Source organism: Nonomuraea sp. NPDC003709 (genome assembly GCF_040610775.1).
Lineage (GTDB): Bacteria > Actinomycetota > Actinomycetes > Streptosporangiales > Streptosporangiaceae > Nonomuraea > Nonomuraea angiospora_A.
Genome location: NZ_JBEXMW010000014.1, coordinates 285029 through 341517 on the forward strand (window position 1 = coordinate 285029; position 56489 = coordinate 341517).

Annotated in this window: 55 protein-coding genes (2 of these 55 running past the window's edge); 30 read left to right on the forward strand and 25 right to left on the reverse strand. The window is 72.0% G+C overall.

The annotated features are described in order from the left end of the window. Nucleotides 1-239, reverse strand: the 5' portion of a protein-coding gene (locus ABZX61_RS37160) for an STAS domain-containing protein (protein ID WP_355200881.1). 85 nt of this gene lie to the left of the window's left edge; 239 of the gene's 324 nt are visible here — the first part of the coding sequence; it begins with the start codon at nt 237-239; the stop codon falls past the left edge of the window. 214 nt (nt 240-453) lie between these two features. Beyond that, nucleotides 454-1038 carry a TetR family transcriptional regulator gene (locus ABZX61_RS37165; protein ID WP_355200883.1) on the reverse strand — a complete coding sequence of 195 codons (585 nt, stop codon included), beginning with the start codon at nt 1036-1038 and terminating at the stop codon, nt 454-456. Nucleotides 1039-1178: 140 nt separating this feature from the next. On the opposite strand from ABZX61_RS37165, the gene ABZX61_RS37170 reads away from it, so the two are divergent. The 4 genes from ABZX61_RS37170 to ABZX61_RS37185 all read left to right on the forward strand — a co-directional run bounded on the left by ABZX61_RS37170 (nt 1179) and on the right by ABZX61_RS37185 (nt 6662). Beyond that, a complete protein-coding gene (locus ABZX61_RS37170; RefSeq protein ID WP_355200885.1) occupies nt 1179-1886 on the forward strand; it encodes a hypothetical protein in 708 nt (235 codons plus the stop codon). 222 nt (nt 1887-2108) lie between these two features. After that, entirely contained in the window at nt 2109-3551 is a 1443-nt protein-coding gene (locus ABZX61_RS37175; RefSeq protein ID WP_350731921.1) for an RICIN domain-containing protein, read from the forward strand. Between the two features lie 120 nt (nt 3552-3671). Beyond that, nucleotides 3672-5744, forward strand: coding sequence for an alpha-galactosidase (locus tag ABZX61_RS37180; protein ID WP_355200886.1), 2073 nt, complete (start codon nt 3672-3674; stop codon nt 5742-5744). Between the two features lie 99 nt (nt 5745-5843). Then, entirely contained in the window at nt 5844-6662 is an 819-nt protein-coding gene (locus ABZX61_RS37185; RefSeq protein ID WP_355200887.1) for an ACT domain-containing protein, read from the forward strand. Nucleotides 6663-6739: 77 nt separating this feature from the next. Here ABZX61_RS37185 and ABZX61_RS37190 read toward each other — a convergent pair whose 3' ends face one another. The 9 genes from ABZX61_RS37190 to ABZX61_RS37230 all read right to left on the reverse strand — a co-directional run bounded on the left by ABZX61_RS37190 (nt 6740) and on the right by ABZX61_RS37230 (nt 16985). Then, the gene (locus tag ABZX61_RS37190) at nt 6740-8065 is read right to left on the reverse strand and encodes an aminopeptidase P family protein (RefSeq protein ID WP_355200888.1); all 1326 of its coding nucleotides are present in this window, start codon (nt 8063-8065) and stop codon (nt 6740-6742) included. Then, nucleotides 8058-9332: an alpha/beta fold hydrolase gene (locus ABZX61_RS37195; RefSeq protein ID WP_355200890.1), complete on the reverse strand. Its 1275-nt coding sequence runs from the start codon at nt 9330-9332 to the stop codon at nt 8058-8060. The genes ABZX61_RS37190 and ABZX61_RS37195 overlap by 8 nt, the downstream gene beginning before the upstream one ends. Then, nucleotides 9329-10141 (reverse strand): ATP-binding cassette domain-containing protein, encoded by an 813-nt coding sequence (locus tag ABZX61_RS37200; protein WP_355200892.1) that lies wholly within the window; start codon nt 10139-10141, stop codon nt 9329-9331. The genes ABZX61_RS37195 and ABZX61_RS37200 overlap by 4 nt, the downstream gene beginning before the upstream one ends. After that, on the reverse strand, nt 10138-10950 hold the full coding sequence (locus ABZX61_RS37205) for an ABC transporter ATP-binding protein (RefSeq protein WP_355200893.1): 813 nt from the start codon (nt 10948-10950) through the stop codon (nt 10138-10140). Before ABZX61_RS37205 ends, ABZX61_RS37200 begins: the two co-directional genes overlap by 4 nt. Then, nucleotides 10947-11945, reverse strand: a complete 999-nt coding sequence (locus ABZX61_RS37210; RefSeq protein WP_355200894.1) for an ABC transporter permease — start codon at nt 11943-11945, stop codon at nt 10947-10949. The genes ABZX61_RS37205 and ABZX61_RS37210 overlap by 4 nt, the downstream gene beginning before the upstream one ends. Continuing rightward, nucleotides 11942-12856 (reverse strand): ABC transporter permease, encoded by a 915-nt coding sequence (locus ABZX61_RS37215; protein WP_355200895.1) that lies wholly within the window; start codon nt 12854-12856, stop codon nt 11942-11944. The genes ABZX61_RS37210 and ABZX61_RS37215 overlap by 4 nt, the downstream gene beginning before the upstream one ends. After that, nucleotides 12857-14560 carry an ABC transporter substrate-binding protein gene (locus tag ABZX61_RS37220; RefSeq protein ID WP_355200896.1) on the reverse strand — a complete coding sequence of 568 codons (1704 nt, stop codon included), beginning with the start codon at nt 14558-14560 and terminating at the stop codon, nt 12857-12859. Further along, nucleotides 14557-16470: a beta-L-arabinofuranosidase domain-containing protein gene (locus tag ABZX61_RS37225; protein ID WP_355200897.1), complete on the reverse strand. Its 1914-nt coding sequence runs from the start codon at nt 16468-16470 to the stop codon at nt 14557-14559. The genes ABZX61_RS37220 and ABZX61_RS37225 overlap by 4 nt, the downstream gene beginning before the upstream one ends. 137 nt (nt 16471-16607) lie before the next feature. Beyond that, the gene (locus ABZX61_RS37230; RefSeq protein WP_355200898.1) at nt 16608-16985 is read right to left on the reverse strand and encodes a DUF3592 domain-containing protein; all 378 of its coding nucleotides are present in this window, start codon (nt 16983-16985) and stop codon (nt 16608-16610) included. A gap of 172 nt (nt 16986-17157) precedes the next feature. Between ABZX61_RS37230 and ABZX61_RS37235 the strand changes: the two genes are divergently transcribed. The 4 genes from ABZX61_RS37235 to ABZX61_RS37250 all read left to right on the forward strand — a co-directional run bounded on the left by ABZX61_RS37235 (nt 17158) and on the right by ABZX61_RS37250 (nt 20282). Further along, complete coding sequence (locus tag ABZX61_RS37235; protein ID WP_355200900.1) at nt 17158-17919, forward strand: hypothetical protein; 762 nt, start codon at nt 17158-17160, stop codon at nt 17917-17919. A gap of 96 nt (nt 17920-18015) precedes the next feature. Continuing rightward, nucleotides 18016-18534 carry a hypothetical protein gene (locus ABZX61_RS37240; RefSeq protein WP_355200901.1) on the forward strand — a complete coding sequence of 173 codons (519 nt, stop codon included), beginning with the start codon at nt 18016-18018 and terminating at the stop codon, nt 18532-18534. Between the two features lie 41 nt (nt 18535-18575). After that, entirely contained in the window at nt 18576-19565 is a 990-nt protein-coding gene (locus ABZX61_RS37245; RefSeq protein WP_355200902.1) for an aldo/keto reductase, read from the forward strand. Nucleotides 19566-19634: 69 nt separating this feature from the next. Then, nucleotides 19635-20282, forward strand: a complete 648-nt coding sequence (locus tag ABZX61_RS37250; protein ID WP_350731945.1) for a DedA family protein — start codon at nt 19635-19637, stop codon at nt 20280-20282. Here the strand turns inward: ABZX61_RS37250 and ABZX61_RS37255 are convergent. Then, nucleotides 20226-20966 (reverse strand): GntR family transcriptional regulator, encoded by a 741-nt coding sequence (locus ABZX61_RS37255; protein ID WP_355200904.1) that lies wholly within the window; start codon nt 20964-20966, stop codon nt 20226-20228. The genes ABZX61_RS37250 and ABZX61_RS37255 overlap by 57 nt on opposite strands. A 104-nt stretch (nt 20967-21070) precedes the next feature. Here ABZX61_RS37255 and ABZX61_RS37260 point away from each other — a divergent pair, with 104 nt between their 5' ends. After that, the gene (locus tag ABZX61_RS37260) at nt 21071-21844 is read left to right on the forward strand and encodes an inositol monophosphatase family protein (protein ID WP_355200905.1); all 774 of its coding nucleotides are present in this window, start codon (nt 21071-21073) and stop codon (nt 21842-21844) included. A gap of 5 nt (nt 21845-21849) precedes the next feature. On the opposite strand, the gene ABZX61_RS37265 is transcribed toward ABZX61_RS37260, so the two are convergent. From ABZX61_RS37265 to ABZX61_RS37275, 3 genes are all read right to left on the reverse strand, one after another. After that, nucleotides 21850-22554, reverse strand: a complete 705-nt coding sequence (locus ABZX61_RS37265; RefSeq protein ID WP_355200907.1) for an HAD family hydrolase — start codon at nt 22552-22554, stop codon at nt 21850-21852. A 31-nt stretch (nt 22555-22585) separates the two neighbouring features. Then, complete coding sequence (locus ABZX61_RS37270) at nt 22586-23311, reverse strand: hypothetical protein (RefSeq protein WP_355200909.1); 726 nt, start codon at nt 23309-23311, stop codon at nt 22586-22588. A 124-nt stretch (nt 23312-23435) separates the two neighbouring features. After that, nucleotides 23436-24089: a GntR family transcriptional regulator gene (locus ABZX61_RS37275; protein ID WP_355200911.1), complete on the reverse strand. Its 654-nt coding sequence runs from the start codon at nt 24087-24089 to the stop codon at nt 23436-23438. A gap of 54 nt (nt 24090-24143) precedes the next feature. Here ABZX61_RS37275 and ABZX61_RS37280 point away from each other — a divergent pair, with 54 nt between their 5' ends. Both ABZX61_RS37280 and ABZX61_RS37285 read left to right on the forward strand, forming a co-directional pair. Beyond that, nucleotides 24144-25331 carry a CoA transferase gene (locus tag ABZX61_RS37280; protein WP_355200912.1) on the forward strand — a complete coding sequence of 396 codons (1188 nt, stop codon included), beginning with the start codon at nt 24144-24146 and terminating at the stop codon, nt 25329-25331. Next, nucleotides 25328-26152, forward strand: a complete 825-nt coding sequence (locus tag ABZX61_RS37285) for a CoA ester lyase (RefSeq protein ID WP_355200914.1) — start codon at nt 25328-25330, stop codon at nt 26150-26152. Before ABZX61_RS37280 ends, ABZX61_RS37285 begins: the two co-directional genes overlap by 4 nt. Here ABZX61_RS37285 and ABZX61_RS37290 read toward each other — a convergent pair. Beyond that, complete coding sequence (locus ABZX61_RS37290) at nt 26149-26784, reverse strand: TetR/AcrR family transcriptional regulator (RefSeq protein ID WP_350731956.1); 636 nt, start codon at nt 26782-26784, stop codon at nt 26149-26151. The two genes, ABZX61_RS37285 and ABZX61_RS37290, sit on opposite strands and share 4 nt — an antisense overlap. Before the next feature lie 118 nt (nt 26785-26902). On the opposite strand from ABZX61_RS37290, the gene ABZX61_RS37295 reads away from it, so the two are divergent. The 10 genes from ABZX61_RS37295 (at nt 26903) to ABZX61_RS37340 (ending at nt 39518) form a co-directional block, all read left to right on the forward strand. Further along, nucleotides 26903-27886 (forward strand): sugar ABC transporter substrate-binding protein, encoded by a 984-nt coding sequence (locus ABZX61_RS37295; RefSeq protein ID WP_355200915.1) that lies wholly within the window; start codon nt 26903-26905, stop codon nt 27884-27886. Continuing rightward, the gene (locus ABZX61_RS37300; RefSeq protein WP_350731959.1) at nt 27883-28914 is read left to right on the forward strand and encodes an ABC transporter permease; all 1032 of its coding nucleotides are present in this window, start codon (nt 27883-27885) and stop codon (nt 28912-28914) included. Before ABZX61_RS37295 ends, ABZX61_RS37300 begins: the two co-directional genes overlap by 4 nt. Beyond that, nucleotides 28911-29666, forward strand: coding sequence for an ATP-binding cassette domain-containing protein (locus tag ABZX61_RS37305; protein ID WP_355200916.1), 756 nt, complete (start codon nt 28911-28913; stop codon nt 29664-29666). Before ABZX61_RS37300 ends, ABZX61_RS37305 begins: the two co-directional genes overlap by 4 nt. A gap of 101 nt (nt 29667-29767) precedes the next feature. Then, nucleotides 29768-30724: an alpha/beta hydrolase gene (locus ABZX61_RS37310; protein WP_350731962.1), complete on the forward strand. Its 957-nt coding sequence runs from the start codon at nt 29768-29770 to the stop codon at nt 30722-30724. Between the two features lie 168 nt (nt 30725-30892). Beyond that, nucleotides 30893-32200, forward strand: coding sequence for an MFS transporter (locus tag ABZX61_RS37315; RefSeq protein WP_355200918.1), 1308 nt, complete (start codon nt 30893-30895; stop codon nt 32198-32200). After that, nucleotides 32197-33117 (forward strand): hypothetical protein, encoded by a 921-nt coding sequence (locus tag ABZX61_RS37320; protein ID WP_355200920.1) that lies wholly within the window; start codon nt 32197-32199, stop codon nt 33115-33117. Before ABZX61_RS37315 ends, ABZX61_RS37320 begins: the two co-directional genes overlap by 4 nt. Next, entirely contained in the window at nt 33114-34172 is a 1059-nt protein-coding gene (locus ABZX61_RS37325; RefSeq protein WP_350731966.1) for a DUF917 domain-containing protein, read from the forward strand. The genes ABZX61_RS37320 and ABZX61_RS37325 overlap by 4 nt, the downstream gene beginning before the upstream one ends. Then, nucleotides 34169-35752: a helix-turn-helix domain-containing protein gene (locus tag ABZX61_RS37330; protein WP_355200922.1), complete on the forward strand. Its 1584-nt coding sequence runs from the start codon at nt 34169-34171 to the stop codon at nt 35750-35752. Before ABZX61_RS37325 ends, ABZX61_RS37330 begins: the two co-directional genes overlap by 4 nt. Before the next feature lie 116 nt (nt 35753-35868). Then, nucleotides 35869-37893, forward strand: a complete 2025-nt coding sequence (locus tag ABZX61_RS37335; protein ID WP_355200924.1) for a hydantoinase/oxoprolinase family protein — start codon at nt 35869-35871, stop codon at nt 37891-37893. Then, entirely contained in the window at nt 37890-39518 is a 1629-nt protein-coding gene (locus ABZX61_RS37340) for a hydantoinase B/oxoprolinase family protein (protein WP_355200926.1), read from the forward strand. The genes ABZX61_RS37335 and ABZX61_RS37340 overlap by 4 nt, the downstream gene beginning before the upstream one ends. 42 nt (nt 39519-39560) lie before the next feature. Here the strand turns inward: ABZX61_RS37340 and ABZX61_RS37345 are convergent, their stop codons facing one another. The 4 genes from ABZX61_RS37345 to ABZX61_RS37360 form a co-directional block, all read right to left on the reverse strand. After that, nucleotides 39561-40865 carry an MFS transporter gene (locus tag ABZX61_RS37345; protein WP_355200928.1) on the reverse strand — a complete coding sequence of 435 codons (1305 nt, stop codon included), beginning with the start codon at nt 40863-40865 and terminating at the stop codon, nt 39561-39563. Continuing rightward, a complete protein-coding gene (locus ABZX61_RS37350; protein ID WP_355200930.1) occupies nt 40862-41446 on the reverse strand; it encodes a helix-turn-helix domain-containing protein in 585 nt (194 codons plus the stop codon). Before ABZX61_RS37350 ends, ABZX61_RS37345 begins: the two co-directional genes overlap by 4 nt. 122 nt (nt 41447-41568) lie before the next feature. Next, entirely contained in the window at nt 41569-42405 is an 837-nt protein-coding gene (locus ABZX61_RS37355) for a metallophosphoesterase (protein ID WP_355200932.1), read from the reverse strand. A 19-nt stretch (nt 42406-42424) separates the two neighbouring features. Continuing rightward, nucleotides 42425-42766: a hypothetical protein gene (locus ABZX61_RS37360; RefSeq protein WP_355200934.1), complete on the reverse strand. Its 342-nt coding sequence runs from the start codon at nt 42764-42766 to the stop codon at nt 42425-42427. An 80-nt stretch (nt 42767-42846) separates the two neighbouring features. Between ABZX61_RS37360 and ABZX61_RS37365 the strand changes: the two genes are divergently transcribed. Beyond that, the gene (locus ABZX61_RS37365; protein ID WP_355200936.1) at nt 42847-43467 is read left to right on the forward strand and encodes a YigZ family protein; all 621 of its coding nucleotides are present in this window, start codon (nt 42847-42849) and stop codon (nt 43465-43467) included. Here the strand turns inward: ABZX61_RS37365 and ABZX61_RS37370 are convergent, their stop codons facing one another. Further along, entirely contained in the window at nt 43468-44697 is a 1230-nt protein-coding gene (locus ABZX61_RS37370) for an isochorismate synthase (protein ID WP_350731983.1), read from the reverse strand. A gap of 217 nt (nt 44698-44914) precedes the next feature. Between ABZX61_RS37370 and ABZX61_RS37375 the strand changes: the two genes are divergently transcribed. Further along, on the forward strand, nt 44915-45748 hold the full coding sequence (locus tag ABZX61_RS37375) for a GDSL-type esterase/lipase family protein (protein ID WP_355200937.1): 834 nt from the start codon (nt 44915-44917) through the stop codon (nt 45746-45748). A 9-nt stretch (nt 45749-45757) separates the two neighbouring features. Here the strand turns inward: ABZX61_RS37375 and ABZX61_RS37380 are convergent, their stop codons facing one another. The 3 genes from ABZX61_RS37380 to ABZX61_RS37390 form a co-directional block, all read right to left on the reverse strand. After that, complete coding sequence (locus tag ABZX61_RS37380; RefSeq protein ID WP_355200939.1) at nt 45758-46471, reverse strand: HNH endonuclease family protein; 714 nt, start codon at nt 46469-46471, stop codon at nt 45758-45760. 148 nt (nt 46472-46619) lie between these two features. Next, nucleotides 46620-47093: a hemerythrin domain-containing protein gene (locus ABZX61_RS37385; RefSeq protein WP_355200941.1), complete on the reverse strand. Its 474-nt coding sequence runs from the start codon at nt 47091-47093 to the stop codon at nt 46620-46622. A gap of 107 nt (nt 47094-47200) precedes the next feature. After that, nucleotides 47201-47350: a GPGG-motif small membrane protein gene (locus ABZX61_RS37390; protein WP_355200943.1), complete on the reverse strand. Its 150-nt coding sequence runs from the start codon at nt 47348-47350 to the stop codon at nt 47201-47203. 273 nt (nt 47351-47623) lie between these two features. On the opposite strand from ABZX61_RS37390, the gene ABZX61_RS37395 reads away from it, so the two are divergent. The 7 genes from ABZX61_RS37395 to ABZX61_RS37425 all read left to right on the forward strand — a co-directional run bounded on the left by ABZX61_RS37395 (nt 47624) and on the right by ABZX61_RS37425 (nt 56413). Then, on the forward strand, nt 47624-48397 hold the full coding sequence (locus ABZX61_RS37395) for a SigB/SigF/SigG family RNA polymerase sigma factor (protein WP_355200945.1): 774 nt from the start codon (nt 47624-47626) through the stop codon (nt 48395-48397). A gap of 243 nt (nt 48398-48640) precedes the next feature. Beyond that, a complete protein-coding gene (gene crcB / locus ABZX61_RS37400) occupies nt 48641-49102 on the forward strand; it encodes a fluoride efflux transporter CrcB (protein ID WP_355200947.1) in 462 nt (153 codons plus the stop codon). Then, nucleotides 49099-49455: a fluoride efflux transporter CrcB gene (crcB, locus tag ABZX61_RS37405; protein ID WP_355200949.1), complete on the forward strand. Its 357-nt coding sequence runs from the start codon at nt 49099-49101 to the stop codon at nt 49453-49455. The genes crcB (ABZX61_RS37400) and crcB (ABZX61_RS37405) overlap by 4 nt, the downstream gene beginning before the upstream one ends. A gap of 136 nt (nt 49456-49591) precedes the next feature. After that, nucleotides 49592-51445: a GTP-binding protein gene (locus ABZX61_RS37410; RefSeq protein ID WP_355200951.1), complete on the forward strand. Its 1854-nt coding sequence runs from the start codon at nt 49592-49594 to the stop codon at nt 51443-51445. 86 nt (nt 51446-51531) lie between these two features. Next, entirely contained in the window at nt 51532-51657 is a 126-nt protein-coding gene (locus ABZX61_RS37415; protein WP_350731994.1) for a hypothetical protein, read from the forward strand. Between the two features lie 180 nt (nt 51658-51837). Next, on the forward strand, nt 51838-54942 hold the full coding sequence (locus ABZX61_RS37420; RefSeq protein WP_355200954.1) for a PDZ domain-containing protein: 3105 nt from the start codon (nt 51838-51840) through the stop codon (nt 54940-54942). Nucleotides 54943-55099: 157 nt separating this feature from the next. Beyond that, on the forward strand, nt 55100-56413 hold the full coding sequence (locus ABZX61_RS37425) for a glycosyltransferase family 4 protein (RefSeq protein WP_355200956.1): 1314 nt from the start codon (nt 55100-55102) through the stop codon (nt 56411-56413). 12 nt (nt 56414-56425) lie between these two features. Here ABZX61_RS37425 and ABZX61_RS37430 read toward each other — a convergent pair whose 3' ends face one another. Further along, nucleotides 56426-56489 carry the end of a trypsin-like peptidase domain-containing protein gene (locus ABZX61_RS37430; RefSeq protein ID WP_355200958.1) on the reverse strand. The gene runs 857 nt beyond the window's last position, so only the last 64 of its 921 coding nucleotides appear in the window; its start codon lies off the right edge, out of view; its stop codon occupies nt 56426-56428.

Here is a 56489-nt window from a genome sequence, read left to right on the forward strand (position 1 = left end):
TGGGCCCGGGCGTGGTTGTGGGCGCAGACGAGGATGCCGAGCCCGGCGGCGTCGATGAAGGTCAGCCGGCTCATCTCGATGACCAGCGCGACCTGCTTGTGCGGGGCTCGTCCGGCCTCCTGCAGCAGGCCGAGCAGGTGGGCGCGGAGTTGTTCGGTGGTGGCGATGTCGAGCTCGCCGGACACGCTGACGGTCAGGCTCCCGTTGCGGCGGGTGGTGGTCAGCTGTAGTGGCTCCATGAATCGGCTCCGCGCTCTGTCAGGGCCGGGGACCTCCTGCCGGTTGCGCGGGCCAGCCCTTGCGTTGGGCACTTGTTGCCATGATGGCGTCACTGAGAGCGACAGTGTTGGCTCTGAGTGTACATGTCTGTTCAGGGCTGAACGGAGATGCGGGAGACAGGACTAATCCCCCAGGACAACAATTCCGGTTACCAGATGTAAAAACATCACACCATCAGCGGACTTCCAGCCCGAGAAGGATGAGATCGCACAAAGCGGTGAAATCATCCTCGATGCCCGGCCGGCTCCATTCGGCGGCGTGCGCCGGGTTGTGGAAGCGTACCGCCGCGTCGAAGACGGCGCGGGCCGTGGCGGCGGGGTCGGGGGCGGCGAACTCGCCCCGCTCGAGCCCGGCGTCCACGATCTGCCGGATCTGGCCGACCAGGTCGGCGACGTGCCCCTCGACGACCTGGCTGGACTCGGTCACCAGCGCCACGTACGTGGCGAACAGCTCGGGGTCGTCGAGCGCCCGCTTGCGCTTGGAGCGGAACAACGCGCCCAGCCATTCGCGCAGCCGCACGCCGGCCGGAGCGTCGGAGGCCAGCACGGTGGCCAGCTCGGCGTGCGACTGGGCGAGCCAGCGCTGGGTCACGGCCTCGCGCAGGGCCGTCTTGCTGGGGAAGTGCCGGTAGACGCTGCCGTGGCTGACGCCGAGCGCCCGGGCGACGTCGACGACCGTGGCCTTGGCCGGACCGTAGCGGCGCAGGACGTCCTGGGCCGCGGCGAGGATCTGGTCCGGTGTCAGGATGCCATCTGTCACCTTTCCAATTCTGTCAGTCGCGCGGGTATACACGACCCACGGGTGCGGCCAGCCACATTTGCAGAAATTTGTGCATTCATCCGGTCGGAGCACACTACGCTGCTACCGCTGGCAGGTACGAGGGGAAAGCAAACAACATCGTGTGGATCGCAGTCGTGGCGCTGGCCGCCATTGTCGTGGGGGCGATGGTCTGGTGGTTCCGCCGTGACCCGGCCGGCCGTGCCGCCGGTGCCGCCTCCACCACGGTCGAGGCGGACATGGACCTCGGGATCCCGGCGGAGGTCGAGCCCGCGTTCATGGAGGGCCTGCGGGCCTACCCGCTGCGGGTGAGTGGCCGGCGGGGGGTGCTCACGACGTACGAGCCGCCCCGGCTGATCTCGCTGCACCTGCTCGCCGACGCCTTCGCGGCCAGGGGGGACGCCGCGCTGCACGATCCGCAGGGCACGGTCGTGGCCCTGATCGCGCACCTCGGGGCGGTGGAGCGGCCGGGCGTGCTGCACCTGCGCGAGGACTGGCTGGACGGCGAGGTGGACGGCATGGACCGGGCCGCCTTCGCCGAGGCGGTGCGCGAGGCCGTGTCCGGCGAGTGCCCCTGGTCGGCCGAGCCCGCCATTGGAGCGTTGCAGGTCACCGTGCGTGAGACCAACACGATGATGCTCGATCTGGCCAGGGTGCTCGAGCTGTACCGGGAGGCCAGGGAGAAGCAGCCCGAGGCCGCGGCCGGGGAGCTGCTGCGCGAGGTCGCGCCGCGCCTGATCGCCGCCGGCGGGCCGGGGCTCACCTGGACGAAGCCGCCCACGCAGGCGCACCTGCGGGTCGTGCTCGGCAGCACGCCCGAGCCCGCCTGACGTCCTGCTCCACGGCGGATATCCGCAGGTCAGTACGGGTCCGCACGGCGTGGAATCCCGGCTGTGCTGAAAGTTTCAGCTCTGATTGACAGCGGGAAAGCGCTTACCTATGTTGTGGCGTGTTCGGTCACACGTATGGCAGCCACATATGTGAACGGATTCTCGCTGGGGGGACACGTCGCAGGCCGTGAGCGGCCTGCCGGGCCAGCAAGGAGCTGAATCGTGCGACAGAGAATCAACGGCAGAACAGCGGCGGTCATCGCGGGCGTCATCGGCCTGACGGGCACGGCAGTCGTCGCGGTGGCCGCCGCGACGACCACTGCGGCCGCCGCGGCCCCCGCGCCGGGGGCGTACACGGTGGTGAACAACGGCAGCGGCCTGTGCCTCACCGTGCCGGGATCCAGCACCTCAGACGGGGTCCAGCTCACCCAGAGCGGCTGCGGCAGCGCCGCTCAGACCTGGAACCTGGCCGCCGGCGGCAGCGGCTACACCCTCAAGGCCGCCCACAGCGGCAAGTGCGCGGGCGTGCAGGACGCCAGCACCTCCGCGGGCAAGGCCGTGCAGCAGGAGAGCTGCTCCGGCGCCTCGTCGCAGACGTGGACGCTGCCCGAGTCGGGCGCCACCGTCAGGATCGTCAACGCCAACGGCGGCAAGTGCCTCAACACCAAGGACAACGCGACCTCCTCCGGCGCCCTGGTGCAGCAGAACTCCTGCGACTCCGTGGCCACCAAGCAGTGGCGGCTCGTCCCCGCCGGCGGCAACCCGACCAACCCGCCCACCGATCCACCACCGACCACGCCGCCGGGCAACGCGAACGGGCTGGTCGGCTGGGCCACGCAGGGCGGCGGCACGACGGGCGGCGGCAACGCCTCGCCGGTCACCGTCAGCAGCGCCTCGGCCCTGACCAGCGCGCTGTCGGCGAGCGGCGCCTCGGTGATCCGGGTGTCGGGCACGATCTCCTGCTCGGGCATGCTGAAGGTGGCCTCCAACAAGACCGTGCTCGGCAACTCGGGCGCGACGATCGCGGGCTGCGGGTTCAACATCTCCCAGGCCTCGAACGTGATCGTCCGCAACCTCACCTTCCGCGACTGGGGCGACGACGCGATCAACGTCCAGTACTCGACCCGGGTCTGGCTCGACCACAACTCGTTGAGCCACGGCTACGACGGCGCCATCGACATCAAGCGGGCCAGCGACTACGTCACCGTCTCGTGGAACAAGTTCTCCAACCACGACAAGACCATGCTGCTCGGCCACAGCGACGACAACGGCGGCGAGGACCGCGGTCACCTGCGCGTGACGTACCACCACAACTGGTTCGACGGCACCAACCAGCGCCACCCGCGCGTGCGGTTCGGCAACCCGGTGCACGTCTACAACAACTACTACGGCAGCGTCGGCAGCTACGGCGTGGCCTCCACGGAGGGCGCGGGCGTGCTCGTCGAGGGCAACTACTTCGAGAACACCCAGGACCCGTTCCACCTGGGCGAGGGTGACTCCGGCCCCGGCACGCTGGTCGCGCGCAACAACCACTTCGTCAACTCCGGCAGCGGCCAGAGTGGCGGCAGTGTCGGCTCGATCCCCTACTCCTACTCGCTCGACACCGCCTCCAACGTCAAGTCCGTCGTCACCGCGGGCGCCGGCGCCGGGCGGATCTCCGTCTGACGCTCACCCCCTCGCGGCCCCTCCGGCTCCCGCCCCCCGGAGGGGCCGCCCCATGATCGAGGCAAGTGTGCTGTTCATGTAGGTTCGCGTCGTAACACCGAGCTGAACGAGGAGCCTGACTTGTCACCCCTCATCCTCTCCGCCGCGGGGGCCGCCCTGGTGCTGGACGCCTCGGGCCCCGGCCTGCCGCGCGTGCGCCACTTCGGCGCCGACCTCGGGTCCGCGACCGGCGCCGACCTGACGCCCGCGCTGGCCTCCCTCACCGCCGCGCCGCCGCTGCTGCCCGCCCAGGGAGACAGCTGGTACGGCAGGCCGGGCCTGTCGGGCGGCCGGGACGGCGAACACTGGCCGGTGCGCTGGACGCTGGACCGGCTCGACGCGGACGCGACGCCCGGTCGGGGCGGCACGGTCACCGTCGCGGCCTCCGACGCCCGCGCGGGCCTGGAGCTGGTCAGCGAGCTGGCCATGGACGCCGGCGGCCTGGTGACGATGCGGCACACGCTGACGAACACCGCCGCCGCCCCGTACCGGCTGGAGGGGCTGGTCTGCGCGCTGCCGGTGCCGGCGCGCGCCGGCGAGCTGCTGGACTTCACCGGGCGGTGGGCGCTGGAGAAGGTGCCGCAGCGCACGGCGTTCGGGTACGGCGTGTGGTCGCGGGAGAACCGGCGCGGCCGGACCGGGCACGACGGCACGGGGCTGCTGGTGGCGGGGACCGCGGGGTTCGGGTTCCGGGGCGGCGAGGTGTGGGGGGTGCACGCGGGCTGGAGCGGCAACCACATCCACCATGCCGAGCGGCTGGCCGAGGGCCCGGCGCTGGTGGCGGCGGGCGAGCTGCTGGAGCCCGGCGAGATCGTGCTGGCCGAGGGGGAGAGCTACCGCACGCCGCTGGTGTACTTCACCTGGTCGGGCGGCGGGCTGGACGCGGCGAGCACGCGGCTGCACGACCACCTGCGCGCCGCCCGCCCGCTGGGGGTCCGCCCGGTCACGCTGAACAACTGGGAGGCCACCTACTTCGACCACGGCCTCGACCGGCTGCTGGAGCTGGCCGACAAGGCCGCGGCGGCGGGAATCGAGCGGTTCGTGCTCGACGACGGCTGGTTCCGCCACCGCCGCGACGACCGGGCCGGGCTCGGTGACTGGTACGTCGACGAGGGCGTCTGGCCGGACGGCCTGAACCCCCTCGCCGAGCACGTGCGCAAGCTCGGCATGCAGTTCGGGCTGTGGTTCGAGCCGGAGATGGTCAACCCGGACTCCGACCTGCTGCGCGCGCACCCCGACTGGATCCTCGGGCAGGCCGAGCGCGTGCCGCCGCCGCAGCGCAACCAGCAGGTGCTCGACCTGGCCAGGCCCGAGGCGTACGACTACCTGCTGGAGCGGCTGGACAGCCTGGTGAGCGAGTACGCGCTCGACTACATCAAGTGGGACCACAACCGCGACATCGCCGAGCCGGTGCACGACGGGGTGCCCGGGGTGCACGCGCAGACGCTGGCGGCGTACCGGCTGCTGGACGAGCTGCGGGCCCGCCATCCGGAGCTGGAGATCGAGTCGTGCTCGTCGGGCGGCGCCCGCGTCGACTTCGGCGTCCTGGCCCGTACCGACCGGGTGTGGACGTCCGACTGCAACGACGCGCTCGACCGGCAGGCGATCCAGCGCTGGACCGGGCTGCTCGTGCCGCCGGAGCGGATGGGCAGCCACGTCGGCGCGCCGCAGGACCACAGCACGGGCCGGTCGCTGCCGCTGGCCTTCCGGGCCGCGACCGCGCTGTTCGGGCACATGGGCGTGGAGTGGGATCTGACCTCGGCGAGCCAGGCGGAGCTGGAGGAGCTGGCCGAGTGGATCGCCCTGCACAAGCGGCTGCGGCCGACGCTGCACGCCGGTCGGGTGGTGCGGGCCGACCACCCGGACCCGTCGGCGCTGCTGCACGGGGCGGTGCTGCCGGAGCGCGGGGTGTTCGCGTTCGTCCAGCTCACCTCCAGGGTCGCGATCGGGCCCGCGCCGCTGCGGCTGCCCGGGCTCGACCCGGCGGCGACGTACGAGGTGCGGGTCGCGGGCCCCAGGCCCCGCGCGGCCGGGCTGCCGGAGTGGACCTCGGGTCCGGTGCGGCTGAGCGGCGCGGTCCTGGGCGAGCTGGGGCTGCCCGCTCCCGTGCTGCGGGCCGAGTCGGCGCTGGTCTTCGAGGTCGAGCGGGTGTAAGGGGCCTGTCATGAACGGCCCATGCGGTTAGGGCGGTTTAATGCCGCCGCAACCGCGCCGTTCGTGATCAGGAAACACGCCCCGCAGAAACTGGGGTGCATGAGCGATGCACCGAAGGTTATGAACGGTAATCGGCGCTCCTGGCGGCGAGAGATCGTCGAGCTGGCCGCGCTGTTCCTCGCGGTCGGCCTGGCGCACCTGCTCGCGACCCTGCTCGGCCACCGCGAACCGGGTCCGGTGGTGATGGTCGGGCTGGGGGCGGCGTTGATCGTGGGGGCGGCGGTCCACAAGCGGATGGGCCACCGCCCCGTACGCAAGGTCCCCGCGCTGCCCGTGGGGGAGGGCGCGGGGGCGGCCATGGTGCTGTGGCGCATCCGCATGCGGGTGGTGGAGCGGCCGGGGCGGCTCGCCGCGGTGGCGGGGGCGTTCGGGCGGCTGGGCTGCAACATCCTGGCGCTGCACATCGCGCCGACCGGGAGCAGCGCGATCACGCCCGCGGGGTGTGACGCGCTGGACGAGTTCGTCATCGAGGCGCCGCCGGGGCTGGCGCTGGAGGCGCTTTCCGGGGCGCTGACGGAGGCGGGCGGGCATGACGTCGTGATCGTGCCCGCGCAGGTCAAGGACCTCACCGATCCCGGTGTCCAGGCTCTGGTGCTGGCTCAGCGGGTGAGCGCGGACCCGGACCGGCTGCCCGAGGCGATGGCGGAGCTGCTGCGGGTGCCGGAGGTGGAGTGGCGGCGGCCGGGGGACACGGTGGACGAGGGGGCTGAGCTCAACACCACGATGGTGATCTCGGTCAACCCGGACCGGGCGCTGCTGATCCGGCGTCCCGAGCTGCCGTTCACACCGACGGAGGCGGCCCGTGCTGCGGCCCTCACCGCCACCGCCCGCCAGGCCCGCTACAGCAGCTCACCCTGACCCGGCGGCCCGTCCCCGAGGTGGGGGCGGGTTCTTCCGGCGTCGTGTGGGGGTGGTGCCGGAAGAACCCGCGGGGGTCAGACCGTGGACTCCTTGGCCCAGCGTTCCAGGCCGGAGGCGTCGATGGGCAGCGCGTCCGACAGGATGTCCACGCCGGACGGCGTCACCAGCAGGTCGTCCTCGATCCGCACCCCCACCCCGCGCAGCTCCGGCGGGACCGTGAGGTCGTGGGCGTGGAAGTACAGGCCGGGCTCGACGGTGAGCACCATGCCCGGCGCCATGGCGGCCCCGTGGTAGGCCTCCGGGCGGGACTGGGCGCAGTCGTGCACGTCCAGGCCCAGGTGGTGGCCGATGCCGCAGATCAGGTAGCGGCGGTGGTGCTGGCCGGCGTCCGACAGGGCCTCGTCCACCGAGACCGGCAGCAGCCCCCAGTCGTCCAGCCCGCGCGCGATGACCTCCATCGCCGCGTGGTGGAAGTCGGTGAAGCGCCGGCCGGGGCCGACCGCGGCCAGGCCCGCCCGGTGCGCCTTCTCCACCAGGTCGTGCACCTGCCGCTGGGCGGGGGAGAAGGCGCCGGAGGCGGGGAAGGTGCGGGTGACGTCGGCGGTGTAGTGGCTGCGGACCTCCACGCCCATGTCGAGCAGCAGCAGCTGGTCCGGCAGGACGGGTCCGTCGCAGCGCACCCAGTGCAGGGTGGGGGCGTGTGGGCCGCTGCCGACGATGGTGGCGTAGCCGGGGCCGTTGCCGTACGCCCTGGCGTAGCGGTCGAACGTGCCCTGCAGCCACCGTTCGCCCGCTCCCTCGATCGCCGCCGGGACCTCGGCCAGCACGGCCGCGAAGCCCTCGACCGTGCGGTCCACGGATTCGCGCAGCTGGCCGATCTCCCACTCGTCCTTGATCATGCGCAGCTCGGCCAGCACCCGGGGGAGCTCCTCCACCGGTTCGGACGTGTCCGTGAACTCCGACAGCGGCCGCACCGCGACCCCGAGCGCCGCCGACCACTCGGCGAGGGACGGGGACGGGCCCACCCACAGCTCCCCGTACGCCGCGTCGGCGAAGAAGCCGATGTCGCCGGGGCGGGCGGGCGGCGGCAGGTAGAGGGTGGCGGCGCCGTCCGCGATCACGGCGACGGCGTTCTCCACGGCGCAGCCGGTGAGCCAGTAGAAGTCGCTGTCGACGCGGAAGTCGTAGGCGGTGTCGTTGCTGCGTACCGGAGCCCGGCCCGCCTTCACCACCACGGTCCTGCCGGGCAGCGCGGCGGCCAGGCGCTCGCGGTGCGCGGCGGCCGCCTCGGCCGCCCCGGGCACGAGGTCGGGGGTACGGGCGGGGGCGTCCCAGCCCTGGGCGATGAACTCGCGGAACGCGGGGACCTCTGTCAGCTTGGGGGGTTTGCCGTCACTCACTGGTGATTCCTCCTCCTATGTCGCGCACCAGTCCGGTCAGGCGGGCGAAGACGCGCTCCTCGCCGATGCCGTCGTGCTCGTACTCGTTGGTGACCCAGGCCTGCGTGTTGCCCACCCTGGAGGCGGTGTCCAACTGCAGCCCCGAGTCGACGTACATGTCGTCGAAGTAGACGGCCGCCGCCACCGGCACGTCGTTGGCCGCCAGGCGGTCCAGGTCGTACAGCGCCGGCCACTCGGCCCGCTCGGCGAGCAGGTCGACGGCGGCGCGGAAGGGGCGCAGCGCGCGGATCTCCGCGAACATCCACGGGTAGATCATCTCGCCGGTGAACAGCAGCGGCCGGGCGTCCTCGGCGAAGGCGGGGTGGTTGGCGCGCTCGCGCTGCGCCGCCCAGGCGGTCGCGCCGGGACCGGAGCCGTAGATGCTCTCCTGCAGCGCGGCGAACAGCGGGTTGTCGGCGTAGGACGAGCGGGCCAGCACCTGGTGCAGGAACGTCTCCGGCAGTTCTGTGGATTCGTCGAGCAGCCAGTGCATGCGCTCGTACCCCGGCTTCATGCCGAAGTCGATCCCCAGCGACTGCAGCCGCCGCACGGTGAGCGTGTCGCCGTCGGGCAGCAGCACGTCGCCGTAGGCCAGCCGGTCGGCCAGCCGGGCCACCGTCTCGGCGTGGTGCGGGTAGCGGCGGTAGAACTCGGCGTTCTTGGCCGCGACCCGGGGATAGGTGCGCCGGTAGACCTCCGACGCGTCGGGGTCCACGGAGGGCAGCCCGCCCGCCACGTAGCAGGCGCTCAGCCCCTCGGGCGCCTGCGACAGGTACGTCAGCGTCAGGAAGCCGCCGTAGCTCTGCCCGAGCGTCGACCAGCGCCGTCCGCCGAAGACGGTCTTGCGCAGGTGCTCGGCGTCGGCCACGATCGAGTCCGCGCGGAAGCGGGCCAGGTAGTCGGCGCCCTCCTGCGGGTCGAGCGCGCTCATCACCCGCCCGTCGATCCGCGAGCTGCGGCCCGTGCCCCGCTGGTCGAGCAGGATCACCCGGTACTTCTCCAGCGCCTGGCCGAGCCAGCCCGACGTGCCGACGGGACGCGGCCCCTTGCCGCCCGGCCCGCCCTGCAGATAGAGCAGGCACGGCAGGTCGTGGCCGTCGCGGGTGGGGTCCACGAGCTCCCTGGCGAAGACCCTGATCGTGGCCTCCGGGTCCGACCAGTCGAGCGGCACCTCCACGACGTGGTCGCGTACCCGCATCCCCGGGATCGTGTAGGTCGCGGTGATCACAGCTTCTCCCTCCTGCGGCGATCCCACTCCGGGTTGATGCGCGGGATGGCCGCCAGCAGCGTACGCGTGTAATCATGCCGGGGCTCGCCGAAGACCTGCTCGGCGTCCCCCAGTTCGACGATCTGCCCCTTGCTCATCACCGCGACCCGCTGCGCGATCTGCCGGACGACGGCCAGGTCGTGGGCGATGAACACGTAGCTGAAGCCGCTCTCGCGCTGCAGCCGCCGCAGCAGCTCGATCACCTGCGCCTGCACCGACACGTCCAGCGCCGAGACGGCCTCGTCGCAGATCACGAGCTTGGGGTTGACGGCCAGCGCGCGGGCGATGCCGATGCGCTGCGCCTGCCCGCCGGAGAACTGCGCGGGGTAGCGGAGCGAGTGGTCGGGGTTCAGGCCGACCCGCTCCATCAGCTCCTTGGCGTGCGCCCGCCGCCCGCCGTCGGGCGCGATGCCCTGGTAGTCCAGCGGCGCCATCAGGATCCGCTCCACCGTGTGGCGGGGGTTGAGCGAGGAGAACGGGTCCTGGAAGACGACCTGGACGTTGGCGCGGAAGCGGGCCAGCGCGGCCCCCTTGGCGTGGGTGACGTCCTCGCCGTCGAACTCCAGCGTGCCCTCGCTCGGGTACATCAGCTTGGCGATCATGCGGGCGGTCGTCGACTTGCCGCTGCCGGACTCGCCGACCACGGCCAGCGTCTCGCCGAGCCGTACCTCGAAGCTGACCTGGTCGACCGCCGTGAACTCGGCCTTGGCGCCCAGTGGGCCGCGCGAGACGAACCGCTTGGTCAGGTCCTTGGCCCGCAGCAGCGTCATGCCTTCACCTCGCCGTCTACTGGATCGTCGATGCGCGGGATGCTCTCCAGCAGCATCCGGGTGTACTCGTGGCGCGGCTCGGCGAAGACCTGCTCGGCGGTGCCGTACTCGACCTGCTCGCCCTGCCGCATCACCAGCACGCGGGTCGCGATCGAGCTGATCACGGCCAGGTCGTGCGTGATGAACACCATGCCCATGCCGCGCTCCTGCCGCAGGCCGGCCAGCAGCTTCAGGATCTGCGCCTGCACGGTCACGTCCAGGGCCGTGGTCGGCTCGTCGGCGATCAGCAGCGCCGGCGAGCACACCAGGGCCATCGCGATCATGACGCGCTGCCGCTGCCCGCCGGAGAACTGGTGCGGGTAGTAGTCCACCCGCCGCTCCGGTTCCGGCAGGTCCACCTGCCGCAGCGCCTCGATCGCGACCTTCCGCGCCGCCGCGCGCGAGCCGCCGCGGTGGGCGCGGTACATCTCCTCGATCTGCAGGCCGACCGTGTAGTACGGGTTCAGGGACGACAGCGGATCCTGGAAGATCATCGACATCTGGTCGCCGCGCAGGCGACGCAGGTCCCGGTCCGGGCGGCCGAGCAGCTCCGTGCCGTCCAGCCGGATGCTCCCGCTGGTCCTGGCGCCCTTGGGCAGCAGCCCCATGACCGCCAGGCTGGTCATGGACTTGCCGGACCCGGACTCGCCGACGATGCCGACGGTCTCGTCCCGTCCGACGGTGAAGGACACGCCCTTGACCACGTCCACCGGGCCGCGCGTGGTGGGGAAGGTGACGGTGAGGTCCTCCACGACAAGCAGGTCGCTCATTTCGCCGTGATCCTCACTCTCGGGTCCAGCCTCGTGTAGACGAGGTCGATCACCAGGTTGCCGACCACCACGAAGAACGCCGCCAGCAGCGTCACCGCCATGATCACCGGCTGGTCGTTCTTGTAGATCGAGTCGGCGGCCATCTTGCCGACCCCGTTCAGCCCGAACACCGTCTCGGTGATCAGCGCGCCGCCCAGCAGCGCGGCGAAGTCCATGCCGAAGATCGTGGCGATGGGCGTCAGCGCCGGGCGCAGGGCGTGCCTGCGCAGCGTCAGGGCCGGGCTCAGGCCCTTGGACCGGGCCGTGCGCATGAAGTTCTCGGCGAGGGTGTCGATCACGTTCGCCCGGGTGAGCCGGCTGTAGAGGCAGGCGTAGCCGGTGGCCAGCACGATCCACGGCATCAGGTACGACTGGAACCACACCACCGGGTCGTCGGCGAAGGCCACGGCCCGCGGGAACGGCAGCACCTGCAGTTGCACCACCAGCACGTACTGCAGCGCCAGCGCCAGCACGTAGTTGGGGATGCTGGAGCCGCCCAGCGCCAGCCCCATCGCCGTGCGGTCCCACCAGGTGCCCTCCTTGACCGCGCTGAGCAGGCCCGCCGCGATCCCGATGAGCAGCCACAGCACCGCGGCCCCGATCGCGACGGTGGCGCTGACCGGCAGCCGCTCGACCACCATGTCCCACACGGACTGGCCGGTCTGGAAGCTGTAGCCCAGGCACGGGGCGCCGCAGTGCACCAGGTTCGCGCCCTGGCCGTAGTCGCGCCCGGCGAAGATGCCAAAGAGGAAGCCGAAGAACTGCGTCAGCAACGGCTCGTCCAGGCCCAGCACGGCGTGGATCTGGTCGATGCGCTCCTGCGTGCACGTCTTCCCGCAGATCATCACCGCCGGGTCGGGCTGGAGCGTGAAGAAGATGATGAACGTGAACAGGCAGACCAGGAAGAGGATCAGCAGCACCCAGGCGAGCCGCCCGGCGATGTAACGCGCCATCATGAGGCCTCCCCGGCGTCGAAAGCGGCCCGCAGCCGGTCCCCGAGCACCGTCAGCGACAGCACGGTGAGGAACAGGAACCCGCCGGGGATCGCGAAGTACATGGGATCTACGGAGTACCAGGCGACCGAGCTCGAGATCATCTGCCCCCACGACGGCGTCGGCGGCGTGACGCCGACACCCAGGAACGACAGCCCCGCCTCGGTGCCGACGTAGCCGGGCACGGCGAGGGTGGTCATCACGATCAGCGAGCTGCGCAGGTTCGGCAGGATCTCCTTGAACACCAGCGCGCCCGTGGAGGCGCCCGACGCCCGGGCGGCCTCCACGAACTCCCTGTTCACCAGCGTCATCGTTTGCCCGCGCACCACCCGCGCCAGGTACGGCCAGCCGAAGAAGCTGATCACCAGGACCAGCAGCACCGGCCGGTTCCCCTGTGGCAGCGACGACAGGATCGCGATCATGAAGATGAGCGCCGGGAAGGCCATGAGGAAGTCCATGACCCGGCAGATCACCTGGTCCACCCAGCCCTGGTAGAACCCGGCCAGCATGCCCAGCACCACGCCCAGCAGGGTCGTCAGCGCCGTGGCGGAGGCCGCGATCAGCAGCGAGACGCGCGCGCCGTAGGCGATGCGGGCCAGGATGTCGCGGCCGTTCTGCGGCTCGACGCCGAGCAGGTGCTCGGCGCTGATGCCGCCGAGCGACCCGCGCGGCACCCCGCCCAGGTCGGTGTTGACGGCGGCGGTGTCGAAGTCGTTCGGGCCGTGGCCGGTGATCGCGCTGATCAGCGGCGCGCCGATCGCCATCAGGACGATGAGCGCGAGGAACGCGGTGCTCAGCACCGCGCCCTTGTCATGCAGCAGCGCGCTCGTGACCCGTGCCCTCGACGTGCTCGGGGAGTAAGCGACGACGGCCATTTACTTCGTCGGCTTCGCCAGGCCGACGGAGATCAGGTCGATGCCGCCGGAGAAGGAGTTGGACTGGTAGGCGCCCGCGATGTTCGAGCCGACGAGGAGGATGAGCTTCTCGTAGGCCAGCGGGACGATCGGCGCCTCCTTCATGATCTGCTTGTCCAGCTCGCCGTAGGCCGCGTTGGCCGCCTGCACGTCCGTCATCGCGGCGATCTCGTCGATCCGCTGGTTGATGCCCTTGTCGTTGATCTGCGCGAGGTTGGCGTTGCCCTTGTCGGTGATGTTGCGGCCGTCGAACAGCGGGGGCAGGAACGTCGCGCCGGAGGCCCAGTCGGGGCACCAGCCGGTGACGGCGGCGTCGTGCTGCTGCGCCGGCGTGCCGATGACCTCGTAGTACGTCGAGGTGTCGATGTTGTTGATCTTGACGTCGATCTTCACCTGCTTGAGCGCGTCCTGGATCGCCACCGCCACCGCGGCCATCTTCGGGTCCGGCCGGGTGTCGAGCGTCAGCGTGAACCCGTTCGCCTGGCCGGCCTCGGCCAGCAGCTTCTTGGCCTCCTCGGGGTTGTACGGGTACGGGTCGTAGTCGACCCGGCCCGCGACCGTGGGCGGCTGGATCGAGGTGCCCTTGGCGGCCAGGGCGCCGCCGCCCATGCCCGCGACCACGGTGTCCTTGTTGATCGCCAGGTTGATCGCCTGGCGCACGCGCACGTCGTTCAGGGGCTTCTTGGTGGTGTTCAGGCCCATGTACGTGGTGCAGCCGTTGAGTCCGGCCAGCGTGCGCTGCTTGATCTGGGGCGCCTGCACCCGCGCCACGGTCGCCGCCTGGATCGACGGGCCGATGGCGTCGGTGTCGGTGCCCTGCTCGGCCAGCATGCGCTCGTCGATGGTGGCCGCGTCGAGGCCGAACGTCCACTCGAACGCGTCCGGCTTGGCCGCCCGGACGGTGTCGGTCTCACGCTTCCACTGCGGGTTGCGCTCCAGCTTCAGCGACGCGCCGCGCTGGTAGCTCGCCACCTTGTACGGCCCGCTCGCGATCGGCTTGGTGTCGAAGGCCGCGCCCGCCCCCGTGCCCTTGGGGAAGGGGGTGAAGTTGGCCAGCGCGAGCGCGCTCGGGAAGTCGGCGTAGGGCTTCTTGAGGTGGAAGACGACCGTCTTGTCGTCGGGCGTCTCGATCGTCTTCAGGTCGCCGTCCAGGTACGGGCCCTTGTAGTCCTTGGGCGCGTCCAGCAGCAGCTTCCCGTACGGGGAGCCGATCCCGGCCTCCGGGTCGAACGTGCGCGAGAAGCCGAACTTCACGGACTCGCTGTTGATCGGCGAGCCGTCCTCGAAGAACAGGTTGTCCTTGAGCTTGAACGTCCACGTCTTGCCGCCGTCCGACGGTGTGCCGGTGTCGGTGGCCAGGTCGGGCACGATCTTCGTGCCCTCGGCGCCCGGACCCGCGCCGAACATCGTCAGCCCTCGGTAGATGAGCCGGTAGAAGTTGTTCACTCCACCGTCGAAGCCCCGCGTCGGGTCCAGATGGGAGAAATCCGCCTTGTTCAGGATGTGCACGGTGCCGCCCGTCGCGGCCGGCGCGCCCGGCCCGCCCGAGGCGCCCGTGCCCGTGCCCGCGCCGGGGGCCGCCGCGCCGCCGCCCCCGCCACAGGCGCTGAGCGCCAGCACGGTGGTCATGGTGACGCTCGCGAGCGCCGCCGATCTCCTCATCATGATGCCTTCTTTCCGTTGGTCCAGGGGGTCCTGACCCAGACCCGCATGGCTTGGGGGCCGCGGTTGCCCCACAGGAAGTAGGGGACGAAGGTCGCCGCGACCCTCGTCTCCGGGAGCGCCTCGTGCAGAGGGAGCTCGGGGTAGAGCTCGGCGGTGGGCGGGGGAGCCGCGTCCGCCTCCACGCGCAGCACGACGGCCGCGTCGCGGCGCTCGGTGTGCGCGTTAACAACGTCGTGGGCGCCGACGAGCAGGTCGTCGACGGGGGCCTGCGGGCTGTCGTGCTGCTCGACGCAGTACACGAGCGGCCCCCGGGCCAGGCTGACCGCGCCCCGGGTGGCGTCCAGGTAGGGGTGCGAGCCGTGCGCCCGGACCGGCATGGGCAGGGTGAGGCGCACCTCGTCGCCCGGCGACCACGCGCGGTGCAGGGTGGCCCAGCCGCCGGACTCCGGCGCGTCGCAGGGCTCGCCGTTGACGGTGATGGTCACGTTCCGGGCCCAGCCGGGGACGCGCAGCACCAGCCCGTACGGCCCGGCCGGGGCCCGCCCGACGGTGATGCGCACGTCGCCGTCCCACGGGTAGGCCGTCTCCATCGCCAGCTCCAGCTCGGCCGTCCGGATCGTGGCCTGCGTGTAGGCGGTGATCAGCACGGCGCCGTCCCGCTCGGCCGCCACGTAGTCGGCGAGCTGGGCCATCCACCGCACGATGTTGGGCGGGCAGCACGGGCAGGTGAACCAGGCGCGGCGCAGCGCCTCGCCGCCCGCCTCCGCGCCGCTGCGCTGCGCGTGGTCGGGGCGGCGCTGCAGCGGGTTGTCGTAGAAGAACGCCGTGCCGTCGGCCGACAGGCCCACGGCGTAGGCGTTGTAGAGCACGCGCTCGAACACGTCGAGGTACTTGGCGTCGCCGCCGGCCAGGAACATCCGCCACGCCCACTGCATGACGCCGATGGCCGCGCAGGTCTCGCTGTAGGCGCGCTCGGACGGCAGCTCGTACCGGTCGCCGATCGCCTCGTCGGAGTGGCGGCTGCCCAGGCCGCCGGTGACGTACAGCTTGGTCGCCACCATGTCGTCCCAGAGCCGCTCCAGCGCCTCGAACAGCGACCGGTCGCCGGTCTCCAGGAAGACGTCGGCCGCGCCCGCCGCCAGGTAGGCCATGCGCACCGCGTGGCCGGTCACCGACGGGAGCTCGCGGAAGGGCACGTGGTCCTGGAAGTACTCGCCGGGGAAGATGCGGTGCTCCATCTGCCCGGTGCCGCGGCGGTCGACGAACGCCGCCGCCAGCGTCAGGTAGCGGCGCTCGCCCGTCTCCCTGTACAGCTCGACCAGCGCCATCTCCACCTCGGGGTGGCCGCAGACGCCCGTCTCGTTGAATCGCTCCACCGCCAGGTCGGCGAAGCGCGTGGCCACGCGCAGCAGCCGGTCGTCGCCCATCCGCCGGTTCGCGGCGACGGCCGCCTGGATGAGGTGGCCCAGGTTGTACAGCTCGTGTCCCCAGGCCAGGTCCTCCCACGGCTTCTTTTCCGAAGAGGGGGACTGGAAGAAGGAGTTGAGGTAGCCGTCGCCGGCCTGGACCCGCTCCAGCAGGCCGACCACCTCGTCGAAGAACTCCCCGGCCGAAGGGTCTCCGTCGCCGAGCTCGTACGCCAGACCTTCGAGGGTCTTGTACAGGTCGGTGTCGAGGAACGGGTACCGGCCCCGGTAGGGGGCGGGGTCGTCCTCCAGGAGGCGGCTCAGGTTGGCGACGTTGCCCGCCGCGCGGAGCTGCTCGATGGTGTGGGGGATTGTGGCCCTGCGGTTGCGGCGCTGCCAGTCATGCAGCAGCCCGCCGGTGATACGTGCTCCGGACAGCGGCCGCACTGCTCCTGCGATGGTGCTTACGGCGCCGGCCAGGGGCCTGACCTGCTTGGACGTCATGAACCTTCCCAGTAATGTGTGGCATTGCACTGAACCTTAGGTGTCTGGGAGGTAAGTTGCCAAGGGTTAGGACCGGATGGAAAAAAGAACGTAACCCGTCCGGAAACCACCGGACGGGTCGGTCTGGCGCTCGGCTCCTATGCGCCGTACGGGGCGGGGCGCCAGGACGCCCAGTCGATGCGCACCCGATCACGCCGCTGCGGGTCCACCTTGACCGGCACCACCGCGCCGGGCACGACCATGCCCATGGGCAGGCGCGGCGGCGACTGCCGGTGCGTGACCCGGTGCACCTGCCCGTCCTGCGTCCGCACGCCCAGGACGAAGCTGACGAGCGGCTGCCCGTTGATCGTCACGCCGGTGTCGGCCATCGACTCGATCACCGCCTGCGCGGCGATGCCGGTGGACAGGAGCTGCCGGCCCGTCCAGGAGGCGATCAGGAACGGCAGCCCGACGCACGCCAGGACCAGGATCGCCACCCCTGTGATCACCATCGACATCCACAGTCCCGTGCCCATCGCTCTCCCCGCCCTCTCCTCGCCCGCCGCAGGCGTCTCCCGAGTTGTACGCGGGACGGATTGCACGCCACTTGATCGCCGATTACACGGGGGCGATTGAGTAGCCCGTACTCAGGCGTTCATCGCGCCGCCGGGGCTGTACTGGGTGCCCAGCGGAAAACCGGAGGCGACCATGCACGCGCACCACGACCAGGGCCATGACCGGGCCCATGACCGGGCCAATGACCGGGCCCAGCCCGAGACGTTCGACGTCCACGGAATGCTGCTCTTCGGCGACGACCCGCTCTATTTCTCGCACCTGCCGATGTTCCACGTCCCGGCGCACCGCTTCCAGGTGCTCATGGAGGTCGGCTTCCGCGACGACGTGCGCGAGGCGGTGCGCAAGATCGACGACCTGCGCACGTTCGTGCCGGACCCGTTCGACATCCTGGAGCTCGACCCCGACGGCGGGCCGGTGCGGACCTCGGTGCGGGGCACCGTCTTCCGCGGGCACTTCGAGCGCGGCGGCACCCCGATCGCCGAGGACGTCACGGCGCGCATCAAGCGCGTCTTCTTCTTCCGGCGGCTCGACCCGGCGGCGCGTCACGACGACCAGGCGCCGCTGAGCTACCTGTGCTTCGGCCGGGCGGGCGGGCTGCACCTCGCGCACGAGATCACCGCCCGCCCCGACTTCGACCAGGTCCTCGCCGTCCGCCTCGTCCCGGGGACCGTGCGCCACGAGCCCGGCGTCACCGGAGAGCCGCCCGCGGACTTCGAGCGTCCGGTGCCGGTGACGTTCGGCCGGGTGGACACGCCCCGGCGGCGGCTCGTGGTGGGCGACACGGCGGAGGGGGACTTCGACCTGGGCGTCTCCCGTACCGGGGAGCACGGTTTCCACGTCCAGGTGGAGGTGGTCGACGAGATCTACATGGAGACGGGGGACCTCAGCATGTGACGCGCCCGTCGAACCGCTGCGGCCACTCCCGCGTGAACGTGCTGTACGTGGAGCGCGGCTCCTTCGGCCGGCCCGCCCGGCAGTAGATTGTGCCGGGTGAGACGCGTGTCCGTGGTGGGGAACTCCGGGTCGGGGAAGTCGACGCTGGCGGCCGCGCTGGCCGGGCGGCTGGGGGTGCCGTGGCTGGAGCTCGACTCCGTCTTCCACCTGGCGGGGTGGACGCCGCGCCCGCCGGAGGAGTTCCGGGCCGAGGTCGACGCGTTCACGGCGGCGGACGGGTGGGTGGTCGACGGCAACTACTCCGCCGTACGCGACCTGGTGTGGTCGCGGGCCGACACCGTGGTCTGGATCGACCTGCCCAGGCCGACGGTCATGCGCCAGCTCCTGGTCAGGACGCTGCGCCGGATGGCCACCGGCGCCGAGCTGTGGAACGGCAACAGGGAATCCTTCCGCTTCCTCCTCGACAAGGACGAGTCGATCATCCGGTGGGCCTGGACGAAGCACGCCGTCTACCGGGAGCGCTACCGGCGGGCCGCCGCCGATCCCGCCAACGCGCACCTCGACTTCGTCCGCGTGGCCTCCCGGGCCGATGCCGAGCGGCTCGGGGCTGGCTGACAAAAATTGAAATCTGTCAGTCCAATAGGCATACTGGCCGTATGAGAACTCTGGGAACCGGCGGACCTGTCGTGTCCGACCTCGGGCTGGGCTGCATGGGAATGTCCGACTTCTACGGACCGGCCGACACGTCCGAGTCCATCGCCACCATCCACGCCGCTCTCGACGCCGGCATCACGCTGCTCGACACCGGCGACTTCTACGGCATGGGCCACAACGAGCTGCTCATCCGCCAGGCGCTCGACGGCCGCTCGCGCGACGACGTGCGGATCAGCGTGAAGTTCGGGGCGCAGCGCGACTACGACGGCAACTGGCTCGGCTACGACGGCCGGCCCGCGGCCGTCAAGAGCTCGCTCGCCTATACCCTGCGCCGCCTCGGCACCGACCACGTGGACGTCTACCGGATCGCGCGGGTCGACCCGGCCGTGCCGATCGAGGAGACCGTCGGCGCCATCGCCGAGGAGGTCGCCAAGGGGCGCGTGCGGCACGTCGGGCTGTCGGAGGCCGGGGCCGAGACCATCCGGCGGGCCCACGCCGTCCACCCGATCGCCGACGTGCAGCTCGAATACTCGCTGCTGTCCAGGGGCATCGAGCGGGACATCCTGCCGGCCTGCCGCGAGCTGGGCGTCGGCGTGACCGCGTACGGGGTGCTGTCCAGGGGGCTGCTCAGCGGCCACTGGTCCAAGGACCGCGAGGTGGTCGCCGGCGACTTCCGCGCGGCCAGCCCGCGCTTCTCCGGCGACAACCTGGCGCACAACCTCACGCTGGTGGAGGCGCTGCGGAACCTCGCCGAGGCCAAGGGGGCCACGGTCGCGCAGCTGGCCATCGCCTGGGTGCTGGCCCAGGGCCAGGAGATCGTCCCGCTGGTCGGGGCGCGGCGGCGCGAGCGGCTGGCCGAGGCCCTGGGCGCCCTGGACGTGAGCCTGACCGCCGAGGACCTGGCGGCCGTCGAGGCGGCCGTCCCCGAGGGCGCCGCCGCCGGCTCGCGGTACGCCGAGGCGCAGATGTCCATGCTGGACAGCGAACGCTGACCGTCCGGTGCGGAAGGAAGGTCTCGATCGCGGGTCTTGTGGTGATGTGACGGCGCTAGGGTTGCGCGCGTGCATATCGACGAATGGTTGCAGGCGATCCCGGCCGGTTGGCTTTACGCCATGGTCGCGCTGGTGATCGGGTTCGAGAGCCTCGGCATCCCGCTGCCCGGCGAGATCGTCCTGGTCAGCGCCTCGATCCTGGCCTCCAAGGGCGTGGTGCACCCCTTCTGGGTCGGTGCGTGCGCGAGCGCCGGGGCCATCCTGGGGGATTCCGCGGGCTACGCGATCGGGCGCAGGGGCGGCGCGCCCCTGTTCGAGCGGCTCGGGCGGCGCTTCCCGAAGCACTTCGGGCCCCGGCACATCGCCAAGGCCGAAGGGTATTTCCAGCGGTTCGGGGTGTGGGCGGTCTTCGTCGGGCGCTTCATCGCGCTGCTGCGCATCCTGGCCGGGCCGCTGGCGGGGGCGCTGCGGATGCCGTACTGGAAGTTCGCCGTCGCCAACGTGCTCGGCGGGATCGTGTGGGCGGGCGGCACCACCACGGTGATCTTCTATCTCGGGCTCGTCGCCGAGAAGTGGCTGAAGGGCTTTTCGTGGGTGGGGCTCGTGGTGGCCGTGGTGTTCGGGATCTGCACCACGCTGTACCTGAAACGGCGGGCCGCCTCAGCGCTCGATGAGAGTGACCTCGAGGGAGTAGTGCGAGGCCCGGTAGACGTGTGAGCCGTGCTCGACGGCCCGGCCCTGGTCGTCGTACGTGGTGCGGATCATGGTCAGCAGCGGCGCGCCGCGGCGCTCGTCCAGGAGCCTGGCCTCGGCCTGGGTGGCGGCCCGCGCGCCGATCCGCTGGTTGGCGACCCGCATCCGCACGCCCGCGGCGCGCAGCAGCTCGTACAGGCCGCGGCTCTCCAGGTCGGCGGCGGTGAGCCGGGCCAGGCCGAGCGGCAGCCAGTTGTGCAGCACCGCCAGGGGCTCCCCGGCCGCGAACCTCAGGCGCTCGAGATAGAGGATCTCCGCGCCGGCCTCCACGCCCAGGATCTGGGCGACCTCCTCCTCGACCGGGCGCGGCTCCAGCGCCAGCACCTGCGTGGCCGGCTCCTGGCCCGCCCTGCGCAGGTCGTCGTAGAGGCTCGTCAGCTCCACCGAGCGCTTGACCTGCCCGTGGACGACCTGGGTGCCGACGCCGCGCTTGCGCACCAGCAGGCCCTTGTCCACGAGATACTGGATGGCCTGGCGGATCGTGGGCCGCGACAGGCCCAGCTTGTCGGCCAGCAGGATCTCGTTGTCCAGCCGGGAGCCGGGCGCCAGGTCCCCTCGCCGGATGGCCTCGGCGATCTGCTCGGCCACCTGGAAGTAGAGCGGCACGGGACTGGATCGGTCCAGGTCGATGGCGAGATTAGCGGTCATGCTGATCAGCTTAACGCAGGTCAGAATGTCCTGACAAACAACCGGGCCGGCCGAAGTGGGCATAGAGGGTCATGATGCCCTTTTCCCCTGCTTCGGGAGTGAAGATGGACGTGACGTACCTGCTGGACATCGCCACCGAGGCGGCCAGAGCCGTCGGGCCCCGGCTGCGCAAGGCCTTCAGATCCCGGCCCGAGGTGTCCACCAAACGCGACTTCCACGACCCGGTGACGGAGCACGACCGCGCCGCCGAGGAGACGATCCGCGCGGTCATCGCCGCCCGCGTGCCCGAGAGCGTGATCGTCGGCGAGGAGGGCGGCACGACCGGCTCCGGCGACCTCGTCTGGTACATCGACCCCATCGACGGCACCGCCAACTTCGCCGCCGGGCTGCCGTTCTTCTGCGTGTCGATCGCGGTGGCCGCGCGCGGCGAGCTGGTCGCCGGCGTGGTGTACGACCCCGTACGCGAGGACGAGTTCGGCGCCTCCACCGAGGGGGCCTGGTGCAACGGCACGCCGTTGAGGAGCGCCGGAGCCACGAGAGACCGGGAGGCGATGCTGCTGTCGAGCTATCCGACGCCCGCGGACCTGGAGGCGGACGGAGAGGAGGCGCTGCGCCGCTACGGCCGGTTCCTGGAGTCCTTCGCGGCCGTGCGCAAGCCGGGCAGCGCCGCGCTCAAGCTCGCGCACGTCGCCGCCGGCTGGTCGGACGCCGCCTACGGCACCCGCGCCCACCCCTGGGACGTGGCCGCGGGGGCGCTGCTGGTGCGCCAGGCGGGCGGCGTCTACCTCGGTGACCCGCTGGCGCAGGGGTCCTACCTGGCGCATGTGGGCGGCTTCGACCTGGACGGCTCGGTGCTGGCCGAGGTGGCGCCCCGGTGACGCCGCTAGCGAAGCAGCCGCGGGAGCTCGGTCAGTGAGGTGATGCGCGGGAAGCCGGCGGGTGGCGGCTCGACCCCGAGCCGGTCGAGCCAGACCGAGCGCATCCCGGTCGCCGCCGGCCCCGTCACGTCCTTGTCGACGTCGTCGCCCACCAGCAGCACCTGCTCCGGCGCCAGCCCCAGTGCCGCGGCGGCGCCGGTGTAGGAGGCGGGTGACGGCTTGAAGTGGCCGCCCAGCACCTCACCCGTCAGCACCGGCCCGATCAGGTCGGCCAGCCCGATCGCGCGGACCTTCGCCTCCTGCATCTGCTGCGCCCCGTTCGTCAGCACCCCGAGCGCGAACCCGCCCAGCTCCGCCACCGCCCCCGCCGCGTCCGGGTAGGCGCTCCAGCCCTGCCGGTAGCGATCGCCGAAGTCGGCGTAGGCCGCGTCGAGGTCGCCGGGCACCGGCACGGCCAGCTCCCGGCAGAGCGAGGTCAGGCGGCGGTGCCGCTGCTCCTGATGGGTGCACTCGCCCGCGTGCCACATCGCCAGGTACCGCACCTCCAGGACCTCCCAGAGCGCGGCCGCCTCGTCCAGGCGCGGGTGGCCGGGGAAGCGCGCCGTCATCCATGCCGTGATCGCGGCGTCGGCGGCGCTGCGGTGGTCGAGCAGGGTGCCGTCCAGGTCGAACAGGACACCTTTCACGCCCGGCATGGGTCTGGCGGTCACGGCGTGGCTCCGGCTCCGGTGGTGGGTGCGGTCACGAGAGGGCCGCGGCGGCGATGCGGGCGGCCGTCTCCCGTGGAGGGTATCCGAGGGTGAGGCCGCGGACCGACAGCGGCGCCCCGGCGAAGCGGGCTTCGCCGTTCTCGCTGAGGATGTAGTGCAGCGCGGGGGAGTGGCCGCCGTGCGCCTCCAGCGCCGCCACCTCCGGCTCGGCCAGGTCGGGCGGCAGCGCGCCGCGGTAGTCGGCGATCAGCGCGTCCAGGTCGAACAGCCGCGCGTAGCGCTCGGCCGTGCCCGCCACGACCCTGATCAGCCCGCCGACCGGCTCGGCGTGGTAGACGAGGCCGGTGCCGCCGCTCTTGGCGAACCAGCGCAGCGCCTCGGCCGCGGGCAGCGTGAACGCCCCGTACGGCTTGCGCCCGTACAGCAAAGCGTCGGCGATCCACCGGTCGCACCACAGTTCGTCGTGGTACGGCGAGGGGGAGCCCGGGTCGACGGCCAGCCCCTGGGCCAGCACCGGGTTCCAGGCCGAGACCAGCGGGCTGCTGAACCGCGGCATGCGCGGCCCGCTCCAGTGGCTGAGCGCGTAGCCGTACCAGATGGTGACGACCTCGACCTGCCGGTCGGGAAGGGGCCGTTCGTAGGTGCCGTTCATGATCTGGCCGCCGTCGGGGTGCCGCCAGGGGCCCGGGACGATGCCTGCGGCTGCGGGGAACGGAGGGGTCCGGTAGTCGGGATGCAGTATCCACGCGTCCGCCACAGTCCCTGCCCCCTCGGGTGCCAGACCACTTGAGTGGCCATCGTGCAACAGGTTTAATCGAGTTGCAATAGAGCAGGGCCGAACGCTGATTTTTGTCATCGGCGGCCGTGACGTACGTATTCGGTCAGTGCTGTTGCCGGTAATCCCCGGCCTGGCGCACGTGGTCGATCATGATGCGTTCCGCGGCCTCGGCGTCGCCGGCCGCCAGCGCGGCCAGGATGCCCTCGTGCGCGTCGAGCTGGGCCCGCACCTGGGCCTCGTCCAGCCACAGCGACGCGTCGGCGGGCACCGGGACGCTGTTGCGCACCGATCTGGCGTGCGCGCCCAGGAAGGCCGGGCCGCCGATGTCCACGATGCGCAGGTGGAATCGAACGCTCTGCTCCCCGAGCCGGTCGTGCCTGCCGTGCGCGGCGTCCTCGGCCATCGAGGCGTGCAGCTCGCGCAGCCCGGCCAGCTCCTCCGGGGTGATCCGGCCCGCCGCCAGGCGCGCGCCCAGGCCCTCGACCACCGCGCGCAGGCCGTAGTACTCGGCCAGGGCATCGTCGCCCAGGTCCACGACGGTCGCGCCGTGATGCGCCTCGTAGCTGATCAGCCGGTCCTTCTCCAGCCTGCGCAGCGCCTCGCGCACGGGGGTGACCGACACGCCCAGCCGGCGGGCCACCTCCCCGGCCCGCAGCGCCGTGCCGCCCGGGATCCGCGCGGTGCGGATCTCGTCGAGCAGCACGCTGTAGACGTACTCGGCCTTGCTCATCGGCGGCCGCGGCTCAGTAGGCGACATGTCCCCATTTTCCATAGATTGACCTATGACATATTTCTTATAAGTTACATACCTATGACGAGCCTCGCAGACCTTCGGGTCATCGACGCGGCGACCCTGTTCGCCGGTCCCTCCGCCGCGATGATGCTGGGCGACTTCGGCGCCGACGTGATCAAGATCGAGCACCCCCGGCGCGGCGACCCGTCGCGCGGGCACGGCGCGTCCGTGGACGGCGTGGGCCTGTGGTGGAAGACGCTCGCCCGCAACAAGCGCACGGCGGCCGTGGACCTGTCGCACCCCGACGGCCAGGGGATCCTGCGCCGCCTGGCCGAGCGGTCCGACGTGCTGATCGAGAACTTCCGCCCCGGCACCCTCGAACGCTGGAACCTCGCCCCCGAAGACCTGCTCGAGCTCAACCCGCGGCTGATCGTGGCGCGGATGACCGGGTTCGGGCAGTTCGGGCCGATGGCCAGGCAGCCGGGGTTCGGGACGCTGGCCGAGGCGATGAGCGGGTTCGCGGCCATGACCGGGCAGCCCGACGGGCCGCCCACGCTGCCGCCGCTGGCGCTCGCCGACGGCATCGCGGGCCTGGCCATGTCGTACGCGATCATGGTGGCCCTGCGCGCCAGGGAGCAGAGCGGGCGGGGGCAGGTCATCGACCTGGCGATCATCGAGCCGATCCTGGGCATCCTGGGGCCGCAGATGACCGCGTACAAGGCGCTGGGCGTCGTGCCGCGCCGCACCGGCAACCGGTCCAGCAGCAACGCGCCGCGCAACACGTACCGGACCCGTGACGGGCGGTGGCTGGCCATCTCCACCAGCGCCCAGCCCGTCGCCGAGCGGGTGGTCGCCCTGGTGGGGCGGCCCGACCTGGTGGAGCAGCCGTGGTTCGCCAGCGGCAGCGGGCGCGTGCGGCACGTGGACGAGCTGGACGAGGCCGTCGCGTCGTGGATCGCCGAGCGGGACGCCGACGAGGTCATCGCCCGCTTCGAGGAGGCGCAGGCCGCGATCGCGCCCATCTACGACGTCTCCGACATCGCCGAGGACCCGCAGTACGCGGCGCTGGAGACGTTCGTGGAGGTGCCGGACGAGGAGCTCGGCAAGGTCACCCTGCAGAACGTGCTGTTCCGCCTGTCGGACACGCCCGGAGAGATCCGCTGGCCGGGACGGCGGCTCGGGCGCGACACCGACGAGGTGCTCGCGGAGCTCGACTACACCGGCGAGGCGATCACCGCCCTGCGCGAAGAGGGCGTGATCGCGTGATCGTCACCTGGCTGTACGTGCCCGGCGACCGGCCCGAGCGCTTCGACAAGGCCGTCGCCTCCGGGGCGGACGTCGTCATCATCGACCTCGAGGACGCGGTCGTGCCCGCCCGCAAGGACGAGGCCCGCGCCAACGCCGTCGCCTACCTGCGCGCCCGCCGCGGCGCCGAGGGGGAGACGCGGGTGCACGTGCGGGTCAACGACCTGGCCACCGGGCGGGGGCTGGCCGACCTCGAGGCCGTCGGGGAGCTCGCCGACGCCGTGCGGCTGCCCAAGGTCGAGTCCGTGGCCGTGCTCGACGCGGTCACCGGCGCTCCGGCGTACGCGCTGCTGGAGTCGGCGGCCGGGATCGTCGCGGCACGCGAGATAGCGGCGCACCCGAAGGTCGCCGGCGTGGCGCTCGGCGAGCAGGACCTGTCCGCCGAGCTGGCCATCACCGACGAGCGGGCCATGGACCACCTGAGGCTCCAGGTGGTGCTCGCCGCGGCGGCGGCCGGCCTGCCGCCGGTGCCCATGGCCGTCTACCCGAACGTCAAGGACGAGGCCGGCCTGCTGGCCTCCTGCCTGGCGGGCCGCGGGCTCGGCATGTTCGGCAGGACCGCCATCCACCCCCGCCAGATCCCGGTGATCAGGCGGGCGTTCCGCCCCTCGGAGGAGGAGGCGGCCAGGGCCGCGGAGATCGTCGAGGCGGCCGAGCAGGCCGAGCGAGCGGGCCTCGGCGCGGTCGCGCTCCCCGACGGCCGCTTCGTGGACGCCCCCATCGTCGCCCGGGCCCGCCGCACCGTGGCGCTGGCGAGCCGCCTGGCCGACCAGGAGGGTTAGGACGGGTACCAGCGCGTCGACAGCTCCTCGTCCACGGGGGGAGGGCCCGGCAGCTCCCGGTGCGCCGGCGGCACCCGCAGCGAGTCCATCACGAGCGTCAGGTAGCGGTGGCGCAGCTGCGCGGTGCGCTCCTCGTCGCCGAGCTTGATCGAGGCCAGCTGCTCGAACAGCAGCGCGATGTCCGCCGTGGTCACGTCCGGCCGCAGCACGCCGGCCTCCACGGCACGGCGGTGCGCCTCGGTGGCCAGCGACGATGCCCGGACCGCGGCGCGGCCCAGCTCCTCGGTCGGCGTGAACGTGCCCGCCAGCTTGATCGTCAGGGAGTTGGTGTCGGCGTCCACGATGCCGCGCAGGTAGGCGGCGAACGCCTCCCACGGGTCGCCTTCCCGGGCCAGCGACCGCTCGGTCACCTCGCTGTAGAGCTGGAGACCGTCGCCGCACAGCTTCTGCAGCAGCGCCTCCTTGCTGGGGTAGCGGCGGTAGAGCGCGCTGATCCCGACGCCCGCCTTCTCGGCCACGGCCGCGATGGGGGCGCCGGGGTCGGCGGTGAAGACCGCCCGGGCCGCCTGCAGGATCAACTCGTCGTTGCGGGCGGCCTGCGCCTTGCGGCCGCTCATGGGTGCGCTCGTCATACCCGCCAGTATATCGGAACGTAAGATTCCGTTCTAGTGTGAACAAGTCCGCATGTCTATACATAGAAATGATATTGAGGTAGAACCAGGGCGAGCCCGTTGGTCTTGGAGGTGTCCTATGAGACGTACCCCGATCGTGCTGGCCCTGCTGGGCGCGCTCGCCGTGAGCGGCTGCTCCTCTTCCGGAGGGCAGAGCGCGCAGAGCGCTCCCGCCGCGAGCTCCGCGGCAGCCCCGGCCGCCGCGAGCGCCAGCTTCGCCGTCATCACCCACGCAGGCGCCGGCGACTCCTTCTGGGACGTGGTCAAGAACGGCGCCGAGGCCGCGGGCAAACAGTACGGAGTGAAGGTCACCTACCAGGGTGACGGCGACCCCGCCAAACAGTCGCAGCTCATCGACCAGGCCGTCTCCGAGAAGGTGGACGGCATCGTGGTCTCCATGGCCAACCCCGACGCGCTCAAGGAGGCCATCGGCAAGGCCGTCGCGGCGAAGATCCCGGTGGTCACCATCAACTCGGGCGCCGACTCCTCCAAGGCGTTCGGCGCGATCACGCACGTCGGGCAGTCGGAGGACGTGGCCGGGCGCGGCGCGGGCGAGCAGCTCAAGGCCGCCGGCGTCACCAAGCTGCTGTGCGTCATCCACGAGGCCGGCAACGTCGGCCTCGACCAGCGCTGCAAGGGCGCCGAGCAGGCGCTGGGCGGCACGGTCGAGCGGCTGCAGGTCGACGTGAGCAACCTGGCCGACGTCACCTCCAAGGTCACCGCCAAGCTCCAGTCGGACAAGCAGGTCAACGGCGTGCTCGCGCTCAACCCGGCCGTCGCGATCGCCGCCAGGGACGCCATCAAGGACTCGGGCTCGCCGGCCAAGCTGGCCACGTTCGACCTGTCGGGCGACGTGGTGAGCGCGATCAAGGACGGGGAGATCCTGTTCGCCGTGGACCAGCAGCAGTACCTGCAGGGCTACCTGCCGATCACGTTCCTCAACCTGTACAAGAACAACCTCAACACCGTCGGTGGCGGCCTGCCCGTCAACACCGGGCCGGGCTTCGTGACCAAGGACAACGCCGAGCAGGTGGCCAAGCTGGCCGAGGCGGGCACGCGATGACCCTGGCGGCCGACGAGCGGGTCGCCGACGTCGGTCTGGCCCGCCGGCTGCTGATCCGGCCCGAGCTGGGCGCGGTGGTCGGGCTGGTCGTGGTGTTCGTGTTCTTCGCCTCCCAGTCGCCGGTGTTCCGGTCTCTGGACGGCATCGCGAACTGGCTCGACCCGGCCGCCACGCTCGGCATCATGGCCGTCGCGGTCGCGCTGCTCATGATCGGCGGCGAGTTCGACCTGTCGGCCGGCGTGCTGACCGGCACGAGCGGGCTGATCCTGGTCACGCTGGCCACCCGCTACGGGTTCAGCGTGTGGGCGGCGATGCTCGTCGGGCTGGTCGTGGCGCTGGCCATCGGGTTGGCCAACGGCCTGGTCGTCACCAGGACCAGGCTGCCCAGCTTCATCGTCACGCTGGGCACGTTCCTCATGCTGCAGGGCCTCAACCTCGGCGTCACCAAGGCCATCACCGGGACGGTGCAGGTCAGCGGCCTGCGCCGGGCCCCCGGCTTCGAGGCCGCGAACGCGATCCTCGCCGGGACGATCCAGATCGGCGGGACCTCGTTCCGGGTGGCGATCCTGTGGTGGATCCTGGTGACCGCCGTGGCCACCTGGGTGCTCATGCGTTCCAAGGCCGGAAACTGGATCTTCGCGGTGGGCGGCAACGAGCAGGCCGCCCGCGCGGTCGGCGTGGCCGCCGCCCGTACGAAGATCGCCCTGTTCATGACGACGGCGTTCGCCGCCTGGCTGGTCGGCACGATCCTCGCGCTGCGCTACACCTCCGTGCAGGCCAACATCGGCATCGGGCAGGAGTTCATCTACATCATCGCCGCCGTCATCGGCGGCTGCCTGCTCACCGGCGGGTACGGCTCCGCGATCGGGGCCGCCATCGGCGCGGTCATCTTCGGCATGGCCGACAAGGGCATCGTGTTCCTGGGCTGGAACGCCGACTGGTTCAAGTTCTTCCTGGGAGCGATGCTGCTGCTGGCGACGCTGGCCAACCGCCTGGTCAGGCGGTACGCCGAGGAGGTGAAGCATTGATTCTGGAGACCCGGGGCATCGGCAAGACGTTCGGGTCGGTGCTGGCGCTGCGCGAGGTGTCGATGGGCGTGCGGGCCGGCGAGGTGACCTGCGTGCTCGGCGACAACGGCGCCGGCAAGTCCACGCTCATCAAGATCCTCGCCGGGGTGCATCAGCACGACGCCGGCTCGTTGCTGGTGGACGGCCAGGAGGTGCGCTTCGCCAGCCCCCGCGACGCGCTCGACCGCGGCATCGCGACCGTCTACCAGGACCTGGCGATGATCCCGCTCATGTCGGTCTGGCGGAACTTCTTCCTCGGCTCGGAGCCGAAGAAGGGCCTGGCCTTCGACGTGGCCAAGGCCAGGAAGGTCGCCCGCGAGGAGCTGCGGGCCATGGGCATCGACATCCGCGACGTGGACCAGCCGGTCGGCACGCTCTCCGGCGGCGAGCGGCAGTCGGTGGCCATCGCCAGGGCCGTCTACTTCGGGGCCCGCGTCCTCATCCTCGACGAGCCCACCTCCGCGCTGGGGGTCAAGCAGGCCGGGGTGGTGCTGCGGTACATCGCCAGGGCCCGCGACCGGGGGCTCGGCGTGGTCTTCATCACCCACAACCCCCACCACGCCTACCCGGTCGGCGACCGGTTCCTGCTGCTCAACCGGGGCGCCAGTGTGGGCGAGTACGGCAAGGCCGACATCACCACGCAGGAGCTGACCGCGCTCATGGCGGGCGGGGCGGAGCTGGAGGAGCTGGCGCACGAGCTGCAACGGGAGTGACCATTTTGGGGGGAATTTGACGATTTTGGGCGGTGGTCTGGAGGTGCGAATAGGCACAAATCCCTCGGCGTGACATTCACCTGGGGGTCATCGTGACCACAATGATCAAGCGGGTCGTCCTGGAGCCGGCGGCGCAGGAGTTCGCGGACGCCACCGCCCGGCGCCCGTTCATCTACGAGCTGCCGCCCGAGGACGGTCGCGAGGCGCTGGAGCGGCTCCAGTCGGACCCGAACGTGCCCAGGCCGGAGATCGACGAGGAGTGGATCCAGGTCCAGGGCGGCCCGACCGGCCTGGTGCCGGTCCGGATCGTCAGGCCCAAGGGCGCCACGGGGACCATGCCGGTCATCTTCTACATCCACGGCGCGGGCTGGGTGTTCGGCTCCGCCCACACCCACGACCGGCTGGTGCGGGAGCTGTCCGTGCGCTGCGGCGCCGCCGTCGTCTTCCCGGAGTACGACCGCGCTCCCGAGGCGAAGTACCCCACGCAGATCCAGCAGAACTACGTCGCGGCCCGCTGGGTGTCGGAGCACGGCAAGGAGAAGGACCTGGACCCGGCGCGGATGGCGGTGTGCGGGGACTCGGTCGGCGGCAACATGGCGACCGTGCTGGCCATGATGGCCAGGAAGCTCAACTTCGTGCAGCTGCGCGGGCAGTGCCTGTTCTACCCGGTCACCGACGCGAGCTTCGACACCGAGTCCTACCGGCAGTTCGCCTCCGGCTACTACCTCAACCGCGACGGCATGAAGTGGTTCTGGGACCAGTACACCCCCGAGTCCTCCCAGCGGGGCGAGAGTCACGCCTCGCCGCTGCGGGCCCGGTCGGAGGAGCTGCGCGGCCTGCCGCCTGCGCTGATCATCACGGGCGAGGCGGACGTGCTGCGCGACGAGGGCGAGCTGTACGCGGCGCGGCTGCGCGAGCTGGGCAACGACGTGACGGCGGTGCGGATGGCCGGCATCGTGCACGACTTCGTCATGCTCGACAAGCTGCGCGACACGAACGCCTGCAAGGCGGCCATGACCCTGGCCACGACCACGCTGCGGCGGTGGATCGAGTCTTGATCTACGCGCCCGCGGCGGTTCCCCCGGGGCCCTTATTACGCCGCCCGCCCCTGACGCAGGGCGGGCCGCACAGATCGTGCGGCCCGCCAGTGCGGCATGCACAGGGCCGCCGGACGAGGGCGGCTTTATGGTGCGGCCATATTCAGCGCCCCCCTCCGAGGAGCTTCCATGACCGCCGTCGACTCCCGAACGATCCCCATCGGCGCGGCATTCGATCGGATGCCGTTCACCCGCAGGCACGTGCTCATCGCGCTCGCGCTGTTCATCGCGTTCGTCATCGAGTCGTGGGAGCAGCTCGCCCTCGTCTACGTCTCCGGCGACCTCGGCACCGCCTTCGGGATCGACGAGGCCGGGGTCGGCGTCGTGCTGTCGGCGGTCGCCTTCGGCATGATCCCCGGTGTGCTGGTGTGGGGGCCGGTGGCCGACCGCGTCGGTCGCAAGCCGGTCGCGTTCTGGTCGCTGCTGGCGTACGGGGTGATCGCGCTCGCCTCGGCGTTCGCGCCGAACATGACGGTGCTGGTGACGCTCCGGGTGGCCTCCGGGCTGGCGCTGGCCGGCGTCTACACGATCACCTTCCCCTACTTCCTGGAGCTGCTGCCGACCCGCTCGCGCGGGCGGGCGGCGGTCTACCTGTCGATCGGGTGGCCGATCGGCATGCTGGCCGCGATCGGGGCGTCGATGACGCTGGGCGGCCTGGGCTGGCACGTCGTGGTGATCGCCAGCGCGGCGGCGGGGCTGTGGGCGTTCGCGATCCGGGCGTGGGTGCCGGAGTCGCCGTACTGGCTGGCCGCCCGGGGCCGCCAGGAGGAGGCGCGCGCGGTGCTGCGCGCGCTGAACAGCCCTGACTCGGAAGCCACGTTCACCGTGGCGAGCGAGCGGGTCGGAAGGCCGCTGGACCTGTTCCGGGGTGGGCTCGCCCGGATCACCGTGGTCATGCTGCTGCTGAACTTCGTCTTCAACTGGGGCTACTGGGGCCTGCAGACGTGGCTGCCGACGCTGCTGCAGCAGAAGGGCCTGACGCTGTCGGCCTCGCTCGGCTTCGCGGCGCTGAGCGCGCTGATGATGATCCCCGGGTACGTGAGCGCCTCCCTGCTGACCGGCCGGTTCGGCCGCAAGAAGGTGTTCCTCGTCTACGTCGTGGCGGCGCTGCTGGGCGGCCTCTGGTTCGCCACCGCCTCCTCGACCACCGGCCTGTACCTCGGCAACTTCGTGCTGTCGTTCTTCAGCCTCGGCGCCTGGGGCGTCTGGAACACCTGGAACGGCGAGTTCTACCCGACCGCCCTGCGCGGCACCGGGTACTCGTGGGCCACGGCCGCGCAGCTCGTGGCCACCACGGTCGCGCCGTCGGCGGTGGGGGCGCTGCTGGCCCACGCCACCGGGTTCACCGCTACCATGCTGATCATCAACGCGTTCATGGTGGCCACGGCGCTGCTGGCCGTGCCGCTGCCGGAGACCGAAGGACGCGAGCTGGAGTGATCCTCGGCGTCGCCCTCGTACGGCCCTCGCCGGTGCTGGTGGCCGTCAGGGACGGCGCGCCCGAGTGGCCGGTGAGCCGCGCCGCCGCCCGCGCGGCGGCGCGGGCGTGCGTGGCCGTGGACCTGGGCGACGTGCCCACCGCGGCGGTGGCGGCGATCCGGGTGGGCGGGCCGTGCCCCGAGGCGCTGCGGCCGCGCGTCGGCTCCGGGACGGCCACGATCGTGCGCGGCGGCCACAGCCTCACCGGGCGCGTGCTGGCGCCGCTGGACACCGAGGCGGTCCGGCGCTTCGCCGCCACGTGCGGGCTGACCGACTTCGCGGTGACCGCGACCGGCTCCCCCATGCTGGCCGACCACGAGCTGGCCGTGGCCGCGATCATCGCGGCCGAGGTGCCGCAGGCGCGGATCACGCTGTCGTACGAGTTCGGCCATCCGGGGCTGCGCGAGCGCGAGCAGGCCACGATCCGCAACGCGGCGCTCGGCCCCGAGGCGGGGCGGATCGCCGACGAGGCGGCCCGGGAGCTGCCCGGGATGCCGGTGTTCTTCGCCAGGTCGGGCGGCGGGCTGGTGTCGGCCCACTACTTCCGGCGCTACCCGCTGGCCTGCGACCTGGGCGGGACGGCGAGCCTGGCGCGCGGGCGGGTGGTGCTCCCCGGCGTCCCCGGCGAGGTGGCGGCGGCGTACGGGGCGGCGATCGGGCGGCCGGAGGCGCAGGTGGAGCGGATCGTGCAGGCGCGGGGGCGGGCCGAGCTGGACCGGGTGCTCCAGGACGCCAGGGACGAGGCGCTCACCCGCGTGGTCAGCGCGGGCGCCCTGCCCGGCTCGGCCAGGATCGCGGAGACGACCGTGAACCCGCTGTCGTACCTGCCGGACGGGCTCTACCGGGTGCGGGTGACGGCCGAGGGGACGATGCCATGAACCCGCCCATGAATCCGCGCGGGGCCGTGATGATCGACGAGGACGGGCTCGCGCGGCTCTCGGCGGGGGCGAGGATGTTCGCGACCGGGGCGGCGGAGTCGGCGCACACCCTCACTCTCGACTGGGCGGGCTCGCTGATCGGGCCGGGCGTCGAACTGGTGACGGCCGAGAAACTGGCGCCGGACACGTTGTGCGTGGCGGTCAGCCTGGTCGGGTCCACGACCGCGCTGGGGGAGCAGCTGCCGACGGGTGACGAGCCCGCCCGTGCCGTGCGGGCGCTGGAGCGCAGGCTGGGGGAGCGGGCCGGGGCCGTGGTCGCGCTCAACCTGGCCGCCGAGAACGCCCTCGTCCCGCTCATCGCGGCGGCCCAGCTGGGGGTGCCGCTGGTGGACGGCGACGGCACGGGGCGGGTGTTCCCGCTGCTGGAGCAGACGACGTACGCGCTGGGCGGGATGAGCCCGGCGCCCCTGGCGCTGGCGGGCGGATCGGGCGAGCTGGTGCTGCTGGAGACGGCCGGTGACCGGGTGGAGGAGCTGATGCGCCCCGTCGTGCTGTCGGTCGGCGGGTGGGCGGTGGCGGCCTGCTACCCGATGGCGGCCGGCGACCTGGCGCGGGTGCTCGTGCCCGGGACGGTGAGCCTGCTGCTGCGGGCGGGCGAGCCCGGCGCGCCCCGCTCGACCGCGGCGCCGTTCGGCGTGCGGACCCTGTGCAGGGGACGGATCCTGACGGTGGAGGGCAGCACCGGGCACGGCGCCGACGTGTCGCTGCCGTCGCTGCCGTCGAGCATCGTGGTGCAGGAGACGGAGGGGCTGCGCCGGTTGGTACGGCTGGAGGCCCACAACGAGATCGTGCTCGCCCTGGCCGACGGGGCCGCGGTGGCGATGACGCCGGACCAGATCTGCATGATCTCCACGGCCGACGGGATGGTCGTGGACGTCGACAAGGCGGTGCCCGGCCTGGAGGTGGACGTCATGGTCGTGAAGGCCGCACCGGTGTGGCACACGGATCGGGGGCAGCGGCTGGGCGGGCTGCAGGCGTTCGGGATCCCGCTGTGACGGGGCCGCGGGCGGGGTGGGAGGCGCCGGTCACGGTGGCCGAGCTGGTCAACGCCGGGCCGCTGGCCGGGGCCAGGATGTACGGCTCGGGCGAGAACCCCGTGCACCAGGTGCGGATCGTGGACGAGCTGTCGGTGTTCGGGACGGTGGCGCCGCACACGGCGGTGGTCCTCATCGGGACGGCGGCCAGCGGCGGGTGGGCCGTCGAGATGGCCACCCGCCGGGCGTGGGAGCAGGCGGCGGCGTGCGTGATCGCGCCGGCGGGCGGGCTGAGCGAGGGCTCCGGCGAGGTGCTGGCGGAACGGCTCGGCGTCACGCTGATCTTCGTGGACGAGGATCCGCTCATCGTCGCGGTCCGGGTCGCCTCGGCCGCCGCCCGCCCGGAGGCGGCCCGCACCCAGCTCGTGGCCCGCTGCGCCACCCGCCTGGCCGAGGCCGGGCCCTCGGCCCGCCGCGTGCTGGGCGTCCTGAACGCCGAGCTGCCCGGCACCTCGGTGACCCTCATCGACCGGTACGGCCGGCACCTGGCCGGGGCCCGCGCCGTCGACCGGCCGGGCGTCGCTCGACTGAGCACGGAGGCCCAGGGCGCCGACGGCCGAGGGCGATCGGAGCCCTCTGGGGACGACGATCACGGCACGCCGCCCGAAGCGGGTGCCCGGACCGGGGGCGGGGTGGGGGCGCGGTGGTCGGCCGAGGTGGAGGTGCCCGATCTGGACGGCGGCGTGCTGGGCACGCTCGTGGCCGGCGGGTCGTCCCGGTCGCCCGGATGGCCCGCGGCCGTCCGTACCGTGCTGAGGCTGGCGGTGGCCCCGCTGACCGCCTGGGCCGCGCAGGAGCGGCTGCGCGCCTCCCGCGACTTCGCCCTGCGGCGCGCCCTCGCCGAACGCCTGCTCGCCGAAGCCCAGCAGGAGCCCGGGGAGCCCGGGGAACCGGAGGAGGGCGGGGCGAGGGCGGAGGCGATCGCGCTGGGCTGGCCCGTCGAGGGCGCGATGACCGCCTACCAGGTCCGGCCGACGGCGGAGGCGGGCGACGCCGCGCCGGCCGGGACGCTCATCGCCGCGGCCGTGGGCCAGGTGCCCGTGCTGCCCTGCGGCGAGGGCTGGGCGGGATGGTCGGCGCTGGACCCCGGCGAGCTGGCCGAACGCCTCAGCCGTTGCCTGCGGACGATGCCCTGGCCGTGTGCCGCCGGGGTCGGCGCGCGGGTGGAGGGCCTGCGGTCGGTCGAGGAGTCGCTGCTGGGAGCCGAGGCGGCGGCGTTCGTGGCGGGACCGGGCACGGTGGCGCGAGCGGATCGGATGGGCCCGGCCGAGCTGCTGGGCGCGCTGCCCACCGGCGTCCTGCGCACCCCGGCCACCGTCGTGCTGCGGCCGCTGCTGGCGGTCGACAAGGACGGCACGCTGCTGGAGACGCTGGCCGCGGTCCTGGACGAGGGCGGCGCCTTGAAGGCGGCCGAGCGGCTGGGCGTGCACCGCAACACGATCACGACCCGTCTGGAGCGCATCAAGTCCGCGGGCTTCGACCTGGACGACGCCGCCACCCGCCTGGCTCTGCAACTCGCCTGCCACGTCCTCCTCCGCTGAGCCCGCCGACCGCCCTTCCGACGGGGTCGCCGACCGGGCGGGATGCACTGGCGGGGGCCTCCTCCTGTGCGGGCCGCACATGCGGGTGGCGTCCCCGTCGGCGTACGGTGCAGCGCATGAGCTATCGCGTCGCCATGGACATCGGCGGCACCTTCACCGACGTCGTCTGCTACGACGAACGCAGCGGGACGGTCACCGCCTCGAAGGCGCCCACCACTCCGGGAGACCTGGCCGAGGGGGTGTTCGCCGCGCTGGGCCGGGTCGTCGAGGATCCGGCCGAGATCTCGTTCTTCGTGCACGGCACCACGCAGGGGCTCAACGCGCTGCTGGAGCGCAAGGGCGCCCGGGTGCTGCTGCTGGCCGGTCAGGGCGGCCGGGACGTCTACCAGATCGCCAGGGGCAACCGCGACCGCATGTTCGACCTGCGTTACCGCAAGCCCGCGCCGCTGGTCCCGCGCCAGGACGTCATGGAGGCCGGCGGCCGGCTCGACTACCTGGGACGCGAACTCCAGCCGCTCGACGAGGAGTCGGTGCGGGCGGCGGGGCGGCGCGCGCGGGAGGAGGGGTTCGACGCGGTGGCCGTGTGCCTGCTGTTCTCCTACGCGAACCCGGCGCACGAGCTGCGGGCCGGCGAGATCCTGCGCGCGGAGCTGGGCGACGACGTGCTGGTCGTGCTCTCCCATGAGGTGGCGCGGGAGTGGCGCGAGTACGAGCGGACCTCGTCGGCGGTGCTGGAGGCGTACACCGGGCCCGTGGTGCGCCGCTACCTGGCCAGGATCGAGCGGCGCTTCGCCGAGCGGGGGCTGGCCGTGCCGGTGCACGTGATGCAGTCGTCGGGCGGGCTGGTGAACGCCTCCTACGCGATGCGCAGGCCGTTGCAGACGCTGCTGTCCGGGCCGGTGGGCGGCACGATGGGCGGGGTCGCGGCGGCCCGGTTCATGGACAGGGAGAACGCCATCTGCATCGACATGGGCGGGACGTCGTTCGACGTGTCGCTCGTGGTGAACGGGCGGCCGGATGTCCGCGCCGAGGCCCGCATCGAGGGCTACCCGGTGCTCATGCCCATCGTGAACCTGCACACGATCGGCGCGGGCGGCGGCTCGATCGCGTACGCCGAGGCGGGTGCGCTGCGGGTCGGGCCCGAGTCGGCCGGGGCCCTGCCCGGGCCGGCCTGCTACGGCAGGGGCGGCACCCGGGCCACGGTCACCGACGCGAACGTGGCGCTCGGCCGGGTGGACCCGGCCTGGTTCGCGGGCGGGCTGATGACGCTGGACGTGGAGGCGGCGGGCACGGCGGTGGCCACGCTGGCCGACGAGCTGGACATGGATCCGCTGCTGCTGGCCGAGGGGATCTGCGACGTGGCCAACGCCAAGATGGCGCAGGCGATCCGTACGCTGACCGTGGAGCACGGGATCGAGCCGCGGGAGTTCGCGCTGGTGGCGTTCGGGGGCGCGGGGGCGATGCACGCCGTGTTCATCGCGCGCGAGCTGGGGATCTCCGAGGTGGTGGTGCCGCGCTTCCCGGGGGCGTTCTCGGCGTGGGGGATGCTGGAGGCCGACGTACGCCGGGATCTGACGCATCCGTACTTCCGGTCGCAGGACACGCTCGACGGCCCCGACATGTCTCGAAATTTTGTGACTTTGGAGGAAGATGCCCTGGCGGCGCTCTCCGCCCAGGGCGTTCCCGAGGAGCGGCACCGGGTCGAGCACGCCGTGGACATGCGCTACGAGGGCCAGGACTACACGCTGACCATCCCGCTGCGCGACGCGGCCGAGCCCGCCGAACCCGGGTTCCTGGAGACGATCGCGGCCCGCTACGCCGAGGCGCACACCGGCCGCTACGGGCACGCCACCCCGGAGGCGCCGGTGGAGTTCGTCATGCTGCGCAGCACCGGGCTCGGCTCGTTCCCGCGCACCGCCGCCGCCGCGCAGGAGGCCCCCGAGGAGCAGGCGGCGTACGTACGGGATGTGATCTTCGACGGGGCCGTGCACAGTACCCCGGTGCTGCGGCGCTCCAGCCTCGACGGCGAGCTGGCCGGGCCCGCGATCGTGGTCGAGGAGACCGCGACGACGGTCATCCCGCCCGGCTGCGTGGCCACCGTGGACCCCAACGGCTTTCTCATCGTGAAGGTGAACTTGTGATCGACCCCGTCACCACGGAGATCATCCGCTGCGCGCTGCTGCAGGCGGCCGAGGACATGAACACCACCCTCATCCGCAGCTCCTACACCCCCGTCATCTACGAGGCCAAGGACTGCGCGGTCGCGCTGCTCGACCGCGACCACAACGTGCTGGGCCAGTCGTCCGGGCTGCCGATCTTCCTGGGCAACCTGGAGGTGTGCACCCGCGAGACCGAGCGCCTGTACGGGCGGGAGGTCTGGCAGGAGGGCGACGTGTGGGTGCTCAACGACTCCTACATCGGCGGCACCCACCTCAACGACGTCACGGTCTACGGGCCGATCTTCGTGGACGGGGAGCCGGCCGGTTTCGCGGCGTCGCGGGCGCACTGGCTGGACGTCGGCTCCAAGGACCCGGGCGGCTCCATGGACTCCACGTCGATCTTCCAGGAGGGCCTGCGGATGGGCCCGGTCAAGGTGTACGCGGGCGGCGCGCCCTGCCGCGACCTGCACGAGGTGATCGCCCGCAACGTCCGCTTCCCGCACGCCACGCTCGGCGACCTGCGCGCCCAGGTGAGCTGTGCCATGACGGGCCAGCGGCGGCTGAAGGAGATCGTGTCCCGGTGGGGCCTGGACACGGTGCTGGCCGCCCGCGACGAGATCTTCGCCCAGACCGAGCGCATGGAACGCGCGGCCATCGCGGCCATCCCCGACGGCGTCTACGAGGCCTCCGGCTTCCTCGACAACGACGGCATCGACCTCGGCACCCCGCTGCCGGTCAACGTCACGGTCGCGGTGTCGGGCGAGTCGATGCACGTCGACCTGACCGACTGCGCCGACCAGGCGCTCGGCCCGGTCAACTGCGGCGCGGCCCAGGCCGTGGCCGCCGTCCGCGTCGGCTACAAGCTGCTGGTCTCGGGCGACGTGCCGCTGAACGGCGGCTCGTTCCGCCCGCTGTCGGTCGAGACCCGGCCCGGCACCATGCTGGCCGCCGAGTCGCCCGCCGCCTGCCAGTACTACTACTCGCACCTGGGGCTGCTCATCGACCTGGTGGTCAAGGCGCTGGCGCCGGTGCTGCCGGACAAGGCGGCCGCGGCCTCGTACGGGGACTCGATGATCGTGCAGTTCACCGGCACGGACCCGCGTACCGGCAAGCTGTACGTCTCCCAGGAGGCCACGGTCGGCGGCTGGGGCGCCTGGGACGGCGGCGACGGCGAGACCTGCCTGATCAACAACGTCAACGGCGCGCTGCGGGACATGCCCGTCGAGGTGCTGGAGACGTTGTTCCCGGTCCGGGTGCGCCGCTACGAGATCCGCCCCGACACCGGCGGCGCCGGTCAGTGGCGGGGCGGGAACGGGGTGGTGCGCGAGTACGAGTTCTGCGGGGACACCTCGCTGTCGCTCTGGTTCGAGCGCTCGATCACCCCGGCCTGGGGCCTGGCAGGCGGCGAGCCGGGCGCGCCGCCCCGCGTCACCCTCAACCCGGGCACCCCGGACGCCCGCGAGATGCTCAAGGTGAACGCGCTGCCGGTCACCGCGGGGGACGTGCTGCGCTGCGAGTCGGGCGGTGGCGGCGGCTACGGCCCCGCCGCCCGCCGCTCCCACACGGCCACGGCCACCGACCTGTCCCAGGGCCTGACCACCCGCTGACCGCGGAACCTGGGGGGAGCGGGCCGATCGGGGCGGCGGCCGTCACCCGCTGGAACGTCCCGCCGTACCGGCGCTGCCCTCTGGCGCCGGTACGGCGGGAGGGCCGTGGCCGCGCAGCCGGTCCATCTCGCGCCACTCGGGACGCAGCCCGGTCAGGCTCGTGACGAGCGCGTAGGCGATCCCGCACGCCAGCAGCACCGGCGCCAGCCCGGCCGCCGTCACCGCCGCCCCGCCCAGCAGCCCGCCCAGCGGGATGCCGGCCCACATCACCGCGCCCTGCAGCGCGCCCACCCGGCCCAGGAGGTGCCGGGGCACGCGCTCGTACGAGATCGCGCTCAGGATCGGGTTCAGGAACCCGCCGCTGAACCCGATCACCACGGACGCCGCCACCAGCCCCCACACCGGCATGTCCACGGCGAACATGAGGAACTTCGGCGGCCCGCCGAGCAGGAACGCCACGAAGAACACCGGCCTGCGCCGCATCCGGTGCGCCACCGCGGCGGCCACCAGGCTGCCCCCGACCGAGGCCAGCCCGAGCACGCTGACGCTCAGCCCGAGGACGGCGGGCCCGTGGCCGGACTCCATGGCCCACACGGGCGCGAGCACCTGGCTCCAGGCCGCGTCCAGCAGGTTCGTGGCGGCGATCATGACGATCACCGCGAGCAGCAGCGGCTCGCCGCGCAGGAACGCGAAGCCCTGGCCGAACCGCCGCCAGTAACCCTCCTCCTCTTCGTGCGCGGGGGCGTCGGGCGCACGGTGCCCGAGGTCGCGCGGCAGCACCACGGCCACGACCGCCGATCCGAGCGCGAACAGGGCGGCGCTGACGCCCAGGCCGGACAGCGAGCCGAGCAGCGTCACCATCGCGCCGCCCAGCCCCGGCCCCACGGTCACGGCCAGCCGCTCCGTCACGCCCATCAGCCCGGTGGCCCGCTCCAGCGGCACCCGCCCGCGTTCGGCCGCCTCCGGAATCATGATCTCCTTGGCCAGGTCGCCCGGCCCGCGGGCCGCGCCGATCACCGCCACCAACGCGACGATCACGCCCAGCGGCAGCAGGCCGAGCGCGTGCAGCACGACCATCGCGGCGGCGGCCGAGGCGCTCACGACGTCGGCAACCCACGAGATCCGGCGCGGCCCCGCCCGGTCCACGAGCGGCCCCGTCAGCGCCTTGACCAGCACGTACGGTGCCATCTCCGCGAACGCCACCAGCCCCGTCCACACCGCGCTGCCGGTGCTCGTCAGCACGAACCAGGGCAGCGCGATGGCCGAGACCCGCGTCCCGGTCGTCGACACGGCGATGGCCGCCAGCAGCCCGGCCATCGGCCGTAAGGACCCGCGCGGCTCCATCATGCCTCCTCAGGGCCGTCCAGCTCGGGGATGACCTGCGTCATCAGGTAGACCCGGACCGCGTCCGCCGGTGCCTCGTCGCCGTCGCGCCGGTAGCGCGCGAAGAGCTCCGTCAGGTCCGCGCGCAGCCGAAGCGCCTCCTCCGGGGTGAGGCGGAACGGGACGGCGCTGAGGTCGAGCACGCCGCGCCACGGTTGCGGCATGGTCTGCAGCTCGTTGAGCGCCTGCTGGGTGCGCAGGTTGTAGAGGGCGGCGATGGACTGCATGTACGCCAGCACCGCCTCCGGCTCCCGGTCGGACAGGCCGCCCTCGTCGGTGAGCCGGGTCGTCCGGTGGACCGAGCGCCACCAGCGCTCCCGCGCGTTGCCGCGTTCGGTGTCCTCCTCCACGAACCCGGCGGCGCCGAGCCTGCGCAGGTGGTAGCTGGCCGTGCCCGAGTTCACCCCCAGGCGCTCGGCCAGGCGGGTGGCGGTGGACGGGCCGTGCTTGCGCAGCAGGTCGACGAGCTGCACCCGCAGGGGGTGGGCGAGCGCGCGCAGGCCCTTGGCGTCGAGGACGACCACGCTGTCAGGGGATGGCGTCATGATGCGAAGCCTAAACCGCAAACACTTCTTCGCAAACAGTTCTTCGCGAAGAAGTGTTTGCGGTTCACGAAAAGGCCGCCGACGGCGCCTGGCCGGGGCGGTGGTCTGCGAGGGTGGGGCCGTTAGGTGACGATCACGTCGCGCAGGAGCTTGCGGCCGCCCGGCCTGCGCCGCCACTCACGGGGGTAGCCGAGCGACACCTCCTCGAAGCGCACGCCGTCGTACCAGGTGACGCGGGGGATGTGGAGGTGGCCGTAGATCATGGCGGCGGTCGGGTGGCGCGTGTGCCAGTCCCTGGTGGCGGTCGTGCCGCACCACTGGGCGAACTCCGGGTAGCGCAGGATGTCGGTCGGCTCGCGTACCAGGGGATAGTGGTTGACGAAGACCAGCGGCACGTCGTCCAGCCCGTCCAGCCGCCGCCTGGTCAGCTCCACCCGGGCCCGGCACCACGCCTCGCGGCTCGGGTACGGGTCGGGGTGCAGGAGATACTCGTCGGTGCAGACCACGCCGGTGCTGTGCGCGTACGCGAGCGCGCTCGCCTTGGTGAGATGGCCGGCCGGCAGGAACGTGTAGTCGTAGAGCAGAAACAAGGGCACGATCCGGACCGGCCCGCCCGCTCCCTCCCACACCGGATAGTCGTCCTCCGGCGTCACTACGCCCAGCTCGCGGCACATGGCGACGAGGTGGTTGTAGCGGGCCACGCCCCGCAGCTCCGGCGGGTCTCCCGGCGGCGTCCACAGCTCGTGGTTGCCCGGCACCCAGACCACCCGCTCGAACCGCGCGGCGAGCAGGCCCAGCGTCCGGGCGATGTCCTCCAGCCGTTCGCCGACGTCGCCCGCGACCAGCAGCCAGTCGCCGGGGTCGTCCGGTTTCAGCTCCTGGACGATGGCCCGGTTCTCCTCGTAGCCGACGTGCAGATCGCTGACGGCCAGCAGCCTGCTCCCGCCTTCGCTGGGCAAGGGACGTCCCTCCTTCGCGTCAGAGGACGGAGGCGTTGTCCTCTGCCACGATCATGTCATCCGTCATCCTGGGCAACATGGCCGCGACCTCGCGGGCCAGGTGCGGGTCGGCGCGGAACGCCTCCATGATCGCCAGTTTCAACGCCGCGCGACTCGGCTCGTCGTCCGGCTTGGCGCTCGCCATCGTCTCGATCACCTGTCTGGACGCGGCGTCACCGCGGCCGAAGACCCGCTGCAGGATGCGGGTGCCGCGGGCCACGGCCGTGTCGGCGGCCAGCTCGCGGGTCTTGGCCAGCACGCCCACGCCGTAGGCGTCGATCGCCGAGGAGACGAAGGGCATGAGGCCGTTCACAGTGTCCATGAGACCCTCCCTTAGGTCCTGATGGAATGACGAGATCGTAGCTTCCGGAGTTCGTCCGGCAAGGGCATAACCTGTCGAATGTGCATGCGCCGTACCTGACCCTCACCTCCGTCGTCGAGCACGAGACGGAGGCGAAGCGCTCCCGGTTCATCTGCGCGCTGGCGCCCGCGCGCAGCGTCGAGGAGGCGGTCGCGTTCATCGGGGAGCGGCGGCAGAAGCATCCCGGCGCCACCCACAACTGCACCGCGTACGTCGTCGGGCAGCGCGTCCAGAAGGGCGACGACGACGGCGAGCCGGGCGGCACGGCGGGCACGCCGATGGTGCAGGCCCTGGTGGGCAGGGGGTTCAGCGATGTGGTGGCGGTGGTGACCCGCTATTTCGGCGGCACCCTGCTGGGGGCGGGCGGGCTGGTGCGGGCCTACGGCTCGGCCGTGACCGAGACCCTCGACCGGGCCGAGCCGGTGCGGATGGTGCCGGCCCGCGTCGTGCGCGTCGCGGTGGCCCACGACCAGGCCGGGCGGGTGGAGAACGACCTGCGGGCCTCGCGCCACCCGGTGCGCGAGGTGACCTACGCGGGCGAGGTCACCTTCGCCGTCTCCGTGGGCGAGGACGAGGTGGCGCCGTTCGCGGACTGGGTGGCGACGCTGACGGCGGGGCGGGCGCGCGTGGACGTGGGCGAGGAGATCCACGTCCCCGGCTGATCAGCCCTCCAGCGCGTACTGCATGACCCTGAACTTGGCCTGGGCCTCGGCCAGCTCGGCCGCCGGGTCGGAGTCGCCCATGATGCCGCCGCCCGCGAACAGGCGGGCCCGGCGGCCCTGCACGAGCCCCGAGCGCAGCGCGATGCCCCACTCGCCGTCGCCGTGGGCGTCGATCCACCCGACGGGCCCGGCGTAGCCGGCCCGGTCCATGCCCTCCAGCTCGCGGATGACCTCGATCGCGGTGGGGGTGGGGGTGCCGCCGACGGCGGCCGTCGGGTGCATGGCGGCGACCACGTCGAGGACGGAGGCCCCGTCGGCCAGCCGCCCGGTGACGTGGCTGGCCAGGTGCTGGACGTTGGGCAGCACCAGCAGCTCGGGCTCGTCCGGCGTCTCCAGCGAGGCGCAGAGGGGGGCGAGCGTCTGGCGGACCGAGGCGATGGCGCACTCGTGCTCGTGGCGGTCCTTGGGCGAGGCCAACAGCGCGGCCCCGCGGGCGAGGTCGTCGGCCGGGCCGGTGCCGCGCGGGGTGGTGCCGGCCAGCACGAGGGACTCGATCTCCTGGCCCGTACGCCTGATCAGCAGCTCGGGCGTGGCCCCCACCAGCCCCGCGACCGAGAACGTGTAGCACTCGGGATAGCGCCGGGCCAGCCGGGTGAGCAGCAGGCGCACGTCGATGGGCCGCTCGGCGGTGGCGACCAGGTCGCGCGCCAGCACGACCTTCTCCAGCTCGCCCTCGCGGATGCGCTTGGCGGCCCTGGCCACGACGTGCTCCCACTCGGGGGCGCTCAGGCTGCCGTCGCCGTAGCTGATGCGGCCGGGGTCGCGGATGGGGGAGAACGTCTCCAGCGGCGCGTCGCCGATCGTGGTGAGCCAGGCGTGGCCGTCGCGGCGGGCCAGCACGGCGCGCGGGACGACGAGGACGGAGCCGTGGGCGTCCTCGTCGAAGGTGAAGCTGCCGAAGGCGACCGGGCCGGAGCCGGGGGTGCGCACGGCGTCGTCGACGTGGGCGTCGCCGAACACGGTGGCCAGCCACTGGCGGGCCCAGGCGAACCGGCCCGGGCCCGGGGGCACGGCCACCCGTGCGGCCTGACCCCAGCCGACCAGGCCCTCGCCGTTCCTGACCCAGGCGTACGGGGCGGTCCTGGGCAGGGATGCCAGCAGGTCGCCCGGGTCGCCGACAGGGGTGGTGCGAACCGGTAGCGGGCGGGTTGTTCCGAGCGCGACACTCACCCAAGACACTCTATGCGGGAACTGAACACGTTCGACTCAGACCCCCGTGAATGCGAGGTTACGGTCAACGAACCCGGATAAAACCAGACGTTGAGCTGCATTTACCCCATCCCGATCAGGTCCGGGCTGTCAAGCGGCGATATGAAGTCGGTCCTGAAATCACAGACGTGGCCCGTACGTCATGGCCGGTCGCTGATCCGCTTCCTACCTTGGGTCCATGATCGGTCGCCTGGGCTCAGTCCTCGCCGCAACGCTGCTCGTCTCCGCCACAGGTCCGGCGCAGGCCGCCGCGGCCCAGCCCGTCCCCGAGATCATGGCCGCGCTCGGCGACTCCATCTCCACCGGCTTCAACGCGTGCGGCTTCTACGTCTCCTGCATCCCGCGCTCGTGGTCCTCCGGCGACAACCCCGGGGTGAACAGCCACTACCTGCGCCTGTCGGCCATGTCTGGAACGCTCCAGCAGCACAACCTCACCTTCGCCGTCCCCGGGGCCACCAGCGCCGACCTGCTCGGCCAGGTGCGCAAGGCCGTCGAGGCCAAGGCCGACTACGTCACGATCCTGATCGGGGCCCAGGACGCGTGCGTGCGCACCGAGCAGGCCATGACGCCCGTCGAGACGTACCGGCGGCGGATGGACGCGGCGCTGGCCGAGCTGCGGGCCGGCATGCCCGCGGCCCGGGTGTTCATCGCCAGCATCCCCGACCTGCGGCGGCTCTGGCAGGTGGGCAAGACCGTCCCGCTCGCCCGCACGTTCTGGACGGCCGGCCACATCTGCCAGTCCATGCTCGCCCAGCCCACCTCGACCAAGCGCGCCGATGTCGAGCGCCGCCAGCGGGTGCGGGCGCGGGTCATGGCCTACAACCGCGCGGCGGCCCAGGCGTGCGCCAGGTTCGGCCCCGGCTGCCACACCGACGGGGGCGCGGTGTTCGCCTTCCCGTTCACGCTCGATCACGTCAGCAAGTGGGACTACTTCCACCCGAACATGGACGGGCAGCGGATCCTGGCCGAGCAGACGTTCGGGCACGGCTTCACCTGGGAGGACCCGCGCTAGCCCGCGCCGCTAGCGGCACTGGGTCAGCATCATCCTCTTGTCCGCCGCGGTGACGGGCACGTTGTACTTGAGCGCGACCTGCGCGAAGCGGGTGACGTACGCGCAGCGGACGCGCCGCTGCGGCGGTAACCAGCCCGCCGGGCCGGAGGCGTCCTTCTGCTCGTTGGCGTAGCCGGCCACGGGCAGCAGGTTCAGCGGGTCGTTGGCGAAGTCGAGCCGCTTGGACATCCGCCAGCGCGGCGCGCCCATGCGCCACGCGTAGTTCAGCGGCACCACATGGTCGACCTGCACCTCGTCCGGGTTGTCCTTGTGCCAGTGAATGGTCCGGCCGGTGTAGGGGTCGCTCAGCTCCATGGAGACGACCTCGCAGCTGGAGCCCGACCGGTATTTCACGTTCCGCCCGTCGCGGGCCAGCAGGTCGTCGCGGGTGCGGCAGCCGTTGCGCGCGTACGGCACCCCGCTCGCGGTGTCGGCCCAGTTGTCGCCGTACCGGGTGCGCTCGTAGCCGGTGTTGGAGCCGAGCCCCTTGACGCGCACGCGTTTGATGAGGTCGCGTGCCTTGCCCTTGTCGGCGTCCGAGATGATGGGTGCCAGACCGGGCCGCGTCCCGCTGGTGTTGCCCAGCGGGCTGGCCGCCGTGGCCGGAGCGGTCTTGGCGCCGCCGACGAAGGAAACGACGATGATGGCTCCCGCTAGAAGGGCGATGGCGTCCTTCGTGCTCAAGCAGGCCTCCGAACATCAAAGGTTGTCTAGAGAAATTCCCGGCATCAGGTGTTCTGACACGGAGAGGGTTGTGTGACTGATCGTCACATCACCCCTGGCCTTTGAAGTTCGGGGAACGCCCTGGTCAGAGCGTGTCGGTTAGCGCCCGCTACTGCGAGGCGCTGGGGATCGCGAGGGGATCGCGGGGAGCGTCGCTCTTGGCCGTGGCCATCTGCTCGCCCAGCTCCCGCAGCCGGGTTCGGCCCATGGCCTGGCGGACTTCGGGGAACCAGTCCTGCTCTTCTTCCTTGATGTGGTGGCGGACGTTCTCCATCAGGACGGTCATCTTGGCGTCGTAGCGCTCGTCGGCCGGGTCGAGGCTCTTGAGCTCTGACAGCATCCAGACGACGACGTGGTGCTCCTCGACGCTCTCCAGGACGTGATCGGTGGTGTCGGGGGCGCCCGAGCGGACGGCCGGGTAGAAGATCGTCTCTTCGATGTAGGTGTGGACGGTCAGCTCTTCGATGACCTCGGCCACGATCTTCTGCTTGTCCTGATGGGCTTCAGCGTCGGTCTTCTCGAACTGCTTGAACAGCTTCTCCACGGTTTTGTGGTCGTCTTTGAGCATCACGATGGCGTCCATGGACGGTCTCCTCGGGCTGGACGGTTCAGGCGGGACGGTTCGGGCGGGTGAGCTCCGGCAGGACACCCGCATGGAGGTGGTGGCGGCCAGGACCTCATGGCCGAAGGTCAGACGTTGAAGATGCTCACTCCGCCGGGGCCGACCAGTAGCCCGACGACGATCAGGACGATGCCCCACAGGATGTCGCGGCGAGCCAGGAGCACGTAGATGCCGGCGACGACGAGGATGACGGCGATGATCCACAGGAGGGTAGCCATGGACGGGCCACTGCCCCGACCCTCGGCCCGGAAACGAGCAGACACCCGTCACGTCCATAACCGTCCGGGCGTGCCGTGCCGGAGGGGGCAGGGTGATGGAGCGCTTCGTGCATCAGTTATGAATCCGTTACCGCCGGAAGGTGATGGGAGGGCCGCCAATGGGGAGGGTGGATCTCGAAGTCCAGCAGAGGGCTTCCTCTCACGCGAACCGAGGCGTGCCTCTGCATGGGCTTTTTCCATGGACGGGGCCGCCGGCACATCTGGGAGAAGCACGTGCCCGTCCTGACCATCACCTCCGACCAGCTCACCGCCGAGGACCTCCTGGCCCGCCTGGCCGACCCGACCATCTCCCACCTGGACGCTGCGCGCATCCGCGAGCGTCTGGTGGAGATGCACGAGGGACTGGTGACCGAGATCACCCGCCGCTACCGCTACCGCGGCGAGTCCATGGACGACCTGCGCCAGGCCGCCTATGTCGGGCTGATGAAGGCTGTCAACGGCTACGATCCCTCGCTTGGACACGATTTCAGGGGATACGCCATGGTCACCGTGCTGGGCGAGGTCAAGCGGCACTTCCGCGACCGCACCTGGGCTGTCCGGGTGCCGCGCGTCTACCAGGAACGCCGCATCGAGATCAACAAGGCCACGGCCGAGCTGACGCAGGTCCTCGGCCACTCGCCGACCGTCGCCGAGCTGGCCGCCAAGCTGGGCATCTCCGAGGAGGACGTGCTGCTGGCGATGGAGGCGTCCACCGCCTACTCGGCGCTGTCGCTGGACGCGCCGGTCGGCGGCGGCGACGAGGACGCGGCCGAGCTGGGCGACCTGCTGGCCGCGCAGGACCATTCGCTCGACACCCTGCTCGACGCGCAGGCGATCAAGCCGCTCATCGACGCCCTTCCGGCTCGGGAGAGAAACATCCTGCTGATGCGCTTCTACGGCAACATGACCCAGTCGGAGATCGCCAAGGAGTTCGGGATCTCGCAGATGCACGTCTCGCGCATCCTGCGTGCCGTGCTCACCAAGCTGCGCACCGCGTTGACGGCCTGATCCTCAGCCCTGACCGTCGAGACCGGCGTTCACCGGGTGCCCGCCTCCCTCCTCGACCGTTGGCCGTGATCGAGGCGGGCCTGCTCGGAGGCGCCTGCCTCACCGGAGCGGACATCCTGCTGACCGGGCGCCCGGCGGCGGAACCCGTACGGCCCGGCCCCGTGTCCGGCCCCGTGCCCGAGCCTGTGGACCGCCCGCGGAGAGGTGACGTGCACCGCCGTATGCCGATGTAACGTGCCTGGTGTGACCGAACGCCCGATCGACCCGGACGTCGATCTCCACATCCCGGCGCAGCGCGCCGAGCTGCACTGGCCCGTGCTCGCCGCGATCGCGGCCGGGGGCGCGCTGGGCGCGCTCGCGCGTTTCGGCCTGCAGTCGGCGCTGCCGTCCGGGCCGGCGGACTTCCCCTGGGCGACGTTCCTCATCAACGTGTCCGGGTGCCTGCTGATCGGCGTGCTCATGGTGATGATCACGGAGGTGCGGCAGGCGCACCGTCTCGTGCGGCCGTTCCTGGGGGTGGGGGTGCTGGGCGGGTACACGACGTTCTCCACGTACGCGGTGGACATCCAGCGGGCGGTCACGGCGGGGGCGCCGCTGACGGGGCTGGTCTACCTGGCGGCCACGCTGGTGGCGGCGGTGGCGGCCGTGGTGGCGGGCATGTGGCTGACCAGGCGGATCGCCGGGATGCTGGCGGGCGTGCGATGACGGTGCTGCTCATCGTCCTCGGGGCGGCGCTCGGCGCGCCGCTGCGCTATCTCGCGGACCGGGCCGTGCAGGCGCGCCACGACACGGTGTTCCCGTGGGGGACGCTGACGGTGAACGTGGCCGGCTCGGCGCTGCTGGGCTTCCTGGCCGCGCTGCCCGCCGCCGGCGGGGTGATGGCGTTGCTGGGCACCGGGTTCTGCGGAGCGCTGACCACGTACTCGACGTTCGGGTACGAGACGGTGCGGCTGGTGGAAGAGGGCGCGCGCTTCCACGCGGTGGCCAACGCGGCCGCCAGCGTGGTGGCCGGGCTGGGCGCGGCCTACTGCGGGGTGGCCCTGGCGCAGGCCCTGTAAATGGTTCGCGGGTGCCCCCGCCGCGATGGCAGGATGGCCCGGCAGCCGTCCGCCGACGATCAGGAGCATGAGATGCGGTGCCTCGGAATCTCCCAGCGCCCCATTGGCACGAGAGTTCCCGAGGACTTCCAGCACCGTGCACATCCTGAACATCGGCATCCTCGCGCACGTAGACGCGGGCAAGACCAGCCTCACTGAGCGGCTGCTGTTCGAGACCGGGGTCATCGACCGGCTCGGCAGCGTGGACGAGGGCAGCACACAGACCGACTCCGGCGAGATCGAGCGCCGTCGCGGCATCACCATCCGCACGGCCGTCGCCTCCTTCACCCTGGGCGACCTGCGGGTCAACCTGGTCGACACACCCGGCCACGCCGACTTCGTGGCCGAGGTGGAGCGCGCGCTCGGCGTGCTCGACGGCGCCGTGCTGGTGCTGTCGGCCGTCGAGGGCGTGCAGCCGCACACCCGGGTCCTGATGAAGACCCTGCGCCGGCTGCGCCTGCCCACGCTGATCTTCGTCAACAAGATCGACCGGGCCGGGGCCAGGGAGGGGGAGCTGCTGGCCGACATCCGGCGGCGGCTCTCGCCGTACTGCGTGGCCCTGAACACCGTGCGGCAGCTCGGCTCCAAGGCGGCCGTCACCGGCGGCGTCGCCTCGCCCGAGGCGGCGGCCGAGGTGCTGGCCGAGCGGGACGACGGGCTGCTGGAGCTGCTCGTCGAGGGCAAGACGCCCGACTTCGGCCAGGTACGCGCGGCGCTGGCGCGGCAGTGCGCCGCCGGGCAGGCGCATCCGGTGCTGTTCGGCTCGGCGCTGACCGGGCAGGGCGTCGGCGAGCTGCTCGACGCCGTCCACCTGCTGCCCGCCGTGACCCAGCCGGCCGGGGATCCGGAGGAGGCGGCGCGGGCGACGGTGTTCGCGATCGAGCGCGCCCCGTCCGGGGAGAAGGTCGCCTACCTGCGGGTACGCGCGGGCGCGCTGCGAGCGCGCGAGCACCTCGCCTTCCACCGGGGAGGCCACGCCTACGACGGCAGGCTGACCGCGCTGGCCGTCGCCGGCTCCCCCGGGCGGCGGCAGGCGGTGGCCGGGGACATCGTCAAGGTCTGGGGCGTGCCCGAGATCCGTGTCGGCGACCACCTGGGGGAGCCCGGGCCCGCGCACCAGGCCCATTTCACCCCGCCCAGCCTGGAGACCGTGGTACGGCCCCGCGTCCCCGGCCAGGAGCCGCGCCTGCACGCCGCGCTGCTCGCGCTGGCCGAGCAGGACCCGCTGATCGGCACCCGCACCCTGGCCGGCGGCGAGACCTCGGTCCTGCTGTACGGGGAGGTGCAGAAAGAGGTCATCGGCGAGACCCTGGCCAGGGACTTCGGCGTCGAGGCGCTCTTCGAGCCGAGCCGGCCCGTCTACTTCGAGCGCCCGTCGGGCACCGCGGAGGTCGTCGAGGAGATCCAGCGCCAGGGCCGCAACGAGTTCATGGCCACCGTGGGCCTGCGAATCGATCCGGGGCCGAAGGGCTCCGGCGTCGGCTACCGGCTGGAGGTCGATCTCGGCTCGCTGCCGCTGGCCTACCACCGGGCCATCGAGGAGAGCGTGCGCCAGGCCCTGGGTGAGGGCCCGCACGGCTGGCCGGTCACCGACGTGCTCGTCACGGTGACCAGGACCGGCTACGCCCCGCCCCTCACGGTCGCGGCCGACTTCCGCGGCCGCGCCCGGGTCGTGCTCGTGCGGGCGCTGCGCCTGGCGGGCACCACCGTGTACGAGCCGTGCCACCGGTTCGAGCTGGAGGTGCCGCCGGAGACGTTCAGCGCGGTCACCGCCAGGCTCGCCGCACTGGGCGGTGAGCTCCACGACACCGGCAGGCGCGACGACACCTGGGTGCTGGAGGGTGAGATCCCGGCGGCCGCGGTGCACGAGGTCGAGCGGCGGCTGCCGGGGCTGTCTCACGGAGAAGGCGTCTGGTGGTCCGCGCCGGCGGGTGATCGACCGGTCCGGTAGGTGGTATGTCGGGTTTCCGGGCTAGATGGGTATTAAGTGGCACAGTGCACCATTCCGGTGCGCATGTCCGTACAGGGGGGAATCCCATGGCAGACACGAAGAAGAAACCCGCCGCCAAGTCCGGCAAGTCGAAGAAGCAGGCCATCAAGACCAGCAGGCAGACCAAGGAGACGAAGCGGGAGACCCGCAAGTCGCCCTCCGGCGAGGAATGACCCGGACGGGGCAGCGGTGGCCCGGCTGCCCGGGCCGATGACCAGGCGGTCGCGGGGGGAAGTTCTTGGCCGCCGATCGGGACGACCGGGCAGTTGTGGCGAAATGTCTGACCCGGGTGATGTGATCTGACAGCCGGGGGCGCGCGCCCTCGGCTGTCGGCTCGACCAGGAGTGGCTCTCATGTCCGGCTACCTGCGCTTTCCCGCCGTCTTCCAGGACGTGGTCGTCTTCGCCGCCGAGGACGACCTGTGGATGGTGTCCGCCCAGGGCGGGCGGGCCTTCCGGCTGACCGCGGGGCTCGCCGAGGCGGGCTATCCGCGCATCTCGCCGCGCGGTGACCAGCTCGCTTTCGTCGGCCGCGAGGAGGGCCCGGAAGAGGTGTACGTCATGCCGTCCGACGGCGGCGCCGCCCGCCGGGTCACCTTCCACGGCGCGCGCTGCACGGTCACCGGCTGGGACCCCGAAGGTCGCATCCTGTACGCCAGCGACGCGGCCCAGCCGTTCGAGGCCCGCAAATGGCTGCACCGCGTCGCGCCCGGCGGGGTCCCTGAGCGGCTCCCGTACGGCCCGGCCAACTCGATCGCGTACGGGCCAGAAGGCATGATCGTGCTCGGCCGCAACACCGCCGACCCGGCGCGGTGGAAGCGCTACCGCGGCGGCACCGTCGGCGACCTGTGGATCGACCCGCGCGGCGACGGCGAGTTCCGGCGGCTGATCAGGCTGCCGGGAAACCTGGCCTCGCCCTGCTGGAGCGGCGGCCGGGTGTGCTTCATCTCCGACCACGAGGGCATCGGCAACGTCTACTCGTGCGCCCCCGACGGCCAGGACCTGCGCAAGCACACCCACCACGACGACTACTACGCGCGCAACCTGTCGGGTGACGGGCACCGGCTGGTCTACCACGCCGGCGCCGACCTCTACCTGCTCGACCCCGGAGAGCCGGCGCACCGGCTGGACGTGCAGCTGGCCAGCTCCAGGACGCAGCGCAACCGCAGGTTCGTCGACCCCGCCGACTACCTCGACGGCGCCACCCTCAGCCCCGACGGCAGCGCGCTGGCCGTCACCGCGCGCGGCAAGGCGTACGCGATGGCCGACTGGGAGGGGCCGGTCACCCAGCACGGCTCGCCCGACGGGGTCCGCTACCGGCTCCTGACCTGGCTCAACGACGGAACCCGGCTGATCGCGGCGGCCAGCGACGACCGCGACGAGGAGCGGCTGGTCGTCCTCGAAGGCCACGAGGGCGGCGGCGGCACGGAGGTGGCCAGGCTGGGGCGGATCACCGAGCTCGTCCCCGACCCGGTCCACGACCGGGTGGCCGTCGTCAACCACCGCCACGAGCTGCACCTGCTCGACCTGGCCACCGGGCGGCCGGCGCTGGTGGAGGCCAACCCGCACGGCTCGCCCGAGGACCCGGCGTGGTCGCACGACGGGCGGTGGCTGGCGTACTCGAGCCCGCTCAACGCCCAGTCCAGCGCGATCAAGCTGCACCACCCCGAGACCGGGCGGACGCTGCAGGCCACGGAGCCGGTGCTGCAGGACTCGATGCCGGCGTTCGACCCGCAGGGCCGCTACCTCTACTTCATCGGCCAGCGCACCTTCTCGCCGGTCTACGACCAGCTCCAGTTCGACCTGGGCTTCCCGCTGGGCACGCGCCCGTACGCGGTGGCGCTGCGGGCGGACGCGCCCGACCCGTTCATGCCCCTGCAACGGCCCCTGGGGGAGGACGAGGAGGACGGCGACGAGCCGGAGCCGCTGCGCGTCGACGTCGACGGGCTGACCCGGCGCGTCACCCAGTTCCCGCTGCCCGAGGGCCGCTACGAGAAGGTGGCCGGGCTCAAGGGCAAGGCGCTGATCCTGACCAGCCCGCTCGAAGGCGAGAGCTCGCTGCACCTGTTCGACTTCGCCAAGGGCAAGAAGGTGCACTTCGCCGACGGCGTCACCGACTTCGAGCTGGGCCGCGACCACAAGACGCTGCTCTACCGCGCGGACTCCAGGCTGCGGGTGGTCAAGGCGAACGAGGCGCCCGAGGACGAGGAGGCGCCGGGGCGGGAGAGCGGGTGGATCGACCTGTCGCGGATCAAGGTGTCGGTCTGCCCGGAGGCGGAGTGGCGGCAGATGTTCCGGGAGGCGTGGCGGCTGCAGCTGGAGAACTTCTGGAGCGAGGACATGGCGGGCGTCGACTGGCCGGCCGTCTACGACCGCTACCGGCCGCTGGTGGAGCGGGTCACGACCCGGGGCGAGTTCTCCGACCTGCTGTGGGAGCTGCACGGCGAGCTCGCCACCAGCCACGCCTTCGAGAGCGGCGGCGAATACCGTCCCGGGCCCGACTACACGCAGGGCAAGCTGGGCGTCGACTGGGACTACCGCGACGGCGTCTACCACATCCGCTCCATCGTGACCGGTGACCCGTGGGATCCGGAGGCGACCTCGCCGCTGAACCGGCTGGGTGTCGACGTACGTACGGGCGACGCGGTCCTGGCCATCAACGGCGCGCCCATAGGCGAGGCCGCGACCCCGAACGAGCGCCTGGTCAACCAGGCCGGCGAGGAGGTCGAGCTGACGCTGCGGCGGGAGGACCAGGTGTGCACCGTCACCGTGCGCGCCATCTCCGACGAGCGGCCGGCCCGCTACCGCGACTGGGTCAACCTCAACCGCGCCGAGTGCCACCAGCGCTCCGGCGGCCGGGTGGGATACCTGCACGTGCCCGACATGGGGCCCGACGGGTTCGGGGAGTTCCACCGCGGGCTCCTGGCCGAGTACGACCGGCAGGCGCTCATCGTGGACGTGCGCTTCAACGGCGGCGGCAGCGTGTCGGCGCTGCTGCTGGAGAAGCTGGCCAGGCGGCGGCTCGGCTACGACTATCCGCGGTGGGGCGACCCGGAGCCGTACCCGCCGGAGTCGCCGCGCGGGCCGCTGGTGGCGATCACCAACGAGTGGGCGGGCTCCGACGGCGACATCTTCAGCCACACCTTCAAGGTGCTGAAGCTGGGGCCGCTGGTCGGCAAGCGCACCTGGGGCGGCGTCATCGGCATCTGGCCGCGCCACCAGCTCGCCGACGGCACGGTGACGACGCAGCCGGAATTCTCCTTCGCCTTCGACGACGTCGGCTGGCAGGTCGAGAACTACGGCACCGATCCCGACATCGAGGTCGACATCACCCCGCAGGACTACGCCAGGGGCGTGGACACGCAGCTCGAGCGGGCCATCGGCGTCGCGCTGGAGCTGCTGGCCGAGCGTCCGCCGCACACTCCCGATCTCCGGCATCGGCCGCGCATGCAACCTTAGTGACGTTACAGGCGTCTAAGGATCATAGGTGGGGAAAGCGCATAGGGGATGAACACGTGCACTCCGCCGAAGCGAGACAATAGGCCGGTGGCGAGATTCCTCGTCGCCGGCCATGTGTGTTGAGACTTCTTCCGGGTGACAAAGGGGGATCTGTCAGGTGCGCGCATTGGCACGCAAGGGCAAGTCGGCGGTGCGCCGACTGTATCGGGGGTACAACCGGCGCAAGACGCTCAACGCGCCGCCGCCTTCGACGCGGAAGGTCCGCATTCTGCTGCTGCACGCGTACGGGATGGGGGGCACGATCCGGACCGTGTTCAACCTGGCCAGCTACCTGGCCAAGGAGCACGACGTCGAGATCGTGAGCATCCTGAAGGAGGCCGAGGAGCCGTTCTTCCCCATCGACCCGCGGGTGAAGTTCCGTTTCCTCGACGACCGGCTCAACCCCAGCGCCGACCCGCTGCGCGCGATGCTGTCGAAGATGCCGAGCCGGATCATCCCCAAGGAGGAGTCGGCCTACCACCGCTTCAACCTGTGGACCGACCTCAAGCTCGCCCGCTACATCCGCTCGCTCGACACCGGCGTGCTGATGGCCACCCGCCCCGGCCTCAACCTGGCGGTGGCCCAGCTGGCGCTGCCCAACGTCATCACGATCGGGCAGGAGCACGTGGCGCTCCGCACCCAGGCCGAGCCGATGCAGGAGCTCATCAAGTGGCGCTACCGCCGCCTCGACGCCCTGGTCACGCTCACCAAGGCCGACCTGCGCGACTATCGTGAGACGTTGCCGAAGAAGCCGAAGAAGCTGACCCGCATCCCCAACGCCGTGCCGCCGATGACGGGCGGCATCTCCAAGCTGGACGCCAAGGTCGCCATCGCGGTCGGCCGGATGACGCGCATCAAGGGCTTCCACCGGCTCATCACCGCCTGGGAGACGGTCGCCGCCACCCATCCCGACTGGACGCTGCGCATCTTCGGCGCGGGGCCGCAGGAGGAGAACCTCGCCCAGCAGATCGCGGAGGCGGGGCTGCAGGGCAAGGTCGAGCTGCCCGGACCGACCTCCGACGTGGGGGCCGAGCTGGAGAAGGCGTCCGTCTTCGTGCTCAGCTCGCGTCACGAGGGCTTCCCGATGACGATCCTGGAGGCGATGGGCAAGGGGCTGGCGATCGTCAGCTTCAACAGCCCGCACGGGCCCAAGGAGATGATCACGGACGAGGTCGACGGGCTGCTGGTGAAGCCGCGGACCAACGCCAACCTGGCCTCCTCGATCATCCGGGTGATCGAGGACGAGCAGCTGAGGCGGGACCTGGCGGCGGGGGCGTTGGAGACGGCGCTCACGTACGACGTGGACGCGGTGGGGGAGAAGTGGGACGCGCTCCTCGACGAACTCCTGGCCCGCCGCAACGGCACCTACGTCCGCCCCCAACCCGCCGCGGCCTCTCCCGCCCCCGGGCCGGACGCCCCGCCTTCCGCCTGAGGCGGCACAGGCTCAGACGCCGGAGCCGGTGAGTTCCACCGGCTCCGCGATGACATCGACCAGCGCGCCGTTCCGA

What these genes read in the sequence shown, in the direction of transcription:
- ABZX61_RS37185 (WP_355200887.1), top strand. Translation starts at nt 5,844, where the DNA reads ATGAGCGATGCACCGAAGGTTATGAACGGTAATCGGCGCTCCTGGCGG.
- ABZX61_RS37200 (WP_355200892.1), bottom strand. Translation starts at nt 10,141, where the DNA reads ATGACGCTGCTGCGGGCCAAGGACCTGACCAAGCGGTTCGTCTCGCGC.
- ABZX61_RS37205 (WP_355200893.1), bottom strand. Translation starts at nt 10,950, where the DNA reads ATGAGCGACCTGCTTGTCGTGGAGGACCTCACCGTCACCTTCCCCACC.
- ABZX61_RS37210 (WP_355200894.1), bottom strand. Translation starts at nt 11,945, where the DNA reads ATGATGGCGCGTTACATCGCCGGGCGGCTCGCCTGGGTGCTGCTGATC.
- ABZX61_RS37215 (WP_355200895.1), bottom strand. Translation starts at nt 12,856, where the DNA reads ATGGCCGTCGTCGCTTACTCCCCGAGCACGTCGAGGGCACGGGTCACG.
- ABZX61_RS37220 (WP_355200896.1), bottom strand. Translation starts at nt 14,560, where the DNA reads ATGATGAGGAGATCGGCGGCGCTCGCGAGCGTCACCATGACCACCGTG.
- ABZX61_RS37225 (WP_355200897.1), bottom strand. Translation starts at nt 16,470, where the DNA reads ATGACGTCCAAGCAGGTCAGGCCCCTGGCCGGCGCCGTAAGCACCATC.
- ABZX61_RS37230 (WP_355200898.1), bottom strand. Translation starts at nt 16,985, where the DNA reads ATGGGCACGGGACTGTGGATGTCGATGGTGATCACAGGGGTGGCGATC.
- ABZX61_RS37235 (WP_355200900.1), top strand. Translation starts at nt 17,158, where the DNA reads ATGCACGCGCACCACGACCAGGGCCATGACCGGGCCCATGACCGGGCC.
- ABZX61_RS37245 (WP_355200902.1), top strand. Translation starts at nt 18,576, where the DNA reads ATGAGAACTCTGGGAACCGGCGGACCTGTCGTGTCCGACCTCGGGCTG.
- ABZX61_RS37255 (WP_355200904.1), bottom strand. Translation starts at nt 20,966, where the DNA reads ATGACCGCTAATCTCGCCATCGACCTGGACCGATCCAGTCCCGTGCCG.
- ABZX61_RS37260 (WP_355200905.1), top strand. Translation starts at nt 21,071, where the DNA reads ATGGACGTGACGTACCTGCTGGACATCGCCACCGAGGCGGCCAGAGCC.
- ABZX61_RS37275 (WP_355200911.1), bottom strand. Translation starts at nt 24,089, where the DNA reads ATGTCGCCTACTGAGCCGCGGCCGCCGATGAGCAAGGCCGAGTACGTC.
- ABZX61_RS37280 (WP_355200912.1), top strand. Translation starts at nt 24,144, where the DNA reads ATGACGAGCCTCGCAGACCTTCGGGTCATCGACGCGGCGACCCTGTTC.
- ABZX61_RS37290 (WP_350731956.1), bottom strand. Translation starts at nt 26,784, where the DNA reads ATGACGAGCGCACCCATGAGCGGCCGCAAGGCGCAGGCCGCCCGCAAC.
- ABZX61_RS37295 (WP_355200915.1), top strand. Translation starts at nt 26,903, where the DNA reads ATGAGACGTACCCCGATCGTGCTGGCCCTGCTGGGCGCGCTCGCCGTG.
- ABZX61_RS37300 (WP_350731959.1), top strand. Translation starts at nt 27,883, where the DNA reads ATGACCCTGGCGGCCGACGAGCGGGTCGCCGACGTCGGTCTGGCCCGC.
- ABZX61_RS37310 (WP_350731962.1), top strand. Translation starts at nt 29,768, where the DNA reads ATGATCAAGCGGGTCGTCCTGGAGCCGGCGGCGCAGGAGTTCGCGGAC.
- ABZX61_RS37315 (WP_355200918.1), top strand. Translation starts at nt 30,893, where the DNA reads ATGACCGCCGTCGACTCCCGAACGATCCCCATCGGCGCGGCATTCGAT.
- ABZX61_RS37325 (WP_350731966.1), top strand. Translation starts at nt 33,114, where the DNA reads ATGAACCCGCCCATGAATCCGCGCGGGGCCGTGATGATCGACGAGGAC.
- ABZX61_RS37335 (WP_355200924.1), top strand. Translation starts at nt 35,869, where the DNA reads ATGAGCTATCGCGTCGCCATGGACATCGGCGGCACCTTCACCGACGTC.
- ABZX61_RS37345 (WP_355200928.1), bottom strand. Translation starts at nt 40,865, where the DNA reads ATGATGGAGCCGCGCGGGTCCTTACGGCCGATGGCCGGGCTGCTGGCG.
- ABZX61_RS37350 (WP_355200930.1), bottom strand. Translation starts at nt 41,446, where the DNA reads ATGACGCCATCCCCTGACAGCGTGGTCGTCCTCGACGCCAAGGGCCTG.
- ABZX61_RS37360 (WP_355200934.1), bottom strand. Translation starts at nt 42,766, where the DNA reads ATGGACACTGTGAACGGCCTCATGCCCTTCGTCTCCTCGGCGATCGAC.
- ABZX61_RS37375 (WP_355200937.1), top strand. Translation starts at nt 44,915, where the DNA reads ATGATCGGTCGCCTGGGCTCAGTCCTCGCCGCAACGCTGCTCGTCTCC.
- ABZX61_RS37385 (WP_355200941.1), bottom strand. Translation starts at nt 47,093, where the DNA reads ATGGACGCCATCGTGATGCTCAAAGACGACCACAAAACCGTGGAGAAG.
- ABZX61_RS37390 (WP_355200943.1), bottom strand. Translation starts at nt 47,350, where the DNA reads ATGGCTACCCTCCTGTGGATCATCGCCGTCATCCTCGTCGTCGCCGGC.
- crcB (WP_355200949.1), top strand. Translation starts at nt 49,099, where the DNA reads ATGACGGTGCTGCTCATCGTCCTCGGGGCGGCGCTCGGCGCGCCGCTG.
- ABZX61_RS37415 (WP_350731994.1), top strand. Translation starts at nt 51,532, where the DNA reads ATGGCAGACACGAAGAAGAAACCCGCCGCCAAGTCCGGCAAGTCGAAG.
- ABZX61_RS37420 (WP_355200954.1), top strand. Translation starts at nt 51,838, where the DNA reads ATGTCCGGCTACCTGCGCTTTCCCGCCGTCTTCCAGGACGTGGTCGTC.